This window comes from Amycolatopsis sp. NPDC003865, from assembly GCF_053605345.1.
The window spans coordinates 222309-275086 of the sequence record NZ_JBSGJA010000010.1 but is presented as its reverse complement, the minus strand read 5'-3'; the positions used below and the strand labels follow the sequence as shown (position 1 = coordinate 275086).

The 52778-nt window shown below is 72.1% G+C and carries 66 protein-coding genes and 1 tRNA gene (2 of these 67 cut by a window edge); 28 read left to right on the top strand and 39 right to left on the bottom strand.

The features are described from left to right. From ACWEVP_RS24905 to ACWEVP_RS24885, 5 genes are all read right to left on the bottom strand, one after another. Window positions 1-499: the 5' portion of a response regulator transcription factor gene (locus ACWEVP_RS24905; RefSeq protein ID WP_364462079.1), read on the bottom strand. The gene continues 149 nt to the left of window position 1, outside the view; 499 of the gene's 648 nt are visible here — the first part of the coding sequence; it begins with the start codon at window positions 497-499; its stop codon lies beyond the left edge, outside the window. A 107-nt stretch (window positions 500-606) separates the two neighbouring features. Then, a complete protein-coding gene (locus ACWEVP_RS24900; RefSeq protein WP_452064954.1) occupies window positions 607-1500 on the bottom strand; it encodes a TIGR03619 family F420-dependent LLM class oxidoreductase in 894 nt (297 codons plus the stop codon). A gap of 78 nt (window positions 1501-1578) precedes the next feature. Further along, window positions 1579-2346: an SDR family oxidoreductase gene (locus tag ACWEVP_RS24895; RefSeq protein WP_452064953.1), complete on the bottom strand. Its 768-nt coding sequence runs from the start codon at window positions 2344-2346 to the stop codon at window positions 1579-1581. 10 nt (window positions 2347-2356) lie between these two features. Then, window positions 2357-3247 carry an NmrA family NAD(P)-binding protein gene (locus ACWEVP_RS24890; RefSeq protein WP_452064952.1) on the bottom strand — a complete coding sequence of 297 codons (891 nt, stop codon included), beginning with the start codon at window positions 3245-3247 and terminating at the stop codon, window positions 2357-2359. A 17-nt stretch (window positions 3248-3264) separates the two neighbouring features. After that, on the bottom strand, window positions 3265-3564 hold the full coding sequence (locus tag ACWEVP_RS24885; protein ID WP_452064951.1) for a putative quinol monooxygenase: 300 nt from the start codon (window positions 3562-3564) through the stop codon (window positions 3265-3267). Between the two features lie 93 nt (window positions 3565-3657). On the opposite strand from ACWEVP_RS24885, the gene ACWEVP_RS24880 reads away from it, so the two are divergent. The 3 genes from ACWEVP_RS24880 to ACWEVP_RS24870 all read left to right on the top strand — a co-directional run bounded on the left by ACWEVP_RS24880 (window position 3658) and on the right by ACWEVP_RS24870 (window position 5464). After that, window positions 3658-4158 (top strand): winged helix-turn-helix transcriptional regulator, encoded by a 501-nt coding sequence (locus tag ACWEVP_RS24880; RefSeq protein ID WP_452064950.1) that lies wholly within the window; start codon window positions 3658-3660, stop codon window positions 4156-4158. Between the two features lie 68 nt (window positions 4159-4226). Continuing rightward, a complete protein-coding gene (locus ACWEVP_RS24875) occupies window positions 4227-4589 on the top strand; it encodes a DoxX family protein (protein WP_452064949.1) in 363 nt (120 codons plus the stop codon). Beyond that, window positions 4586-5464: an RNA polymerase sigma-70 factor gene (locus ACWEVP_RS24870; RefSeq protein ID WP_452064948.1), complete on the top strand. Its 879-nt coding sequence runs from the start codon at window positions 4586-4588 to the stop codon at window positions 5462-5464. The genes ACWEVP_RS24875 and ACWEVP_RS24870 overlap by 4 nt, the downstream gene beginning before the upstream one ends. A 7-nt stretch (window positions 5465-5471) precedes the next feature. Here ACWEVP_RS24870 and ACWEVP_RS24865 read toward each other — a convergent pair whose 3' ends face one another. Then, the gene (locus tag ACWEVP_RS24865; protein ID WP_452064947.1) at window positions 5472-6440 is read right to left on the bottom strand and encodes a transcriptional regulator; all 969 of its coding nucleotides are present in this window, start codon (window positions 6438-6440) and stop codon (window positions 5472-5474) included. A gap of 213 nt (window positions 6441-6653) precedes the next feature. Here ACWEVP_RS24865 and ACWEVP_RS24860 point away from each other — a divergent pair, with 213 nt between their 5' ends. Together ACWEVP_RS24860 and ACWEVP_RS24855 are read left to right on the top strand one after the other, a co-directional pair. Beyond that, complete coding sequence (locus ACWEVP_RS24860; protein WP_452064946.1) at window positions 6654-7109, top strand: hypothetical protein; 456 nt, start codon at window positions 6654-6656, stop codon at window positions 7107-7109. Between the two features lie 70 nt (window positions 7110-7179). After that, on the top strand, window positions 7180-9474 hold the full coding sequence (locus ACWEVP_RS24855; protein ID WP_452064945.1) for an ATP-binding protein: 2295 nt from the start codon (window positions 7180-7182) through the stop codon (window positions 9472-9474). Window positions 9475-9670: 196 nt separating this feature from the next. On the opposite strand, the gene ACWEVP_RS24850 is transcribed toward ACWEVP_RS24855, so the two are convergent. The 8 genes from ACWEVP_RS24850 to ACWEVP_RS24815 all read right to left on the bottom strand — a co-directional run bounded on the left by ACWEVP_RS24850 (window position 9671) and on the right by ACWEVP_RS24815 (window position 16958). Beyond that, complete coding sequence (locus ACWEVP_RS24850) at window positions 9671-10483, bottom strand: hypothetical protein (RefSeq protein ID WP_452064944.1); 813 nt, start codon at window positions 10481-10483, stop codon at window positions 9671-9673. Next, the gene (locus tag ACWEVP_RS24845) at window positions 10480-11109 is read right to left on the bottom strand and encodes a hypothetical protein (RefSeq protein WP_452064943.1); all 630 of its coding nucleotides are present in this window, start codon (window positions 11107-11109) and stop codon (window positions 10480-10482) included. Before ACWEVP_RS24845 ends, ACWEVP_RS24850 begins: the two co-directional genes overlap by 4 nt. 48 nt (window positions 11110-11157) lie before the next feature. Then, on the bottom strand, window positions 11158-12114 hold the full coding sequence (locus tag ACWEVP_RS24840; protein ID WP_452064942.1) for a hypothetical protein: 957 nt from the start codon (window positions 12112-12114) through the stop codon (window positions 11158-11160). 285 nt (window positions 12115-12399) lie between these two features. Next, window positions 12400-12978, bottom strand: a complete 579-nt coding sequence (locus ACWEVP_RS24835) for a GTP-binding protein (RefSeq protein WP_208608335.1) — start codon at window positions 12976-12978, stop codon at window positions 12400-12402. Next, on the bottom strand, window positions 12959-13330 hold the full coding sequence (locus tag ACWEVP_RS24830; protein WP_086680729.1) for a DUF742 domain-containing protein: 372 nt from the start codon (window positions 13328-13330) through the stop codon (window positions 12959-12961). Before ACWEVP_RS24830 ends, ACWEVP_RS24835 begins: the two co-directional genes overlap by 20 nt. Continuing rightward, window positions 13327-13752, bottom strand: a complete 426-nt coding sequence (locus tag ACWEVP_RS24825) for a roadblock/LC7 domain-containing protein (RefSeq protein ID WP_364461841.1) — start codon at window positions 13750-13752, stop codon at window positions 13327-13329. Before ACWEVP_RS24825 ends, ACWEVP_RS24830 begins: the two co-directional genes overlap by 4 nt. 52 nt (window positions 13753-13804) lie before the next feature. Continuing rightward, window positions 13805-16216 (bottom strand): sensor histidine kinase, encoded by a 2412-nt coding sequence (locus ACWEVP_RS24820; protein WP_452064941.1) that lies wholly within the window; start codon window positions 16214-16216, stop codon window positions 13805-13807. 616 nt (window positions 16217-16832) lie between these two features. After that, entirely contained in the window at window positions 16833-16958 is a 126-nt protein-coding gene (locus ACWEVP_RS24815) for a hypothetical protein (RefSeq protein ID WP_452064940.1), read from the bottom strand. 119 nt (window positions 16959-17077) lie between these two features. Here ACWEVP_RS24815 and ACWEVP_RS24810 point away from each other — a divergent pair, with 119 nt between their 5' ends. The 4 genes from ACWEVP_RS24810 to ACWEVP_RS24795 are packed head-to-tail and all read left to right on the top strand — an operon-like array spanning window position 17078 to window position 20436. Then, window positions 17078-18469 carry a fatty acid desaturase gene (locus tag ACWEVP_RS24810; RefSeq protein WP_452064939.1) on the top strand — a complete coding sequence of 464 codons (1392 nt, stop codon included), beginning with the start codon at window positions 17078-17080 and terminating at the stop codon, window positions 18467-18469. After that, window positions 18469-18657, top strand: coding sequence for a ferredoxin (locus ACWEVP_RS24805; protein WP_452064938.1), 189 nt, complete (start codon window positions 18469-18471; stop codon window positions 18655-18657). Before ACWEVP_RS24810 ends, ACWEVP_RS24805 begins: the two co-directional genes overlap by 1 nt. Further along, complete coding sequence (locus tag ACWEVP_RS24800; protein WP_452064937.1) at window positions 18654-19808, top strand: NAD(P)/FAD-dependent oxidoreductase; 1155 nt, start codon at window positions 18654-18656, stop codon at window positions 19806-19808. The genes ACWEVP_RS24805 and ACWEVP_RS24800 overlap by 4 nt, the downstream gene beginning before the upstream one ends. Before the next feature lies 1 nt (window position 19809). After that, the gene (locus tag ACWEVP_RS24795) at window positions 19810-20436 is read left to right on the top strand and encodes a TetR family transcriptional regulator (RefSeq protein ID WP_452064936.1); all 627 of its coding nucleotides are present in this window, start codon (window positions 19810-19812) and stop codon (window positions 20434-20436) included. Between the two features lies 1 nt (window position 20437). Here ACWEVP_RS24795 and ACWEVP_RS24790 read toward each other — a convergent pair whose 3' ends face one another. The 4 genes from ACWEVP_RS24790 to ACWEVP_RS24775 are packed head-to-tail and all read right to left on the bottom strand — an operon-like array spanning window position 20438 to window position 23303. Beyond that, window positions 20438-21265, bottom strand: coding sequence for a haloalkane dehalogenase (locus tag ACWEVP_RS24790; protein WP_452064935.1), 828 nt, complete (start codon window positions 21263-21265; stop codon window positions 20438-20440). Next, window positions 21262-21705, bottom strand: a complete 444-nt coding sequence (locus ACWEVP_RS24785) for a MarR family winged helix-turn-helix transcriptional regulator (RefSeq protein ID WP_452064934.1) — start codon at window positions 21703-21705, stop codon at window positions 21262-21264. The genes ACWEVP_RS24790 and ACWEVP_RS24785 overlap by 4 nt, the downstream gene beginning before the upstream one ends. A 36-nt stretch (window positions 21706-21741) precedes the next feature. Next, on the bottom strand, window positions 21742-22893 hold the full coding sequence (locus ACWEVP_RS24780; protein ID WP_452064933.1) for a kynureninase: 1152 nt from the start codon (window positions 22891-22893) through the stop codon (window positions 21742-21744). A 38-nt stretch (window positions 22894-22931) separates the two neighbouring features. Beyond that, window positions 22932-23303, bottom strand: a complete 372-nt coding sequence (locus tag ACWEVP_RS24775; protein WP_452064932.1) for a DUF5997 family protein — start codon at window positions 23301-23303, stop codon at window positions 22932-22934. A 42-nt stretch (window positions 23304-23345) separates the two neighbouring features. Between ACWEVP_RS24775 and ACWEVP_RS24770 the strand changes: the two genes are divergently transcribed. Beyond that, window positions 23346-24059 (top strand): LysR family substrate-binding domain-containing protein, encoded by a 714-nt coding sequence (locus ACWEVP_RS24770; RefSeq protein WP_452064931.1) that lies wholly within the window; start codon window positions 23346-23348, stop codon window positions 24057-24059. 149 nt (window positions 24060-24208) lie between these two features. Here ACWEVP_RS24770 and ACWEVP_RS24765 read toward each other — a convergent pair whose 3' ends face one another. Further along, window positions 24209-24490, bottom strand: a complete 282-nt coding sequence (locus tag ACWEVP_RS24765) for an isoamylase (RefSeq protein WP_452064930.1) — start codon at window positions 24488-24490, stop codon at window positions 24209-24211. Window positions 24491-24697: 207 nt separating this feature from the next. Between ACWEVP_RS24765 and ACWEVP_RS24760 the strand changes: the two genes are divergently transcribed. Beyond that, the gene (locus tag ACWEVP_RS24760; protein WP_452064929.1) at window positions 24698-25213 is read left to right on the top strand and encodes a hypothetical protein; all 516 of its coding nucleotides are present in this window, start codon (window positions 24698-24700) and stop codon (window positions 25211-25213) included. Between the two features lie 62 nt (window positions 25214-25275). Continuing rightward, a complete protein-coding gene (locus ACWEVP_RS24755) occupies window positions 25276-25665 on the top strand; it encodes a hypothetical protein (protein WP_452064928.1) in 390 nt (129 codons plus the stop codon). Here ACWEVP_RS24755 and ACWEVP_RS24750 read toward each other — a convergent pair. After that, on the bottom strand, window positions 25591-26595 hold the full coding sequence (locus ACWEVP_RS24750; RefSeq protein ID WP_452064927.1) for a hypothetical protein: 1005 nt from the start codon (window positions 26593-26595) through the stop codon (window positions 25591-25593). The two genes, ACWEVP_RS24755 and ACWEVP_RS24750, sit on opposite strands and share 75 nt — an antisense overlap. A gap of 179 nt (window positions 26596-26774) precedes the next feature. On the opposite strand from ACWEVP_RS24750, the gene ACWEVP_RS24745 reads away from it, so the two are divergent. Genes ACWEVP_RS24745 through ACWEVP_RS24735 form a run of 3 tightly spaced genes read left to right on the top strand, consistent with a single transcriptional unit; the run spans window position 26775 to window position 29158 of the window. Continuing rightward, window positions 26775-27731, top strand: coding sequence for a hypothetical protein (locus ACWEVP_RS24745; protein WP_452064926.1), 957 nt, complete (start codon window positions 26775-26777; stop codon window positions 27729-27731). Between the two features lie 45 nt (window positions 27732-27776). After that, complete coding sequence (locus ACWEVP_RS24740) at window positions 27777-28568, top strand: metalloregulator ArsR/SmtB family transcription factor (protein ID WP_452064925.1); 792 nt, start codon at window positions 27777-27779, stop codon at window positions 28566-28568. A gap of 2 nt (window positions 28569-28570) precedes the next feature. Further along, complete coding sequence (locus ACWEVP_RS24735) at window positions 28571-29158, top strand: dihydrofolate reductase family protein (protein ID WP_452064924.1); 588 nt, start codon at window positions 28571-28573, stop codon at window positions 29156-29158. A gap of 450 nt (window positions 29159-29608) precedes the next feature. Here ACWEVP_RS24735 and ACWEVP_RS24730 read toward each other — a convergent pair. Beyond that, a tRNA-Ile gene (locus tag ACWEVP_RS24730) sits at window positions 29609-29682 on the bottom strand. A gap of 193 nt (window positions 29683-29875) precedes the next feature. On the opposite strand from ACWEVP_RS24730, the gene ACWEVP_RS24725 reads away from it, so the two are divergent. Then, on the top strand, window positions 29876-30145 hold the full coding sequence (locus ACWEVP_RS24725; RefSeq protein WP_452064923.1) for a hypothetical protein: 270 nt from the start codon (window positions 29876-29878) through the stop codon (window positions 30143-30145). A 61-nt stretch (window positions 30146-30206) separates the two neighbouring features. Here the strand turns inward: ACWEVP_RS24725 and ACWEVP_RS24720 are convergent, their stop codons facing one another. Both ACWEVP_RS24720 and ACWEVP_RS24715 read right to left on the bottom strand, forming a co-directional pair. Further along, window positions 30207-30728 (bottom strand): dihydrofolate reductase family protein, encoded by a 522-nt coding sequence (locus ACWEVP_RS24720; protein ID WP_452064922.1) that lies wholly within the window; start codon window positions 30726-30728, stop codon window positions 30207-30209. Between the two features lie 67 nt (window positions 30729-30795). After that, window positions 30796-31764: a bile acid:sodium symporter family protein gene (locus tag ACWEVP_RS24715; RefSeq protein WP_452064921.1), complete on the bottom strand. Its 969-nt coding sequence runs from the start codon at window positions 31762-31764 to the stop codon at window positions 30796-30798. A 96-nt stretch (window positions 31765-31860) separates the two neighbouring features. Between ACWEVP_RS24715 and ACWEVP_RS24710 the strand changes: the two genes are divergently transcribed. After that, complete coding sequence (locus tag ACWEVP_RS24710) at window positions 31861-32694, top strand: LysR family transcriptional regulator (protein ID WP_452064920.1); 834 nt, start codon at window positions 31861-31863, stop codon at window positions 32692-32694. Here the strand turns inward: ACWEVP_RS24710 and shbA are convergent. Both shbA and ACWEVP_RS24700 read right to left on the bottom strand, forming a co-directional pair. Continuing rightward, on the bottom strand, window positions 32691-33287 hold the full coding sequence (shbA, locus tag ACWEVP_RS24705; RefSeq protein WP_452064984.1) for an RNA polymerase sigma factor ShbA: 597 nt from the start codon (window positions 33285-33287) through the stop codon (window positions 32691-32693). The two genes, ACWEVP_RS24710 and shbA, sit on opposite strands and share 4 nt — an antisense overlap. Before the next feature lie 146 nt (window positions 33288-33433). Beyond that, window positions 33434-33919 (bottom strand): RNA polymerase sigma factor, encoded by a 486-nt coding sequence (locus tag ACWEVP_RS24700; protein ID WP_452064919.1) that lies wholly within the window; start codon window positions 33917-33919, stop codon window positions 33434-33436. A 159-nt stretch (window positions 33920-34078) separates the two neighbouring features. Here ACWEVP_RS24700 and ACWEVP_RS24695 point away from each other — a divergent pair, with 159 nt between their 5' ends. Together ACWEVP_RS24695 and ACWEVP_RS24690 are read left to right on the top strand one after the other, a co-directional pair. Next, window positions 34079-34711 (top strand): endonuclease, encoded by a 633-nt coding sequence (locus tag ACWEVP_RS24695; RefSeq protein ID WP_452064918.1) that lies wholly within the window; start codon window positions 34079-34081, stop codon window positions 34709-34711. 193 nt (window positions 34712-34904) lie between these two features. After that, window positions 34905-35168 (top strand): WhiB family transcriptional regulator, encoded by a 264-nt coding sequence (locus ACWEVP_RS24690; protein WP_086679434.1) that lies wholly within the window; start codon window positions 34905-34907, stop codon window positions 35166-35168. A 190-nt stretch (window positions 35169-35358) separates the two neighbouring features. On the opposite strand, the gene ACWEVP_RS24685 is transcribed toward ACWEVP_RS24690, so the two are convergent. Then, on the bottom strand, window positions 35359-36333 hold the full coding sequence (locus ACWEVP_RS24685; RefSeq protein WP_452064917.1) for an RNA polymerase subunit sigma-70: 975 nt from the start codon (window positions 36331-36333) through the stop codon (window positions 35359-35361). 40 nt (window positions 36334-36373) lie between these two features. Between ACWEVP_RS24685 and ACWEVP_RS24680 the strand changes: the two genes are divergently transcribed. Continuing rightward, the gene (locus tag ACWEVP_RS24680; protein WP_452064916.1) at window positions 36374-37099 is read left to right on the top strand and encodes an SDR family NAD(P)-dependent oxidoreductase; all 726 of its coding nucleotides are present in this window, start codon (window positions 36374-36376) and stop codon (window positions 37097-37099) included. Window positions 37100-37286: 187 nt separating this feature from the next. Then, window positions 37287-38483, top strand: a complete 1197-nt coding sequence (locus tag ACWEVP_RS24675) for an LCP family protein (RefSeq protein WP_452064915.1) — start codon at window positions 37287-37289, stop codon at window positions 38481-38483. Window positions 38484-38487: 4 nt separating this feature from the next. On the opposite strand, the gene ACWEVP_RS24670 is transcribed toward ACWEVP_RS24675, so the two are convergent. The 7 genes from ACWEVP_RS24670 to ACWEVP_RS24640 all read right to left on the bottom strand — a co-directional run bounded on the left by ACWEVP_RS24670 (window position 38488) and on the right by ACWEVP_RS24640 (window position 44806). Next, complete coding sequence (locus ACWEVP_RS24670; RefSeq protein WP_452064914.1) at window positions 38488-39678, bottom strand: acyl-CoA dehydrogenase family protein; 1191 nt, start codon at window positions 39676-39678, stop codon at window positions 38488-38490. 1 nt (window position 39679) lies between these two features. After that, on the bottom strand, window positions 39680-40585 hold the full coding sequence (locus ACWEVP_RS24665) for a 3-hydroxyacyl-CoA dehydrogenase NAD-binding domain-containing protein (RefSeq protein ID WP_452064913.1): 906 nt from the start codon (window positions 40583-40585) through the stop codon (window positions 39680-39682). Beyond that, window positions 40582-41328, bottom strand: coding sequence for an acetoacetate decarboxylase (locus ACWEVP_RS24660; RefSeq protein WP_452064912.1), 747 nt, complete (start codon window positions 41326-41328; stop codon window positions 40582-40584). The genes ACWEVP_RS24665 and ACWEVP_RS24660 overlap by 4 nt, the downstream gene beginning before the upstream one ends. After that, window positions 41325-42068, bottom strand: a complete 744-nt coding sequence (locus ACWEVP_RS24655; protein WP_452064911.1) for a crotonase/enoyl-CoA hydratase family protein — start codon at window positions 42066-42068, stop codon at window positions 41325-41327. The genes ACWEVP_RS24660 and ACWEVP_RS24655 overlap by 4 nt, the downstream gene beginning before the upstream one ends. A 13-nt stretch (window positions 42069-42081) precedes the next feature. Further along, on the bottom strand, window positions 42082-43221 hold the full coding sequence (locus tag ACWEVP_RS24650) for a CaiB/BaiF CoA transferase family protein (protein WP_452064910.1): 1140 nt from the start codon (window positions 43219-43221) through the stop codon (window positions 42082-42084). Window positions 43222-43339: 118 nt separating this feature from the next. Further along, complete coding sequence (locus tag ACWEVP_RS24645; RefSeq protein WP_452064909.1) at window positions 43340-44245, bottom strand: LysR family transcriptional regulator; 906 nt, start codon at window positions 44243-44245, stop codon at window positions 43340-43342. Between the two features lie 9 nt (window positions 44246-44254). Next, complete coding sequence (locus ACWEVP_RS24640) at window positions 44255-44806, bottom strand: TetR/AcrR family transcriptional regulator (RefSeq protein WP_452064908.1); 552 nt, start codon at window positions 44804-44806, stop codon at window positions 44255-44257. Window positions 44807-44886: 80 nt separating this feature from the next. Between ACWEVP_RS24640 and ACWEVP_RS24635 the strand changes: the two genes are divergently transcribed. Beyond that, a complete protein-coding gene (locus ACWEVP_RS24635) occupies window positions 44887-45309 on the top strand; it encodes an ester cyclase (protein WP_452064907.1) in 423 nt (140 codons plus the stop codon). Here the strand turns inward: ACWEVP_RS24635 and ACWEVP_RS24630 are convergent. The 5 genes from ACWEVP_RS24630 to ACWEVP_RS24610 form a co-directional block, all read right to left on the bottom strand. After that, window positions 45254-46633: a sensor histidine kinase gene (locus ACWEVP_RS24630; protein WP_452064906.1), complete on the bottom strand. Its 1380-nt coding sequence runs from the start codon at window positions 46631-46633 to the stop codon at window positions 45254-45256. The genes ACWEVP_RS24635 and ACWEVP_RS24630 overlap by 56 nt on opposite strands. After that, complete coding sequence (locus ACWEVP_RS24625; RefSeq protein WP_452064905.1) at window positions 46630-47316, bottom strand: response regulator; 687 nt, start codon at window positions 47314-47316, stop codon at window positions 46630-46632. The genes ACWEVP_RS24630 and ACWEVP_RS24625 overlap by 4 nt, the downstream gene beginning before the upstream one ends. Before the next feature lie 45 nt (window positions 47317-47361). Continuing rightward, on the bottom strand, window positions 47362-47550 hold the full coding sequence (locus ACWEVP_RS24620; protein WP_452064904.1) for a hypothetical protein: 189 nt from the start codon (window positions 47548-47550) through the stop codon (window positions 47362-47364). Next, on the bottom strand, window positions 47547-47951 hold the full coding sequence (locus ACWEVP_RS24615; protein WP_452064903.1) for a hypothetical protein: 405 nt from the start codon (window positions 47949-47951) through the stop codon (window positions 47547-47549). Before ACWEVP_RS24615 ends, ACWEVP_RS24620 begins: the two co-directional genes overlap by 4 nt. 192 nt (window positions 47952-48143) lie before the next feature. Further along, window positions 48144-48677, bottom strand: coding sequence for a TetR/AcrR family transcriptional regulator (locus tag ACWEVP_RS24610; RefSeq protein ID WP_452064902.1), 534 nt, complete (start codon window positions 48675-48677; stop codon window positions 48144-48146). A gap of 23 nt (window positions 48678-48700) precedes the next feature. On the opposite strand from ACWEVP_RS24610, the gene ACWEVP_RS24605 reads away from it, so the two are divergent. From ACWEVP_RS24605 to ACWEVP_RS24580, 6 genes are all read left to right on the top strand, one after another. Continuing rightward, window positions 48701-49135 (top strand): SRPBCC family protein, encoded by a 435-nt coding sequence (locus ACWEVP_RS24605; RefSeq protein WP_452064901.1) that lies wholly within the window; start codon window positions 48701-48703, stop codon window positions 49133-49135. A 66-nt stretch (window positions 49136-49201) separates the two neighbouring features. After that, complete coding sequence (locus tag ACWEVP_RS24600) at window positions 49202-49774, top strand: TetR/AcrR family transcriptional regulator (protein WP_452064983.1); 573 nt, start codon at window positions 49202-49204, stop codon at window positions 49772-49774. 37 nt (window positions 49775-49811) lie between these two features. After that, on the top strand, window positions 49812-50183 hold the full coding sequence (locus tag ACWEVP_RS24595; RefSeq protein WP_452064900.1) for a winged helix-turn-helix transcriptional regulator: 372 nt from the start codon (window positions 49812-49814) through the stop codon (window positions 50181-50183). A 42-nt stretch (window positions 50184-50225) separates the two neighbouring features. Continuing rightward, entirely contained in the window at window positions 50226-50975 is a 750-nt protein-coding gene (locus ACWEVP_RS24590) for an isocitrate lyase/PEP mutase family protein (protein WP_452064899.1), read from the top strand. Between the two features lie 31 nt (window positions 50976-51006). Beyond that, window positions 51007-52008, top strand: a complete 1002-nt coding sequence (locus tag ACWEVP_RS24585) for an aminotransferase class V-fold PLP-dependent enzyme (RefSeq protein ID WP_452064898.1) — start codon at window positions 51007-51009, stop codon at window positions 52006-52008. Window positions 52009-52096: 88 nt separating this feature from the next. Further along, a complete protein-coding gene (locus tag ACWEVP_RS24580) occupies window positions 52097-52717 on the top strand; it encodes a hypothetical protein (protein WP_452064982.1) in 621 nt (206 codons plus the stop codon). A 47-nt stretch (window positions 52718-52764) separates the two neighbouring features. Here ACWEVP_RS24580 and ACWEVP_RS24575 read toward each other — a convergent pair whose 3' ends face one another. Continuing rightward, window positions 52765-52778 carry the final stretch of a ferritin-like domain-containing protein gene (locus ACWEVP_RS24575; RefSeq protein WP_452064897.1) on the bottom strand. The gene runs 919 nt beyond the window's last position, so the window shows 14 of its 933 coding nt (coding positions 920-933); the start codon falls outside the window, past its right edge; the stop codon is at window positions 52765-52767.

The window sequence follows — 52778 nt, the reverse complement described above, 5'->3', positions numbered from 1 at the left end:
CGCCGAGGCAGACGAGCATGTCCAGCTCGCGGTCGGTGAGGTCCGCCGTGCGCTCCCGTGCCTCCTGCGAGCGCTCGTGCTCGCCGGCCGACGCGGAAACCATCCGGCGGGCGGCCTCCTTGGACAGCACCGTGTGCCCGTCGGCCGCGACGCGCACCAGCCCGATCAGGTCCTCCGGGGGCGTCGACTTGAGCAGGAAGCCCGACGCGCCGGCCCGCAGCGCCTTGAGGACGTAGCTGTCGGTGTCGAACGTCGTGAGCGCGACGAGGGCGGGCGGGTCGGGGAGCTTGACGATCCGCTCGATCGCGGTCAGCCCGTCCACGCCGGGCATCCGCAGGTCCATCAGCATGACGTCGGGCCGGAAGCGGCCGGCGGCCTCGACGGCTTCGGCGCCGTCCTGCGCCTGCCCGACGATGTCGATGTCCTCGGCGGAGGTCAGCACCGTACGCAGGTGCGCGAGCACCATCGGCTCGTCGTCGACGATCACCAGGCGGATCACGCTGTCGTCTTTCCCTTGGGTGCGCACACCCCGCAGTATCGCATTGACCGGGTGCGCACCGCCTCCAGACGCGGAACCCGCCGCGGGGCGGGTTCCGCGCCCGGGCGTCAGCCCTTGGCGACCAGCTCGAGCAGGCGGCCGGTGAGGTCGAGGTGCTCGTCCACGCTGCTCGTCAGGTAGGTCAGGTCGACGAAGGTGTGGTCCGGCTCGAGGATGCCGACGATCTTCGTCACCGCCTCGGCGATCTGCTCCGCTTCCGTGCCGGGCGCGGCGTTCACGCGCAGCGCCACGCCGAGCGCCTGCGGGTCGCGCCCGGCCTTCTCCGCGTCGGCCCGCAGCTTGGCGAGGGTCGAGGTGAGCACGTCCGCGGGGAACTGCTCGGGCACCGACCAGACGGGCAGCCAGCCGTCGGCCCGCTCGGCGACCCGGCGCAGCGACTTCTCGCCGAACCCGGCCAGGTGCACCGGCGGCTTGCGCACCGGCTTGAGGGCGACGTGGGACTCGGCGATGGCGTAGCCGACGCCTTCGTGCACCACGGTGTCCTTGGTCCACCAGGTCTCGAGCAGGTCGAGCAGGTCGTCCAGCCGCTTGCCGCGCTCGCTCATCGGGATGCCGACGGCCGCGTACTCGTCCGGCGACCAGCCGATGCCGAGGCCGGGCAGCAGCCGGCCGTTGGAGGACACGTCGAGGCTGGTGAGCAGCCGGGCGAAGTTCGCGGGCTGGTACTGGGTGGCGTTGATGGTGCTGGAGCCGAGGATCGCGGTCTCGGTCACGGCGGCGGCGACGGCCAGCGCGGTGAACGGGTCCTGGGCGGTGTGGAACTCCTCGGGCATGGTGTCGTAGCCCGGGTAGGGCACGACGGGCGCGACCGGCGAAAGCAGCCGGTCACCGACCCACAGACTGGCCGCGCCTGCCTTTTCGGCTTCGCGGGCGTACCGCGCGATCCCGCCCGGTGTGGCCGCCGCCTTGCCGAAGACCGGAAGGCTGAAACCCAAGTGCATGAATTCTCCCCTGGAGAGCGAACGGACCTTGTGATCCTTCACCCACTAGTACTCCCGTTTAGTTGCTCGTTCAAGCACTCACCAGTCGATCTTCGCGAACAGGAACGGTTCGCTCTCCGGCGCGTCCTTGCGCGCCCGCAACGCTTTCTCGGCCGGCGCTCCGGCGGGGACGCGCAGCGGCGGCGCGGGATGCTCGATCGTGTCCGCCACCGTGACGGCGACTTCCCCGGGTGTGACGACTTCGCCGCGCAGGGCGGCGAGCTGCTCGTACAGCGGCAGGTACGGGTCTTCGTCGGCGAAGAAGACCTTGGCGCGCTCGGCGCCGCCCGAGGAAACCGCGCCGGGCTGGACGATGCTCACCCGCACGCCGAAGTGGCGCGTTTCGATCGCCAGCGTCTCGGCGATCGCTTCCAGTGCCCATTTGCTGGCCGCGTACGGGCCGATGATCGGCAGCACGAGCCGGCCCTGGACGCTCGACACGAAGACGAGGTGCCCCGAGCCGCGGCCGCGCATGGCGGGGAGGACGGCCTGCGCGACCCGCAGCGCGCCGAGGGTGTTGAGCCGGAAGAGCCGGTCGACCTCGTCGAGGGGAACGGTTTCCAGCGGCGCGCGCACGGTCTCGCCGGCGTTGCTGATCAGGACGTCGACATCGCCGGCGGCCGCGATGGCCTTGCCGACGCTTTCCCGATCGGTGACGTCGAGGCGCAGCCGCCGGTCGGCGGGCAGATCGTCGAGCACGCGCGGGTCGCGCGCGGTGGCGATCACCCGGTGGCCGCGCCGGGACAGTTCGAGCGCGATCGCGCGGCCGATGCCCTTGCCGGCGCCGGTGATGAGGACGGATGCCATGGTTTTCTCCTCAAGCCACGAAGTACGGGCCGTTGCCGGCGAAGGAGTCCTTGTTCGCGAGCACGAACTGCTCGACCGAAAGCGGGGCCGCGCCGCCGATCCGCTCGACGACGTCGTTGGTGCCGGCGAAAACGCCGTTCCGGTAGTCGATCGCGACGTTGCCGAGGTGCTGGATCAGGTGCGCGGGAAGGCCGCGGGCGGTCATCGACGCCGAGAACTCCTCGACGCCGATCGGTTCGTAGCGCACCGGGATGCCGAGCGTGGCGGCCATGATCCCGGCGATCTCGTGGTGGTCCAGCTCGACCGGGCCGTGCAGGGAATAGGCGGCGCCGGCGTGGGGCTCGGGATCGGCGAGGACCGCGGCGATCACGCGCCCCTGGTCGGCCGCGGCGATCGGTGCGTGCCTGCCTTCCCCGAAGGGGAGGCGCAACCGGCCCTCGCCGTCGCGCAGTTCCCACCACGACGTGAGCCACTCGGCGAAGAACGTCGGCCGCAGGTGGGTGGTGAGCAGGCCGGTCCGGTCCAGCACGCGTTCGGCGAGCCAGTGCTGCCGGGCGGCGTTGCTGCGGGCTTCGCGGCGCGCCGAGATCTGGGACATGTCCACGATCGAGCGGACGCCGGTTTCCGTGGCCGCCTGGGCGAAGGTGACGGTCGCGTCGAGCAGGCCTGCGCGGATCGGGTAGCAGAAGTAGGCGCCGGTGACCCCGTCGAGCGCCGCGGTGACGGCGTCGAGGTCGAGCAGATCGGCCCGCACCACTTCGGCACCGGCCGCGGCGAGCGCGCGCGAGCGGTCGTCTTCGCGGCGGACCACGGCCCGGACGCGGTGGCCGCGGCCGAGCAGGTGGCCGACGGTGGCGCCGCCGGTCTTGCCGGCCGCGGCGGTCACGAGGAACAGGGACATCGGATCTCCTTGCGGGTTCAGGCCGGGTCGCCGACGACGGTGCCGCGCATGAGCCACTTCGGCCCCTCGGCGTAGGTGGCGGCTTCGGCGAAGAACGCGCCGAAGCGGGGACCTTCGGCGTGGGCGGTGAACGCGTCGGCGTCCGCGTAGACCTCGTTGAGGTAGAAGACGTCGGGGTCCGCCTCGTCCGCGATGACCTCGAACCGGCGGGAGCCGGGCTCGTGCGCGAGGGAGTCGCGCGCGGTCTTCGCGGCCAGGCGGACGAAGTCGTCGTGGCGGTCCGGCGGGACCGTGAAGGAGACGAGGAACTGGAACACGGGTCACGCTCCTGAGGGAAGTTCATTCACTGAACTACCGCACCGTAGCACGTCTCAGTTCAATGAACGAACTACCGCGTGTAGACTCGGCCCATGGCCCTCCCCAGCACCTACGCGGACCGCAACTGCTCACTGGCGCGCTCCCTGGAGGTCGTCGGGGAGCGGTGGACGCTGCTGATCGTCCGCGACGCCTTCTTCGGCGTCCGGCGGTTCGGGGACTTCGCCACCCAGCTCGGGATCCCGCGCGCCGTCCTGACCAGCCGGCTGAAGGCCCTCGTGCAGGAAGGTGTCCTCGTCCGCGAGAACGCCGAATACCGGCTGACCGACAAGGGTGTCGCGCTCTGGCCGGTCGTGCGCGCGCTGATGGGCTGGGGTGACGCGTTCTACTCCCCGGACGGCGAAAAGCGCACGACCCGCCACGACGCGGACGGCGGCCGCCTCGACGCGGACGGCCGCTGCGAGCAGTGCGGCGCGGCCGTCCCGGTGCCGGAGATCCGCATCGAGCCCGGCCCCGGGTACCGGCGGCCCGCGGACCCCGATCCGGTGTCGGCCGCGATGAGCACCCCGCGGCGGCTGCTCGAGCCGGTCGTGTGACCCGCGTCATGTCCTGTCACAGCGACCGGGCACCCGGTGTCTTGAGGCCGACCGCAGAAGGAGACCTCATGAACACCGCACTCTGGATCGCCGCCGCACTGCTCGCCGCCGTCGCCCTGACCGGGGGCGTCAGCAAGACCTTCGTGCCCCGGGCGAAGCTCGCCGCCGCGCCGGGCGGGGCGTGGACCGGCGAACGCAGCGCCGGCTTCGTCAAGACGCTCGGCGTGCTCGAACTGCTGGCCGCCGCCGGCCTGATCCTGCCCGCGGCCCTCGGGATCGCCCCCGTCCTGGTCCCGGTGACCGCCGCCTGCTGGGTCCTGCTCATGATCGGAGCCATGATCACGCACGCGCGCCACGGCGAGGCGAAGTTCGTCGCGCTCAACCTGACCTACCTGGCCATCGCGGTCTTCGTCGCCTGGGGCCGCGCGTGAACGCCACCGAAACCTTCGTCGCCCACCGCAACCTGCTCTTCACCGTCGCCTACGAGATGCTCGGCTCGGCGGCCGATGCGGAGGACGTCCTGCAGGAGACCTGGCTGCGGTGGGCCGATGTCGACCTCGGGGAGGTCCGCGACGAGCGCGCCTACCTGGTCCGCATCACGACGCGGCTGGCGCTCAACCGGCTGCGCACGATGAAGCGCCGCAAGGAGGCCTACGTCGGCCCCTGGCTGCCCGAGCCGCTGCTCACCACACCGGACGTCGCCGAGGACGTCGAACTCGCCGAAAGCGTGTCGATGGCGCTGATGCTCGTCCTCGAGACGCTGGCGCCGACCGAGCGTGCCGTCTTCGTGCTGCGGGAGGTCTTCGAGTTCGAGTACGACGAGATCGCCGCCGCGGTCGGCAAGACCCCGGCCGCGGTCCGCCAGATCGCGCACCGCGCGCGCAAGCACGTCGACGCCCGCCGCCCGCGCGAGACGGTCTCCGCCCGCGAGACCCGCGCGGCGCTGGAGTCGTTCCAGCGGGCGCTGGCCACCCGCGACTTCCAGGGTCTGCTCGACGTCCTCGCCCCGGACGTCGTCCTGCTCAGCGACGGCGGCGGCGTCAAGCAGGCGGCCCTGCGGCCGGTCGCGGGCGCGGAGAAGGTGGTCCGCTTCATGACCGGCGGCGTCGGCCGCACGGACGCGGTGCTCACCAGCGGTTTCACGATGGTCAACGGCAACCCGGGGCTCGTGCTGCACCTCGACGGCGAGCTCGACGGCGTCATGGCGGTCCGCATCGACGACGGCCGCATCACCGGGCTCTACTACGTGCGCAACCCGGAGAAGCTCACCCGCGTCGAGTCGGAGACCCCGCTGACCCTGCGGTGAGCGCGCCTCAGACGTGCGTGGAGCTGACGACGTAGGCGGTGATGTGCTCGGCGAGGGCGCGGACCGCGGGGTGGTCGAGGTGCTTTTCGGCTTCGAGCTTGAGCGGCCGTAGGCGGTCCTTGGTCCGGACGGACTTCAGCATTTCGGCCGCGTCGACGGCTTCGATGCCGATCCGGGCGCCGCGCTCGAGGTCGCCGTCCAGCAGGTGGGCGTGGGCCAGCATCGCGAGGCAGAACGCCCGGCTGCGGGCCATGTCCGGGCCGTACCGGGCGACCACGTCGGTCAGCGCGGCGACCGCCGTCCGGGCGTGGCGGGGCCGGCCGCGCTGGGCCAGCTCGGTGCGCACCGTCCCGGTCATCGCCGCGACGTCGGTCTCGGTGAAGAACCGCGCCCAGTCCGGCGGGTCCGCGGGCCCGGCCGTCTCGAACTCGTCGGCGGCCCGCCCGAGCAGGGCGAGCGCGAGCTGTTCGTCGCCCTTCCCGGCGTACGCCCACGCCTGGTTGGCGCTGAGGATGCTCGCCGCCAGCGCGGAACCGCAGCGCCGCGCGGCCAGCCTGCCGTGCTGGAACTGGGCCAGTGCCTCGTCCGCCGCGCCGTGGTGCAGGTGGATGCGCCCGCGCCGGTAGCGGATGTTGGCCGCGAGCTCGTCGTTGCCGCCGCGCTCGGCCAGCGCGAGCGCCAGGTCGAGGTGCTGGTGCGCGGCGCCGGCGTGCCCGCTGTCGAAGCTCGTCCACGCGGCGAGGTTGTGCAGGTCGGCGACCGCCGAGAACAGCCGCGTCCGCAGCGCGTTCGTGGCGGCGTCGAGCAGCTCGTGCCCGCGGTGGATCCGGACCAGCACGGCGTCGCGGCACATCCCGCCTCCCGCCGTGTAGTCGACCGCGCGCAAGGCCTTCGTCTGGGTCTCCAGCTGGTCGACGTCGGGCGGCCCGGGGCGGTCGGGGCGGCCCCGGCGGACGGTGAACTCGGTTTCGGTCATCGTGACCTCTCCTGGCAGCACCATTTCGTGGCCGTACACGTTACTCGCCGCACCAGGACCCGGCGACCGCCGCGGCGGCGGACGGTAGTGCCCCGGGCGCGGCACGTGACCACCGGGACAGGTATGGGTTCAGGTACTTGTACGGGTGCGGTGCCGCGGGCCGCGGCGCAAGCTTGACCGGCCCCCCGATGACCTCAGGAGGTCGGAAAACCCATGGTGCACGGCCGGTCGCGTCCCCTCCTCCGGGTCGTTCCCCCCGCGAGCGTCCCGGAGCCGCGGCCGGCCACCCCGGGCTCGCGCGACCGCTACGCCGACCTCGACGACCGGCGGCTGGCCGCCATCCTGGCCGCCGAAGACACCGCGGAGGAGCACGGTCTCAACCCGCACACCCGCAGCACCTGCTACGTCCACCGGTGCTGGGCCCACCAGTGCGTCGGCGACCCGCTGCACGTCCTGGTCGTCACCGGGCACCGGTGGTGCCGCCGCTGCGAGTGCCCGGTCGACGTCGCCGTCGACGAGACCCCGCCCGGCGCGGTGCACCTGTTCTGCCCGCGCTGCGGTCAGGCCGGCTCGGCGGCCAACCGCGAAGTCCGCCAGGCCTGCCGGACGAGCCTCGCCGCGATGCACGGCGGCGACACGCCGACGCTCTACCGCATCCCGGACGCCTGACCCCCGCGAGGTTGCTTCCTCCGAGGGGCTTGCGTTGACCGGCCCGCGCGGACGTCCTTACGGTGCTCGGGTGGGCAAGGCCGGCACGACGTGGGGGAAGGGCAACCTGCCCGCCGACACCACGAGCTTCGTAGGGCGCAAGTCGGACGTTTCCGAGGTCAAGCAGCTGCTGACGCGGGCGCGGCTGGTCACGTTGACCGGGGTCGGCGGCGTCGGCAAGACGCGGCTGGCCGTCCAGACGGCCGCCGGGCTCTCGCGCGCGTTCCCCGACGGCGTCTGGCTGGTCGAGCTCGCCGGGCTGCAGGACCCGGCGCTGGTCGCGCACACCGTGCTCGAGGCGCTGGCCGTCCACGACGAGACCGGCCGGACGCCGGCGGCCGTGCTCGCCGAGCACTTCCGCGACCGGCGGTTGCTGGTCGTCCTGGACAACTGCGAGCACGTCCTCGACGCTTGCGCGACGCTGGCGCACGACCTGCTGCGGGCCGCACCGGGCCTGCGGCTGCTCGCGACCAGCCGGGAGCGGCTCGCGCTGGCCGGCGAGCACCTCTGGCCGGTGTCCCCGCTGCCGTTGCCCGAGCCCGGCCGCCCGCTGCCCGGCGGGGCCTGGCTGCGCTACCCGGCGCTGACGCTGTTCGCCGAACGCGCCGCCGCCGTCGACCCCGCGTTCGCCGTCACCGCGGAGAACCAGGAGCGCGTCGCGCAGGTGTGCCGGCTGCTGGCCGGCATCCCGCTGGCGATCGAGCTGGCGGCCGTCCGGTTGCGCGTGCTGACGCTCGCGGAGCTGGAGTCCGGCTTGGACGACTGCTTCCGGCTGCCGGGCACGGTGAAGCGCGGGGGAGAGCCCCGGCACCAGACGCTGCTCGCGGCCGTCGACTGGAGCTTCGCGTTGTGCAGCCCGGCGGAGCGGCGGCTGTGGGCCCGGACGTCGGTGTTCGCCGGCGGCTTCGATCTGCCGGCGGCCGAGCGCGTCTGCGCGGGCGAAGACGTGCGCGCCGGGCTCGCCGGGCTGGTGGAGAAGTCGGTGCTGATCCGCGAAGCCGGGCGGTTCCGGCTGCTGGAACCGTTGCGGCAGTTCGGCCGGGCCAAGCTGACCGAGTCCGGGGAGGCGGACCAGGCGCTGCGGGCGATGCGGGACCACTACCTCGAACTGGTGGTGTGCGGCGAACGCGCGTGGTTCGGCCCGGAGCAGACGGAGGTCTTCCGCCGCACGCGCGTGGAGCACGCGAACCTGCGGGCGGCGCTGGACTACAGCCTGACGACGCCGGGCCAGCTCGAAACCGGCCTCCGGCTCGCCTCGGCGCTCGGGTACTACTGGGCGGGCTGCGGGGTGTTCGGCGAAGGCCGCCACTGGCTCGACCGCGCACTGGCCCTTTCGCCCGAACCGGGCGCGTCGCGGGCGAAAGCGTTGTGGGTCAACGGGTACGTGGCGACGCTGCAGGGTGACAACGCGGCCGCGATCGCGATGCTGGAGGAGTGCCGCGCCTACGCGCGCGGGGCCGGCGACGACGTGGCCCTGGCGTACGCGACGCACCGGCTGGGCTGCAACCTGCTGGTGGGCGACGACGTCGGCGACGCGAAGACGCTGTTCGAGGAGGCGCAGGCGCGGTACCGGCAGCTCGGCGAGCTGAACAGCAACGTGATGCTGGCGGGCATCGAGCTGGCGGTGGCGTCGGTCTTCCTGGGCGACCTCGACCGCGCGAGCGAGCTGTGCGAAGAGGCGTGCGCGACGGGCGCCGCCCACGGCGAGCAGTGGGCCCAGGCGTACGCGATCTTCGTCCAGGCCCTGGTGGCGCTGGGCCGCGGCGACTTCACCCGCGCGGCCGAGCGCGGCCGGCATTGCCTGCGCGTCAAGCGGAAGTTCCACGACCTGCTGGGGATCGTGCTGGCGATCGAGGTGCTGGCGTGGAACGAAGCGGCCCGCGGCCACTGGGAACCGGCGGCGACGATGCTGGGCTCGGCCCAGCAGATCTGGCAGGCGGTCGGCTTCCCGATGTTCGGGTCGAGGTACTTCGGAGCCCCGCACGGGGAGTGCGAACGAACGGCCCGGCAGGCGCTGGGCGAGGGCCCGTTCACGGCGGCGTTCCGCCGCGGCCGCGAGTTCGGCCTGGAGGAAGCGATCGCGTACGCGCTGGGGGACGCGACACCGTCCCCGGCACCGGGCCCGTCGAGCGTGACGCCGTTGACCGACCGCGAGCGCGAGGTGGTGGTGCTGATCGCGGACGGCCGTTCGAACCAGGAGATCGCGGACAAGCTGGTGATCTCCCGCCGGACGGCGGAGGGCCACGTGAACCGGATCCTGCGGAAGCTGGGGTTCGATTCGCGGAGCCAGGTCGCCGCGTGGGCTGCGCAGGTCTCGCGGCTCTAGCGCGCCCGCACGGCTGAACGGCACCGCGAAGCTCGGCACCTGATGGCTCGTCCCCGGCCGCGCCGAACCCGGAAATCCTGGCGCGCCAGGGGAAGGGCTCACACGATGCGAAGGATCCACGCGGTTCCGCGCGGCGACCGGTTCGAGCTGCTGCTGTCGAACGGGCATTCCTACCGCCCTGAACACCGACGGGCGCTCAGCTGAGCCGGGCGTCCCAATCGGCGAACGACGCCACCAGGTCCTCCGGCGCCCCAGTGTCCTTCAACCGCCGCAGCTGGTCCTCGATGTAGTACCGGTACAACGGAACCAGTCCCGCGCTCAGCTCCGGCCGCAGCTCGTCCGCGTCCAGCGGATGCCCCTCCCGGACCCGCAACGCCAGCCGCACCAACGACTTCGCCGGGGCGTCCGGCTGGGCCAGGTACCACTCGATCGCCTCGTCGTTGTTCGCCGCGCGGCCCGTCGCCAACGTCGCGGAATACAGGAACCGGACCGGGAACAGCACCGCCTTCGTGAACCACACCGTGTCCACCAGCAGGCGGCGCGGCGCGCGGAACTCCGACGTCACCTCGGGTGTCGCCAAGACCGCGATGGCGAAGGAAGCGCTCTCCAGCAACAGTTCCGACGCCGTCGGGCGGGCGATCTCCGCCAGGACGTCCGAACCCAGCAGGACCACGCCGTGGTCGGCCAGCTGCAGGCGGTCCAGGGCCGGGAACCGCCCGTCGTCGCGGCCTTCGCGCAGCGCCGGCAGGGAGGCCCAGAACACCGAAAGCTTGCGGTGCACCGGACTCCGCTCCTGCAGCGCCGTCGTCGTGTCCGCGATCGAAGCGCCGTCGGCGTCGGTCAGCACCAGTGCCAGGTCGATGTCGCTCGCCGCCGGGGAATAGCCGCCGTAGGACAGGCTGCCCAGCAGGTACGCGCCGATCAGGCGCTCTCCCAACGCTTCCTGGTACGCACGGGCGGCTTCGACGGCGATCTCGCGGGCGGCGGCGGCCGGGTCGGTGGTCGTCATGCCGCCACCGTATCGCGGCGGGCACACTCGGCGATGCGGTCGGAGACGACGCCGATCACCTGCCACGCCCGGTCGAGCACCGTGACGACGTCGTCGACCGTCCAGTCGCTGCGCCGGCGCAGCAGCTCGTAGCCCATCTCGAGGTGCTCGACGTCGGCTTCGTCGTGGAGGTCGAAGTATTCGTCCTCGGGGAACGCCCGCGTGCCCGCCTGGCTGAACACCAGGCTGCCCGCTTCGAGGGCCAGGTGCGCCAGCACCGCGCGCTGCACGCCGGGCAGGATGCCGAACTGGTCGACGAACCAGGACGCGCCCGCCTCGATCACCGGGTCCCAGACCAGCTGCCGGTCGTCCGCGCGGCTGCGGGCCAGGATCTTGTCGTGCCCGATCTCCTCTTCCTGGTGCTCCAGGGCCAGGGCGCGCAGCTCCGGGTCGCTCTCGAACGTGACGCGGGCGCTGATCATCCGCTGGAAGGCGTTCGACCACGGCTGCAGGTACGTGAGCACGGCCTTCTTCGTCTCGTCGGTCGTGCTCGCGTCGGTCAGCAGCCGGATGAGGGCCGACCCCTCGTACTCCCGTTGCCGCTGCTCGTTGTGCCGGGCCACGCGCTCGACGTCCTGCTGGGTCACGATCCGCTCCTTACCGTGGTGCTTCGGGAGATCATCTTTCCTGGCACGCTAAGCAAGATCAACAGGCGTGAGGGGCCGGTCGTACACGGGGAACCGGAAGTACGTGGTGACGTCGCCGCGCCGGCCCGCTGTGCGGTAGCTCACGAGCTCGAGGATCCGCGTCCGGGACAGCGGTCCCGGTGCCAGCGCGGCGGTGAGGAGGCGGAACCGGCCGGGGTCGACGCCTTCGCGGTGCAGCAGCGCGGCCGTCCGTTCGACGGCTTCTTCGTCACTGGCAGCGAGATCCGGCAGGCGCAGGTAGGTCGTGGACTCGGCCGCGCGGTCCAGCCCGGACCGGAACGCCAGGCAGCTCAACGCCGCTTCACCGGCGTCTTCCCGGTCACCGGCCAGGGTTTGGTACGCGAGGCGCGCGTCTTCGGCGTCGTGGCGCAGCGCCACCGAGGCGACGCTGTTCACCTCGGCCAGGCTCGCGCCGTGGTTGCGGTAGTAGATCTTGACCCGCGCCTCGGCCTCGTCGGCGAGGTCCACCGCGAAGAATTCGATTTCCCGGGTGCCTTCGACGGTTTCGACCCGGCGGCGGGCGTCGTCCCACGCACGGGTCATGCCGAGCCGGTCCATCGCCTCGGCGACCGCGAGCTCGCGGTGCGCGTGCGGCCACGGGTAGAGCCCGAAGTAGGTCTTGTGCACGACCCGCGAGGGCGGGCGCCAGGCGATCGAGTGCCACAGGGGAGCGGGCGACGGGCGTCCGCCGCGCACGGTGAACGTTTCGTGCACCCGGTGCAGCCTGCGGAAACCGCTCTCTTGGGGCGGTGCGACGTCGTGGCCGAGCCCGTCGAACAGCACCCGCAGCTCGGGGTGCGGGCCGGACCAGTTCACCGACATCTCGGCCGGGAACCCGTCGTCCGCCACATAGGACGGCTGGGCGGGCACGACCCCGATCCGCTCGTGCGCCCACGGTGGCAGCAGCGCGCGCAGCATCCGCGTGGTCCGGACGGACTGCTCCACCGGGACCTCGAGCGCCTCACACGCGGTAGACCAGAGGCCGCACAGAAAGTCACCGAAGAGACGACCCTGAGCCGGATAGTTTTCCCTTATATATTCAGGAAACTCCGGCTCACGACTCGTCACGTCCGGATGCTATCAGTTTGATGCTTGCTCAACTAAAAAGCTGCACCCGGGTGGTCCAACCAATTGCGCCATGTGGGTTTGCCGGTGTCCGACGTGGACACGCTCGGACACATCGGACACCGGCGCGTCCGAGGCGGACAGAGACCGGACAAACCGCAGGTCTCAGACCGGCGCCGGCACGATCGTCATGGCGTGCTTGACCAACCGGATCAGCGCGAGCTTGCTCGAGTCCCTGTCACGCGCGTCACACATGACGATCGGCACCCGGTCCGGGACGACGAGGGCCTCGCGGATCTCGTCCGCGGTGTAGCGCGGCGCGTTGTCGAAGCAGTTCACCGCGACGACGAACGGGATCTTCCGGCGCTCGAAGAAGTCGATCGCGGCGAAACTGGTCTCCAGGCGCCGGGTGTCGACCAGCACGATCGTCCCGATCGCCCCGCGCGCGAGGTCGTCCCACATGAACCAGAACCGCGCCTGACCCGGCGTGCCGAACAGGTACAGCACGTGCCGCGGCGAGATGGTGATCCGGCCGAAGTCGAGCGCGACCGTCGTCGTGGTCTTGCGCTCGACGCCGGACAGGTCGTCCACCCCGGCGCTCGCCTCGGTGAGCACCTCCTCGGTGGTCAGCGGCGGGATCTCGCTGACCGAACCGACCATGGTGGTCTTGCCGGCGCCGAAGCCGCCGGCGATGATGATCTTGACCGGCGTGGGGACCAGTTCGTCAGTACTTGATGAGGCCATCGAGAACCGCCTGGAGTGTTTCGAGGTCCGGCGACTGCGCCGGGTGGTGGGCAGGGGAGCGCGTGATGACGAGGCCGCGTTCGATGAGGTCGCCGACGAGCACGCGCACGACCCCCAGCGGGATCTTCACGTAGACCGCGATCTCGGCCACGGACACCGGGTGCCGGCACAGCTGCACGATCGCCTGGTGCTCCGGGCCCAGCCCGGCCGGCTCCTGCTCCGAGCGCAGGGTCATCACCTGCGTGGACAGGTCCAGCCGCGCGTTGTCCGCCGGCGTCCGGCCGCTGGTGATCGTGTACGGCCGGACGAGCGGCCCGGCGGCCTCGTCGTACCAGCTCTCGTCCCCGCTCATGTGGCCTCCCGCAGGATCTGCGCCGCTTCGCGGGGCGCGGACACCATGTAGTCGCCGACCCGCTTGACCAGGCGGCTCATCTCGTAGGCGATCATCTCGACGTCGACGTCGTCCGCCGCCAGCACGGCGAGGCACGCGCCCTGCCCGGCCGCCGAGACGAACAGGTAGCCGCGCTCCATCTCGATCATGTTCTGCAGGACCGGGCCGCGGTTGAACTGCTTGCTCACCCCCTTGGCCAGGCTCTGCAGGCTGGAGGCGATGGCCGACAGCTGGTCGGAGTCGTCCTTGCCCATGCCGGCCGACTTGCCGATCAGCAGCCCGTCGGCGGACAGCACGATGGCGTTCTGCGCGCCGACCACGCGGTTGACCACGTCGTCGAGCAGCCAGTTGAGATCGGGTTTGGGGTTCCCGTACTCGTTCATGCGTCAGAGACCTTGACTTTCCTCTGTGGACATTCGTTGTGCTGTCGCGGACTTACGCATCGTCCGACCCGACCCGGCCCCGACGGGTGCCCTTGTGGAACGCGGCGAGGGTCCGCGCGGTCCCCTCGCCGGGCGCGACGACGTCGTCGTCGCCTTCGTCGGGTTCGTTTTCGAGCTGGGCGACGAGGTTCTGCTGGGGTTCGCGCCGGGGCAGCCGGGGCCGGTCGTCGGCCGTCGGGGGCGGCGTCGCGGGTGCTTCGGCGGCCGGCGGCTCCGCGACCGGCGGCGCCGCGGCGGGCACGGCGGGCAGCGGGTCGGGCGGGGTGAGCGCGCGTGCCGGGTACGGCCTCGGCTTGGCGTCTCGCTTCATCGGGATCTGGCCGCTGAACGAGCTGGGCGTGTCCATGGAACCGGGTGAGCTTTCTGCTGCCTGCGGTGCGGGTGCGCCGACCGGGGCCAGGACCGCGGTGGTCTCCGCCGGGGACGAGCCGGGTTCTTCGGGGACGTTCTCCTGCTGGCCGGCCAGGTGCTGGGACGGGATGAGCACGGTGGCGCGCAGGCCGCCGTAGCGGGACGGGTCGAAAGTGACGGTCATGCCGAGCTTCGCCGCCAGGCGCGCGACCACGAAGAGGCCGAGGCTGGAGTCGGCCCGCAGCGCCATCGCGTCGAACTCGGGCGCCTCGGCCATCATCGCGTTGGCCCACTCGCGGACGCCGTCCTTCATGCCGAGCCCCTGGTCCGACACGTCGACGACGACACCGCGCGCGACCGCGCGGCTGGTCACCTCGACCGGCGACCCGGGCGGCGAGAACGACGTCGCGTTGTCGACCAGCTCGGCGACGAGGTGGATGGTGTCGGCCACCGCGGCGCCGACGATCGCGACGTCGGGCACCTGCTCGACCTGGACCCGCGCGTACTGCTCGGTTTCCGAGACGGCCGCGCGCAGGACCTCCATCAGCGCCACCGGCTTGCGCCAGCGGCGGCCCGGCTGCTTCCCGCCGAGGATGATCAGGTTCTCGGTGGTCCGGCGGGCCCGGGCGGCGAGGTGGTCGAGCTGGAACAGCGAGGCCAGCTGCGTCGAGTTGTCCTCGCGGGCTTCCATCTCGTCGAGGATCTGCAGCTGCTGGTGGACCAGGACCTGGTTGCGGTGGGCGATGCCGAGGAACACGTTGTGCACACCGCTGCGGGCCTTCGCCTCGCTCGCCGCGGCGTTGACGGCGGTCAGCTGCGCGGTGTTGAACGCTTCGGCCACCTGCCCGATCTCGTCGCGGCCGTGGTCGAGCTGCGGCAGCTCTTCCTTCAGGTCCACCGGTTCGCCGTTCTTCAGCCGCTCGACGATGTTCGGCAGCCGGTTGCGGGCGAGGTCGAGCGAGTCGTTGCGCAGGCGCGCGAGGCGGGTCATCAGCGCGCGGTCGACGAGCGAGCGCGACACCCGCACGGCGACGATGATCGCCGCGAGGGAGGCGAGCAGCGCCAGGATGCTGCCGATGATGACGTTGCGCAGCTGGGCGTCACCGGAGTCGATCGCGGCCGCGGAAACCTTGTCCGCCTGGGTGATCGCCAGGTCGTTGAGGCCCTGGGCGACCTGGGTGGTCGCGTTCAGCCAGTCCGTTTCGGACACCGGCACGGTGTTCTGCTCGCTCGGCGACCACGGGCCGTGCTTGACGATCGCCTGCTCGGCGGTGGCCAGCTGCTGCCAGGCGGCGCTCTTGGTCAGCGCCTGGTACTTGTCGCGGACGCTCGCGTCGAGGAACGGCTCGATGTTCGTCAGCTGGGTCCGGTAGGTCCCGGACAGCTGCGCGAACTGCGCGAAGTCGTCGGGGGCGAAGGTGCCGGCCGAGAAGGCGGTCGAGACGAGCGACGTTTCGCGCGACATGGCGTCACCGGCGCGGAACACCGAGGTCGCGGTGATGCCGCCGGTCGCGGCCTCGGCGTCGGGCACGACGCGGGCCTGGGTGTCGAAGAGGTTGGACGCGGTGTCCATCACGCCGTTGTAGTAGCCGTTGACCTGCGCGCGGTCGATGCTGCGGAAGGAGATCTGCGAGCGCAGCACGGGCAGCTGGTCGAACTGGGACTTGAGCGCGTTGACCTTGGCCGCGATCTCGTCCGGGGCGTTGGAGATCGTCGCGGCGAACGCGTCCTTCAGCGCGCCGAGCTTTTCGTCGGTGGCCTTCTGCTGCTGCTGGAGCCGGCCCGGGCCGAGCGCGGGGTCGTCCAGGTACTGCAGCGCGGTCTGGCGCTCCTTCTGGAACTCGGCCAGCGCGGAGGCGGCGGGGATGGACACCTCGCGCACCGACGCCGCGACCAGCCGGACGTAAACGCCGTTGAAGAGGAAGTAGGAGGAGACCGCGATCCACAGCACCAGCAGGGTCACGCTGGGAATGAGAACGGTCCTGGTCAGCCTTTTGCGGATCGACTTGTCGTACGGCTTGTCCGACTCGTCCTGGACGTCTTTGTTCTGCACGGCGGTTCACGAACTCCTGAGTGACGGTCGGCGAAAACTCCGGACCCGGACGAGGAAGCGGACACGACGATGGGACACAGCTGCCGCCGTCACCCGTCTTCGCCTCACCCTCCGTGTTGCCGCGGAATCGATCAGGGTCCGTTTTTTACCACGAACGACCGCTCGGCGGTGGTGCTGACCCGGCGCCCGGACGGTTGTCCGCCCAGTGGCGAACGGCGTTTACCGAACGCGTCCGGTTGATTACCCGCATTTCCTCTGGTAACGGCGCCGGAGCGGAATTCGGAGTCTTGCACGCTGGGCCGAACGGGTGAAAGTGAATTCGTCCGGTCCGCCGCGCCGAGGTGTTCGCGGGGCGGGAAAAAGGGGCACCGCGGCTGCCTCCGAGTGCGCTCTGCGGCGGCGGAGCCGGCGACGCTGCGTCGCGGGTGAGGAGAAGATGATCTTCGTCACGGCGGTGCGTGTCGTGGGCCGGAATCCTTGCTCCGGAGGCGAAACCCGCCTCGGCTCAGCCGGGTTCGCCGAGCCCCGCGTCCTCCCGCGTCTCCGGCAACGGCCGCCGCGGTTCGCGGACTCCGCCCGGGTCTCCGCCGCCGCTGATCCACACCGTCACCGTCGCTCAGCGGGCCACGCGCGCGCCCGCGGCGGGGAGCTGGGCGACCACCGTGCCGTTCAGCAGCGGGTGCCACGCCTTGAGTGCCTGCCGTCCCCGGAAGTTCGGCACGGTCACCGGTTCGTCCGCCACTGCTCCTCACTCGCTTTTCAGGGTAGTAAGCCGCGCACGGGTTTACATAGAGCAAGCTATTGTCAATCGAGGTGGACATCACCTACAGTCGTGTAAACCAGCCAACGGAGGAGGGTGTCATGACCGCAACCGTGCCCGCGGGGTCCACCGAGCTCTGGCGCGACCGCAAGCGCTACCTGTGGCTGATCGGCCTGGTCGTCCCCTCGCTCGCGTTCCTCGCCATCGGGCTGCACGCCGCCACCGGCTGGGGGGCCTGGTTCTGGATCGGGCCGGTCGTGATCCTCGTGATCGTGCCCCTGATCGACCTCGGTGCCGGGCTCGACCGCGGCAACCCGCCCGACGACGTCATCGAACGGCTCGAGAAGGACCGCTACTACCGCTGGATCACCTTCGCCTTCCTGCCGATCCAGTACGCCGGCTTCGTCGCCGCGTTCTGGCTGATCGCCCGCGGCGACCTCACCGTCGCCGACAAGATCGGGCTCGCCGTCTCGATCGGCTGCATCGGCGGGATCGGCATCAACACCGCGCACGAACTGGGCCACAAGAAGGAAAGCCACGAGCGCTGGCTGTCGAAGATCGCGCTGGCGCAGAGCTTCTACGGCCACTTCTACATCGAGCACAACCGCGGCCACCACGTCCGGGTCGCGACGCCGGAGGACCCGGCGAGCAGCCGCGTCGGCGAAAGCTTCTACCGCTTCTGGCCGCGCACGGTCTTCGGCTCGCTCAGGTCCGCGTGGCGCCTGGAGCGCAAGCGCTACGCCCGCCGGGACAAGCACCCGTTCCGCCTCGGCAACGACGTCCTCAACGCCTGGCTCATGTCCGCGGTGCTGTGGGCCGCGATGATCGCGTGGCTCGGCGCCGGCATCCTGCCCTACCTGGTGATCCAGGCCGTCATCGGCTTTTCCCTGCTGGAGGTCGTCAACTACATGGAGCACTACGGCATGCTGCGGCAACGCGTCGGCACGGCGGGGAAGCGACGCTACGAGCGCGTGGATCCCAGCCACAGCTGGAACTCCAACAACATCGCCACCAACGTCCTGCTGTACCACCTGCAGCGGCACAGCGACCACCACGCGAACCCGACCCGGCGCTACCAGACGCTGCGCGACTTCGCCGAGTCGCCGGTGCTGCCCACCGGGTACGCCGGGATGATCGTGCTCGCGCTGGTCCCGCCGCTGTGGCGCCGGGTGATGGACCCGCGCGTGCTCGCCCACTTCGACGGCGACATCTCGCGCGCGAACCTCCAGCCTTCGAAGCGCGAGAAAATCCTTGCCCGGTACGGAACCCGCGTCACGGCCGTGGTGCCCGAGCACGCCGACACCCACGGCGACGCCACCGAAGGCGGCATGTGCCCGGGCTGCGGGTACGTCTACGACGAAAAGCTCGGCGACCCGCGCGAGGGCTTCCCGGCCGGCACGCCGTGGTCGGCGATCCCGGACTCCTGGTGCTGCCCCGACTGCGGGGTGCGCGAGAAGGTCGACTTCGTCGCGCCGGGCCGGGTGGGTGCGTGATGCGGATCGACGCGGACCGCGGCAAGTGCGACGGCCTCGGCATGTGCGAGGCGATGGCGCCGGACTTCTTCGAGGTGGGCGAGGACGGCACGGTCGTCGTGCTCGACGAGCGGCCCGGCGAACAGCACCGCCAGGACGTCGCCGCGGCGGTGGACGCCTGCCCGGTCCTCGCGCTGAAGCTGACATGACCCTCGTCGTCGTGGGTGCCTCGCTGGCCGGGCTGCGCGCGGTGGAGTCCGCGCGCCGCACCGGGTACCGCGGCCGGATCGTCCTCGTCGGCGCCGAAGCGCACTTGCCCTACGACCGGCCTCCGCTGTCGAAGGCGTTCCTCGACGCCGGCGGTCCGCACCGGGTGGAGCCGTTCCACGCGGAATCGGTGCTGCGGGACGAACTCGGCGTCGAACTGGTGCTGGGCGCGCCGGCCGAACGCCTCGACACCGGCGCGCGCGAAGTGACGGTCGCCGGGACGGCCGTGCGCTACGACGCCCTGGTCATCGCGACCGGCGCGACCGCGCGCAGCCTTCCCGGGGCGCGCACGCTCCGGACGGCCGAAGACGCCGTCGCGGTGCGCGCCGCGCTGGACGCCGGTGCCCGCACGGTCGTGATCGGCGCCGGGTTCATCGGCTCGGAAGTGGCGTCGGCGGCGCGCAAGCGCGGCCTGCCGGTGACGATCGTGGAGGCGTCGGCCGTCCCGCTCGCCCGCGCGGTGGGGGAGACCGCCGGGGCGGAGCTGGCCGCCCTGCACCACGCGGCCGGCACCGAGCTGCGGCTCGCCACCGAGGTCACCGGCGTGACCGGCGACGGCGTGCGCCTGGCGGGCGGTGAAGTCCTGCCCGCGGACCTGGTGGTCGCCGGCATCGGCGCGGTGCCGGCCACGGGCTGGCTCGATGGCAGCGGGCTGACGCTGCACGAGCGCGACGGCGGCGTGGTGTGCGACGCGACGCTGGCGGCCGGACCGCCGGGCGTCTACGCGGCGGGCGACGTCGCGCACGTGCCGAACCCGCTCTTCGAGGGACTCGGCATGCGGCTCGAGCACTGGACGAACGCGGCCGAGCAGGGTGCGGCCGCCGCGCGTCACGCGCTCGACCCGGCGTCGGCCCGCCCGCTGGAAGCCGTGCCGTACTTCTGGTCCGACTGGTACGGCAGGCGCATCCAGTTCGTCGGCACCCCGCACGCCGACGAGGTGGTGCCGGTGGGCGGGGTGACGCTCTACCGCCGCGGCGACCGGATCGCCGGCGCGCTCACCGTCGACCGCCCGCGCGAGATCATGAAGTACCGCCGCCGGATCGCGAGCCGGGCGGCGTGGGCAGAGGCGCTGGCCTTCGCGGGTGCCGCCTAGAATGGCGATCATGAGTGCGGCACTTCCGGCGGCGCCCGAGGGTGGTCAGCACCGGCAGCCGATCATCACCGCGGCGATCGAGCTGACCGCGCGGTCCGGCTGGCAGGCGGTCACGATGGCCCGGCTGGCCGAGGTCGTCGGTGTCAGCCGCCAGACCGTCTACAACGAGATCGGTTCGAAGGCCGCGCTGGCCGAAGCGATGGTCACGCACGAGCTGGGCCGGTTCCTCTCGGTCGTCGACGCCGCGTTCGCCCGCCACGAAGACGACCTGGTCGAGGCGATCTACGACGCCGTCCGCGCGGTCCTCGAACTGGCCGACGACAACACGCTGCTGCGCGCGATCGCGTCCGCGACGCACGGCACCGCCTCGGAGCTGCTGCCGCTGCTGACCACCGAGGCGGGGTCGCTGCTGACGCGGGCGAAGGGCATGCTGACCGCCCGCGTGGCGGCCTACGACCCGCCGTTCACCGGCGAGCAGCTCGCCGTGGTCATCGACCTCGTCGTCCGCACGGTGCTGAGCCACGTGATGCAGCCGTCGGACACCCCGGCCCGCACCGCCGACGCGCTGGCGTGGGTCGCGGCGCGCGTCCTCGGCGTCGACACGACCCCGCCGCTGCGGCACCGCTGACTCACCGGAGGGCGTGCCGGTCCAGCCAGGCCGCGATTTCGGTGGCGATCTCCTTCGGCCGGTCTTCCTGGGCGTGGTGCCCGGCTTCGCCGCACGCGACGACGTCGAGCGCGGCGATGTGCTCCCGGCACCACTGCGCCACCTTCTCCCCGATGAGCAGCGTGGGCGAGCCTTCGAACGTCATGAGCAGCTTCGGCGTCCCGGTGCTGGTGGCCAGCCACTCGTCGTAGGCCTCGACGCGCGCGACGACCTCGGCCGGCTCGCCGCCGAGGGGCAGCTGCCGCGCCCACGCCAGGATCGGGCGGCGGCTTTCCGGCGTGGGGAACGGCGCGAGGTAGGGCTCGAGGTCCGCCACCGGCGTGCGCACCCCGCCGGTGAACGCCTGCCGGACGAACAGGTTCTCTTCGAGCACCAGCTGTTCGCCGACGCCGGGCGTGCGGAGCCTGCGCGTGCGCTCCGCGGCCTGCGGCGACACGTCGTCCCAGGTCATCGGCTTGACGATCGTCTCGAAGAACGCCACGCCACGGACGCGGCCCGGGTGCCGGGCGGCGAAGTCGAAGGCGAGCGCGCCACCCCAGTCGTGCCCGGCGAGGACGACGTCGTCGAGGCCGAGCGCGTCGAACCACTCGTCGAGGTGGCGGGCGTGGTCGGCGAAGGAGTAGGCGATGTCGGGCTTGGGGGAGCGGCCCATGCCGATCAGGTCGGGGGCCAGCAGGCGCCCGCCGCCGACGTGCGGCAGGACGTTGCGCCAGCCGTACGACGAGCCGGGGTTGCCGTGCAGGAAGACGATCGGGGTGCCGGTGCCGGATTCTTCGTGGTGCAGTGTCATTTCTCGTCCTTCAGCGGGGTTTCGAGGAGGAGCGTGAGCTCGCGGCTCAGAGCCGCGGTGCGGTCGCCGTCGCGGCCGCCGAGCGGCGCGAGGAGCCGGTCGAGCAGTTCGGCCACGGTGGCGATCGCCGGCTCGACGACCTCGCGGCCGCGGGCGGTCAGGCGCAGCCGGATGGTGCGGGTGTCCGCGGGGTCACGGGTGCGCTCGATCAGGCCGTCGGCATCGAGGGAGCGGGCGAGCTTCGAGGTGTAGAGGGCTTCGAGCCCGGTCTCGTCAGCGAGTTCCCGCTGGCTGGGGGCGGTTCCGGCGCGTTCCAGCCCGAAGAGCGACGCCAGGAAGACGTACTGCGCGTGGGTGAGGCCCGCGGGGGCCAACGCGCGGTCGACCGCCACGCGCCACTTCGTGGAGAGCCGCCAGATGAGGTGCCCGGGTGTGCTCATGCCAGAAACTGTACATGGCTATTAAGTACATGGCTACTATTCGGCGAGGATGCGGATCCGGTCCAGTGCGGCGCGGACTTCGGTGAAGCTCGTCGTCAGCGGGCTCAACCCGACGCGGATCCCGTCGGGACGGCGGAAGTCGATGAGCACGCCGTGGTCGATGAGGACGCGGGACAGCCGCTCGGCGTCGGGGTGCCGCAGGGTGACGTGACCGCCGCGGCGCGCGTCTTCCCGCGGCGAGGCGACGGTGAACCCGAGCGGGACGAGCCATTCGTCGGCGAGGTCGAGCACCCACCGCCCGAGCGCGACGGCCTTGGCCCGCACCCGGTCGATCCCCGCTTCGGCCAGCAGGGCCACGCCTTCCTGGACGCCCACCATGCCGAGCACCGGCGGCGTCCCGGACAGCGCCCGGCGGATGCCGGGGGCGGGCACGTACCGCTCGGCCATCCCGAACGTGTCGGCCGCGCCCATCCAGCCGGTGATCGGCTGCCCGAACGTCTCGTGGTGGCGCGCGTTGACGTAGAGGAACGCGGGCGCGCCGGGGCCGGCGTTGAGGAACTTGTAGGTGCAGCCGACCGCGAAGTCGGCGCCGTCGGCGTCCAGCGCGACCGGGATGGAGCCGACGCTGTGGCAGAGGTCCCAGACCGTCAGGGCGCCGCGGTCGTGCACCACCCGCGTGATGCCGGCGAGGTCGGCGATCGCGGCCGAGCGGTAGTCCACATGGGACAGCACGACCGCCGCGGTGCGCGGGCCGGTGACCGCGGCGACGTCGTCGGAGCTCTCGATCCACCGCACGGTCAGGCCGAGTTCGGCGGCGACGCTGTCGACGAGGAACCGGTCGGTGGGGAAGTTCGCGGTGTCGGTGACGATCTCGTCGCGCCCCGGCCGCAGCGCGACCGCCGCCCGGATCACCTTGTACAGGCACACCGACGTCGAGTCGGCGACGATGGTCTGCCCGGGCGCGGCCCCGAGGGCGACGCGGCCCAGCTCGTCCCCGATCAGCTCGGGCAGCTCGAGCCAGCGTTCGTCCCAGGACCGGATGAGCCGGGCGCCCCACTGCTCGGCGACGACTTCCCGGAGGCGGTCGGCGGTGGCGCGCAGCGGGCGGCCGAGCGAGTTCCCGTCGAGGTAGGCGACGACGCTCTCGTCGGTGATCGGCACGAACCGGTCCCGGAACGCGGCGAGCACGTCTTCGGCGTCGAGGCGCGCGGCCTCTTCGAGCGTGGTCAGCGGTTCCTCTCCTTGACCCGCACGGTTTCCTTGCGCACCTCGGCCTGGGTGGCGCGTTCGCGCACCAGCCAGTCGGGGTTTTCGGCCTTGATGGCGTCGATCTGCTCGGTGGTGAGCGCCTCGGTGATGCCGCCGCGGGTGAGGCCGCCGATGGAGACGCCCAGTTTCGCCGCGACGACCGGCCGCGGGTGCGGGCCGGTGCGGCGCAGTTCGCGCAGCCACTCCGGCGGGTCGGCCTGCAGTGCGTTCAGCTCGTCGCGCGAGACGACGCCCTCCTGGAACTCCGGGGGCGTGGCTTCGAGGTACACACCCAGCTTCTTCGCCGCCGTCGCGGGCTTCATCGTCTGGGCGGTCTTGTGCGACGTCATGCCGTCCAGGGTAGCCAGCGCCCCGCCCGGTAGCCTGACCCGGTGACCTCGTTCCGTCTCGCGTACGTCCCGGGCGCGACGCCCGCCAAGTGGGTGCGGACCTGGGGTGAGCGGCAGCCGGAGGTGCCGCTGGAGCTGGTACCGGTGGCCCCGGCGGACGCGACGGAGCTGATCCGTTCGCGCGGGGCGGACGCGGCGCTGCTGCGCTCCCCGATCGACCGCGACGGCCTGCACGCGATCCCGCTGTACACCGAGACGACGGTGGTGGTGGTCCCGAAGGACCACCTGATCGCGGCGGCCGACGAAGTGTCCACAGCCGACTTGGCGGACGACGTCGTTCTGCACCCGCTGGACGACACCCTGGAGTGGGCGGCGCTCCCGGGCCGCCCGGCGATCGCGCGGCCGGAGTCGACGGCGGACGCGATCGAACTGGTGGCGGCGGGGGTGGGCGTGCTGCTGGTCCCGCAGTCGCTGGCCCGCCTGCACCACCGCCGCGACCTCACGTACCGGACGGTGACGGACGCACCGCAGTCGAGCGTGGCGTTGTCGTGGCTGGAGGAGGAGACGACGGAGCTGATGGAGACGTTCATCGGCATCGTCCGCGGCCGCACGGTCAACAGCACGCGCGGCCGCCAGCAGCAGCCGTCACCGGAGAAGAAGCGGCCGGAGCGCAAGCCGGCGGCGGCGAAGAAGCCGGTTGCCCGGCGAACCGGCGGCGGTGCCCCGAAGCGGGGCAAGCCGCGCCGGCGGTCCTGACCCGGGGTTGGTGCGTGACGCCGGCGCGGGGACCGGGTTCGTGGTGCACCGCGGGTCGAGCGCGGGTTCGCGGCCGGGTCTCTCCTCGCTCGTGCGGCGAACCGGCGGCGGTGCCCCGAAGCGGGGCGAGCCGCGCCGGCGGTCTTGGCTCAGTTCGTCGCGAACACGCAGTTGCCGTCCGCGCGGTCGGACACCTCGGGGTCGTCGAACCAGTGGCCGTTCTCGCCGAGGTAGCGGAACTGCAGCACCGTGCCCGGCGCGACCTCCACCGAAGCCGAACGGCGGCCGTTGGAGCGCGGGGTCAGGTGGTGGCGGCCGGGCGTCCAGTCGTTGAACGACCCCACCACGCTCACCCGTCCGGGTGGCGCCCCGACCGGGAGGCTGAACGTGACGCGCTGGGTGCCGGCCCGGCTCTTGCTGGTCTTGATCACGTGCTGCGGCCTTTCGGAGAGGACGGGAAGGAAGGGCGTGCTCGGCACTGAGCGCCGACATGATGACACAGTCGTAACGGTTCGGTCACCCGCAGTGCCCGAAGGTGGTACCCGGCCGCTCAACGGTTCGCCACCGACCGGGTGGTCCTGCCGCGAACCATGATCATCTTGCTGCCGGACGTGCTTTCCGGTGCGAGACTGGCTGCCGTGACCGTCGCCGCTGATAGTCAAGTCAAGGACCCGTGTGCCTGGCTCAGCGCCGTCACCCTCGATCTCGCCGGCGCTCAGCCCGCCGACACGCGAGGGGTGCTCTTGACGGTGTGGGACGGGCTGGTCGCCGCCCGGCTCGCCGGGCTGCACGCCGCCGCGGCTTCGCCCCGATGGCGAGCTCGGCAGGTGCACGCCGAAGCGGTCGAGTTCGACCTCGCGCTCCAGCTGGCCCGCAACTGCACCTTCGGCCCCGGCCTGGCCATCCCGGCCCGGCTGCCCGGAGCCGCGGTCGCTTGGCCGGTCGCGCGGGCCGACGCCGCCGTCGCCGCGATCGTTTCCTACTGCGCCACCGCCGAAACGATGCTCCGCCGGGCCGGCGAGCTGACGCCGGTGTGGGAGGACAGCCTGCTCGGGCCGGTCGCGCTGACCCGCTGGCTGGCCGACTGCTGGACGGGCCGCCACACGGGCTGCCCGCTGCGGCTGCCGGTGCCTCCGCCGTCGTGGTGGCGGTGACGGCCGTCCGTCAGGGGAAGGCTGGGCCGGCCCAACCCGGCGCCGGGCGAAAGGAGGCCGGGGTGGCCGGATCAGCTGTCCCGCCCACGAGACTCGCGGAGCGAACCCGCGCGGCGGTGCGCGCGGTCCTGCTGGCCGAGCTGAGGTCGGCGGGCACCCGGGCGCGAGCCGCGGGCTGCCCACCGGAGACGCTGTTCGAGGTACTGGACGCCCGGCTGGGCTCGGCGGCCGAGGAGGTGGCCGCCGAGTCCGGTCGTCGCAGGCCGGGCTCGGCCGGTGACTGGCCTGCGCCCGCGTGCTCGGCGCCGGAGGAAGCGGCCGCCGAGTCCGGGCGCCGCCGGCGGAACTCGGCCGCCGGCCGGATCGCGCCTGCGCGCTCAGCGGCCCAGGATCGCGAGCACCGTCGCGACGATCCGCTCGAGCCGGGCCTCGTCGGCGAGAGCGGTGGCTAGCCAGTCGTCGAGCGTGGACCCGTTGTGCGGCAACCGGTCGAGTGCGCCTCCGCCGGCCCCGAACACCCGCCGGACGACCGCGCGCACCGCCGTCGGCGGGTCCTCGCCGCCGTCCAGCCTCGCCTCGATCGCGCGCAGCGCCTGCTCGGCCAGGCCCGCCAGCCGGGCGTCATCCGCTTCGGCCTCGCCCACCAGCTGCAGCGGGATCGGCTCGGCCGCGCCGTCCGCCGGCATCGGGGCCACCGGGGCCCGCTTGTGCCCGAGCGGCCTTTCGACGTGCTCGGCGTACCACTTCGGCCGCTTGCCCATGGCCGCGAGCACCTGCCGCACCTCGAGGTCGAGCGTGTCGCGGCCCGGCGGCGGCGCACCCCTGATCTCCGCCCGGCGTGCCGCCCAGCCGTCCAGCGGCCACAGCTCCGCGCCCGCCGTCGCCGGCACCCCGGCCCACACCAGGATCTGCACGGCGAGGTCGCACAGCCACGGGTCGCCGCCGAGCGCGTCGCCCAGCCACGCCGGCAGCCGGGGCCGTTGCAGGGCCCCGATTTCGCCGCGCCGTCGCCGGTGCGCGTCGACCGTCGCCGGGCTCAGCCGGGTCGCCAGCCAGCCGTCGAAGTTCTCGATCGGGTCCGTCGCGCGCCGCAGCGCGTGCTCCACGACGGCTTCGACGTCGTCGTGGAAGCGGTCGAGGCAGTCCGGGCGCAGCCATTCCAGCCCGCGGGCGCAGTCCGGGTGCCGCCGCTGCCGTTCCAGTGGTTTGGTGATCCGCGCGAAGACCAGTGGCCAGGCCACCGTGTAGACCGCCCCGCGCAACCGGGCGAGGTCGCCGGGCGGGGCGGCCGACGCGGAGCCGGCGAGCCTGCCGTCGCGGGCCAGCCGGCGGACGCCGTCGACGTCCGCCGGCCCAGCCCACGGAAAAGTGGTGTCGAGCAACCCGTCCTCCCCGATGCCGTCGACCGGGACATGGTCGGTCAGCCGGGGAACGGGAAGAGGCCGCCCGCGGGCCGAATCGCCGCCGAACTGGCCACGCGCTGGCCATGCGGGGAATCACCTGATCGGCGCAGGCGCTGCCGCCGATCGCGCCGAAGTCCGCGTGTCACAATCGAAACCCCATGGCGAACGAGGACGGGTTGCTCCGCGAGCTCACGACTCTGCGCCGCGGCTGGGGTCTGGAAGCCGAACGGCTGCGCGACCGGCTCGGGCCGATCGTCGCCGGCTGGTGCGAAATCCCCCGCACGGCGAACGACCGCGAGGCGCGGCGGGTGCTGCGCGACGCGATTTCCGCCGCGATCGCGGAGTTCCCGGCCGACGACCGGCTCGCGGTGAACGTCGCATTGGGCATCGCACCCGGCTCGCAGCACGCCCTGCTCAGCGACCGGGTCGGCGTCCTCGCCGACCGCCTGCGCGTCTCCGAACGCACGGCGCGGCGCCGGATCGACCGGTCGTTCGCGCGGCTCGCCGCCGAAATCGAGGCCGCCGCGCGGTCCGGCGCCGAAGTCCCGGACCCCGACCAGGGCTGGTTCGTCAAGCGGCTGCGCGCCATCCTCCGGCTGGACACCCCCGAGCCGGAACTGATCGAGGAACGGCTGATCGTCGCGACCCGCGACGGGCTGAGCCGGATCGCCGCCCAGTTCACCGTGCCCCGCCTCGAAGACGGCCGCGACGGCGAGCGCGAGGTGGCCGCCGACGCCCAGCACGGCGTCCGGATCACCGACGCGAAACGGGTGGGGCAGCGGCACTTCCGGTGGCTGCTCGACCTCCCGCGGCCGCTGTCGCGCGGCGACACCCACACGTACGCGCTGGTGATCCGGATCCGGGACGGCCTGCCGATCCGGCCGTCGTACACGTTCGTGCCGCTGGTGGCGTGCGAGTCGTTCACCGTCCGGGTCCGCTTCGACCCCCACCAGCTGCCGTGGCGGGTGTGGCGGGTGGACCGGGTGCCGCCGTCGGTGCTCGCCGACCCGCCGCAGCCGGGCGCGTCGCTGCAGCTCGACGGCGCGTGCGAGGTCGCGCAGGAGTTCACGGCCCCGCAGCTGGGCTACGCCTACGGTCTCCGGTGGCTCGCCTGAAGTATTCCTTGACTTGAATATTCTGATCCGTGAATACTCAGTGGTGTGGACGGGATCGCGGCAGCACTGGGGGACGCGGCGAGGTGGCGCCTCGTCGAGCTCCTGGCGGAGCGTCCCCGGTCGGTCGGGGAGCTGGCGGAGCTGACCGGGCTGCGCCAGCCGCAGACGACCAAGCACCTCCAGACCTTGGCGCGCGCCGGCCTGGTGACGGTGTTCCCGTTGGGCCGGCGCCGGGTCTACGCGCTGGAAGCGGAGCCGCTCGCGGCGTTCGCGGGCCGGCTGGCGGAGCTGGCGAAGGAGACCGAAGCGCACCACAGTGAGCGGGACGTCGTAGCGCGCTACCGCGCGGCGGTCGAGGCGGAGACGGCGGCTGCGGACCGTGACGGCTGGGCGGACGGGCGCGCGTTCGGCTTCGAGCGTGCGTTGCCGGCGCCACGGGACGTGGTGTGGCGGTACTGGACCGATCCGGCGTTGCTGGCGTCGTGGTGGGTGCCGCCGTCGATGACGGTGTCGGCGGCTCTTCTGGAGCCGCGGCCGGGTGGCCGGGCGACGCTGGTCTACCGGGACGCGGACGGCGAGTACCGCTCGGAGGGCTGGGTCCGGATCGCGGACGAGCCGGGCCGCCTGGCGTTCGACCTGGCGGTTACGGGCGCGGCGTCGTTCACGGGCCACTACGACGTGGAGCTGACGCCGCTGCCGGGCGGCACCCGCTTGCGGCTGGGGTTGCGCATTACGGCGACATCGGTCGAGGCGGCGCCGGCCGTCGCCGGGATCGAATCGGGTTGGGGTGAGGTGCTGGACCGCCTCGTGGAAGTACTGGCGCAGCGGAAGGGCTGACGATGACCCGCAGAGTGACCGCGAACCTGAGCCTGACCCTCGATGGGCGTTGTCAGGGGCCGGGAGGCCCGGCGGACCTGAAGGCGATCGTGTCGTACGCGACCACGGAAGTGGCCCGGCGTCATTTGACGCGAATCTGGGAGAAGGCGACCACGGCGGTGCTGGGCCGCCTGAACGCGGAGGGTTTCCTGGGGTTCTGGCCAACGGTGGCGGCGGACGAGGGCGCGGACGCGAGAGACCGCGCCTACGCGAAGTGGCTGACAGGTGTGGAAAAGGTCGTCTTCTCGACAACGCTGACGGAGGCGCCGTGGGAGCGCACGCGGGTGGTGAACGCCCCGCCGGCGGAGGTGGTGTCGAGCTTGAAGTCCACGGGATCGGGCGACATCTTGATAAACAGCAGCGCGAGCGTGATCAGGCCTCTGCTGGCGGCGGATTTGCTGGACAGGTTGTATTTGATGATCTGTCCGGAGATAGCGGGCGGAGGAGAGCGCTTGTTCGAAGACGGCCTGCCGGCATCGTCATGGAGCCTGACGCACCAGGAGGCGGGCGGCTTGGGAGAACTGGCCCTGGTGTACGACCGCCAGCGCTGAAGTCCTCTATGGACAGCCCGCCCACACGGACGGGGACCGAAGGCGTGCCCCGGGACGGGTGGGGCGCCCCCATGCGGACTCGCCCAGGCGGGTGGGGGCCCGGGGCCGTGGCCCGGGCGCGCGCGTGGGGCGCCCCCATGCCAACCGCCCACAGGGACGGAGGTCTGGGGCTGTGCCTCGGGTGGGTGTGGGTCGCCCCCATGTCAACTCGCCCACACGGATGGGGCTCGAGACCGTGCCCCAGGGCGGGTGCGAGTCACCCCCATGCCAACTCGCGCACACGGACGGAGGTCCGGGGCCGAACCCCAGGTGATGTGCCGGTGCGCCCCGATGCCAACGTGACCACACGGACGGGGGTCCGGGGGCGAGCCCCCGGGCGGGGTGTGGGGGTTGCACCCCCACAGGGAGAGGGCGAACCGAGGGGTGCGAGCGAAGCGAGCACCGCGAGGGTAGGGCGGGCGGGGCTCGAACCCGCGGCCAAGGGATTATGAGTCCCCTGCTCTAACCAACTGAGCTACCGCCCCCTGGCCCCGGCGCGCTGGCGGCTCGGGGATGTGCGTTTGCACAGAAGACCCAGTTCGCTTCAAGTTATCACAGCGGCCATCCGGGCAGATCCGGTAGGCCAAACAGGTTGAAATGGCCACCGAGCGGCGGAAGGTCGTCTAGGTTGCAAGGGCGTCGCCGCTGAACGGGACGGCGGGAGGGTGAGCGATGGTCATGGCACCGCGAGCCGCTCCGCTGGGGTCTCGTGCGCTTCGGTTGGCGTTGCTGGACGCACTCACCGCCGGGGCGGGTCTGGGGTACCTGGCGCACCAGTACCGGGAGGCGCTCGTGGCGAATCTCGCGGGGATCGGTCTGGGGCTGCTGCTCGTCTTCGCGTTGGGGTATGTGGTCCGGGTGGCGGTGCGGGCGTTGCGTCGCGCGAATCGGCGGGTTGAGGGGATTTTCGCGGAGGAGCTGCGGAAGCCGTCGCCGCGGCCGCGGTGATGCTGCGGATTCCGTTCGGGGGCGGGATTGCGGCCGCTTGTACACAGTGGACGGAGGGTGCTCACCGGACGCGGTACCAGGCGTTCAGGATGGACCCGGCGTGGCTCAGCTCGAGTGGTTCCAGCCGTACCGGTGCGCCGTCCGGCCGGTCGAAGAGCCGCACGCCGTCGCCGAGGAGGACCGGTGCGACGTGGACCAGCAGCTCGTCCAGCAGTCCGGCTTCCCAGCATCGCCGGGCCGTCGCCGCGCCCAGGACCGCCACGTACCCGTCGCCGGCTGCCGCGGCTGCCGCCGACACGGCCTCCGGGAGGTCCGGTACCAGCGTGAACCCCGGTGATGGTGGCGCCGAGCGGGTCACGACGAAGATCGGGCCGTCCCAGCGGCCGCCGTAGACCTTGCCCTCCGCCGTCGTCGCCGGGGCGTACGTGTTGTGGCCCATCACGATGGCCCCGATCTCGCCGGCCACCCGCTCGGCGACCGGGTTCGGCCCGGTGTGGAGGCCGGACAGCCACGTCATGTCGTCGCCGGGTGCCGCGACGAAGCCGTCGAGGGACATCGTGATGTGGTAGAGGATCTTCGCCATGGTGCCGCCTTCCGGGTGGGTGTCACCACGTACTGACGGCTCCCGCCGGAAAGCTCATCGGTGCGGATCAGGCCGGGACGAGTTCGGGTGCGGCCGCGTACCGCCGGGCGAGCGACGCGCACACGATCAGCTGGATCTGGTGGAACAGCATCAGCGGCAGCACGATCAGCCCGACCTGCGCGTGCCCGAACAGCACCGTCGCCATCGGCAGCCCGCTGGCCAGGCTCTTCTTCGACCCGCAGAACACGATGGTGATCCGGTCCGCGCGCGCGAACCCGAGCAGCCGGGCGCCCCAGCCGGTCGCCGCCAGCACCGCCGCCAGGAGCACGCAGCAGAGGCCGGCGAGGACCAGGAGCGGGACGACGTCGAGCCGGTGCCAGATGCCTTCGGTCATGCCCGCGCTGAACGCCGTGTACACCACCAGCAGGATCGACCCGCGGTCGAACAGCTTGAGCGGCGCGGAATTGCGCGTGATCCAGCCGCCGATCCAGCGCCGTGCCAGCTGGCCGGCGACGAACGGCGCCAGCAGCTGCAGCACGATCCCCAGCACGGCCGACCCGTCGACGCCGGCGCCGTCGCCGGACAGCAGCAGCGCCACCAGCAGCGGGGTCAGCACGATGCCGGCCAGGTTGGACAGCGACGCGCTGCAGATCGCCGCCGCGACGTTGCCGCGGGCGATCGAGGTGAACGCGATCGACGACTGGACCGTCGAGGGCAGCACGGCGAGGAACAGCACCCCGGCCGCGAGTTCGCCGGGCAGGACCGACGCCGGCAGCAGCGTGAGCGCCAGGCCGAGGAGCGGGAACAGGACGAACGTGGCGGCCAGCACGACCCCGTGGAGCCGCCAGTGGCGCAGCCCGTCCAGCGCCTCCTGCGTGGACAACCGGGCGCCGTACAGGAAGAACAGCAGCCCGACGGCGATGGTGGTGGCGGTGCCGAAGCCGTCCGCGACGACGCCCGAAGCGGGCAGGAGGGTGGCGACCCCGACGGTGGCGAGGATGGCGGCGACGAACGGGTCGAGACGTATCCGGGACATGGATCTCCTTCCACGGCAATTCTCGGCGCCCGGACGCTCATTGTGAACCCCGATGACCGGACTGACTGTCATCGCGGATCGCGATAAAGTGAGCGCGTGCTGGACCCGCGCCTGTGCCGTTCGTTCCTCGCCGTCGCCGAGACGCGCAGCTTCACCGCGGCCGCGCGGCGCCTGGGCGTCGGCCAGCCGACCGTCAGCCAGCACGTCCGGCGCTTGGAACGCGACTCCGGCGGGCTGCTCTTCGCGCGCGACACCCACACGGTCGAGCTCACCGCGCGCGGCCAGGCGATGCTGGGGTTCGCGCAGACCGTCGTGGACACCGAGGAGCGCGCGGAACGGCACTTCCGCGGCGCCGAGCTGCGCGGCCGCGTGCGCTTCGGCGTCTCGGAGGACTTCGCGCTCGGCGAGCTGCCGGAGATCCTGAACCGGCTGCGCCGCAGCCACCCGCTGGTGGACGTCGAACTGACCGTGGAGCTGTCGGACGTCCTCGCGCAGCGGCTGCGCGCCGGCCAGCTGGACCTGGTGCTGGGCAAGCGCCGCCCGGGCACGCACCACGGGCGGCTGCTCTGGCGGGAGCCGCTGGTCTGGATCGGCTCGGCGGCGACGGTGCTGGAGCCCGGCCAGCCGGTGCCGCTGGTGCAGTACCCGATGCCGTCGATCACGCGGCAGCTCGCCGTCGAGTGCCTCGAACGGGCGGGTCTCGAATGGCGCGCCGCGTGCCAGACGTCGAGCCTCACCGGCCTGCGCGCGGCCGCGGCCGCCGGGCTCGGCGTCACCCTGCACGCGCGCAGCCTGGTGCCCGCCGACCTGGTCGAGCTGGCCGGCCTGCCCGAACCCGGCGACATCGAGTTCATGCTGCTGGCCCGCGAGTCGAAGGAAGGGCCGGCGGCGGCGCTGGAGGAGTTCGTCCTCGACTACGTGCGGCGCTAGTCCTCTTCGCCCGTCAAAAGTCTTCGCAGCCGCCCGAGTGCGCGGTGCTGGGCGACGCGGACCGCGCCCGGTGTCGAGCCCACCGCGTCCGCCGTTTCCTCCGCCGACAGCCCGACGACCACCCGCAGCACGACGATCTCGCGCTGCTTGGCCGGCAGGACGTCCAGCAGCCGCGCCAGCCGCTCGTTGAGCTCGAACCGCAGCGCGTGCTGCTCCGGACCGTCCGCTTCGGACACCCCGTCGGGGATCTCCGGGACCGGGTCCGAGCGGTTGCGGGCGGCGGCGCGGTGGGCGTCGGCGACCTTGTGCTGGGCGATGCCGTAGACGAACGCGAGGAACGGGCGGCCCTGGTCCCGATAGGACGGCAGCGCGGTGAGCACGGCGACGCACACCTCCTGGGCGACGTCGTCGGCCGAGGCGAAGGACCGCTCGTTCCGTCCGACGCGGGCGCGGCAGTAGCGCACCACCAGCGGCCGGATGGTGGCGAGCAGGCGGGCGGTCGCGGCGCCGTCGCCGGCGATCGCGTCGGCGACCGGCTCGTCGTGCCGCCGCCAGTGCGCCGGGAACGCCTCCGGCGGCTGCGTCGCGGCGATCTCGCGGACGAGGGCGCGGCTGCGTACCCGGAGCAGGGTGCCCTCCACGTCGAGGCCCACCCGCAGCGAGTCGTGCAGCGCGGCGTTGGACTCCCGCAGCAGCTCGGTGATCGCGCGATCCCCGTACTCGGTTGCCGGCATGGTGCTCACCCTTCCCTGTCCCGCTGGTCGCCGGGCGGTGCGGCCCGGTGGCGCCTGAGGCGTTCCCGCACGTGGCGGAGGTTGGAACGGACGGTCGCAGGGGAGATGCGCAGCGCGTTCGCTATCTGCGTCGGCGTGAAGCCGTCGAGCGACCACGCCAGCACCGTCCGCTGCTGACCGGGCAGGGCGGCGAGCAGGTTGAGGAACCCCGCGTGCTGGTCGACGAGCACGGCCAGCTTCTCGTCGTCCTGCGCGTCGTCCGGCGCCCAGTCCGCGCGCGCGTCGTCCACCGCGTCGAGCAGCCGCCCGGCGACGCGGCGCACCCAGGCCCGCGGGTCCTCGGGGACCGGCCACGCCTCCAGCACGTGCAGCATCGCTTCGACGGCGACGTCACGGGCGATCTCGACCTCGAACCCGGCCTTGCACAGGAACGCCACGAGCGGGGGGAAGTCGGCGCGGAAGAACGCGTCGAAATCGTCGTCAGCGCACACGGACCCCTCACCACCCCTCGCCTCCACTGGAACAAGTGCACCGAGGTGACTCCCACGTGTAACGATTCGATCAAGACTGCTCGGGAGGAGTAATGGTCTGCTCCGGATCGGTGACGACCCGTGACGAATGGGTGCGGGCATCTCGGGTACCCGAGCCCGATGACCCAGCGAGACACGGTCCGGCGCCTGCTCGAGGAGGCGGGCCCGACCTACGCCGCCGAAGCGGGGATCAAGCTCGCCGACCGGCCGGCCCCGCTCTACCGGCTGCTCGTGCTGTCGGTGCTGCTCTCGACCCGGATCAAGGCCGGCATCGCGGTCGACGCGGCCCGGCAACTGCAGGCCGCGGGGATGGGCACGGCGAAGGCGATGGCGGCCGCGACGTGGCAGCAGCGGGTCGACGCCCTCGGCCGCGCGCACTACAAGCGCTACGACGAACAGACCGCGACAGCGCTCGGCGAGGGCGCGCGGTACCTGCTCGACGAGTACCGCGGGGACCTGAGACAGGTGCGCGAGGCCGCGAACGGTGAATTCCGGACACTGGCCCGGCTCCTGCGCGAGGTGCCGCGGCTCGGGTCCGTCGGGGCCGACATCTTCGGCAGGGAGGTCCAGCTCGTCTGGCCGGAGTTTCGCCCGCACCTGGACGGGAAAGCATTGCGGGGGGCCGAAAAGCTCGGCCTGCCGACGCGGCCCGGCCGGCTGGCGGAACTGGTCGGACCCGGCGAGCTCGCGCACCTCGCGGCCGCCCTCGTGCGGGTCACGCTGGAGCACGGTCTCGCCGATCGGGTGACGTGATCGACATCGAGATCCCGGGAAGAAGGGCGTACTCTCATGTGTTGCAGTCTTGGTTGCCCGGAGGGTGAGCCGGGGACCGAAGCCAAAACCCCCTTGACCCACGCGGATGCGCTCGCGCGCCCGCGAGCGTCAAGTCGGTTGACGCGCCACGACAATGGGAAACAGAAGTAGCAGAGGGAGGTGAACGAAGGAAATGGAAGCCACGATGACGGGCTGGGCGGAACTCGCGGCCTGCAAGGACGAGGACCCGGAACTGTTCTTCCCGATCTCCGCGGTGGGCCCCGGCGCCCGGCAGACGGCGCAGGCCAAGGCCGTGTGCGCGCGCTGCCCGGTGCGCGCCGAATGCCTCGGCTACGCGCTCGACAACGGCTTGGACCACGGTGTTTTCGGCGGGACCACCGCCGAGGACCGGCGCCGGCTGGCGCGTACCGCGCCGCAGCGGCACCGAGCTGCTTGACCAGCCGCCCGGTGACCTCTTCCCGGCGGCTTCGACGACGAACACCGAATCGGAAGAATTTCTTTCCGGATGGTGTGTGCCCGGGCGGGTGATTCCCGTGAATCGCCCGCCCGGGTTTTTTCACGCCCTTCGCGGTGCATGGTGCACGCGCGATTGCGGTGCCATTCACCCGGACCTGCGGTCATCGTGCTCAGTCCCGCCAGGTCTCCGGCAGCCCCCACGCCGCCGCCGGGACGGACTCGAAGGCGGCCAGCTCCGTGATCAGCCCGTGCTCGATCGTCACCAGGGACACGCCGAACCAGCGGTACTCGGTGTCACCCGGCCGCCGGAGCCAGGTCGCCACCGCGGGCTGGCGGTTGGCGCGCGTCGGGCGCATCCGGAAGCGCCCGACGCAGTGCGGCGACGCGGGGTCCATCGACAGCGACAGCGCGCGGACGATCGCCGCGGCGCTGCCGAACCAGAGCTCGTACGGCGGCATGACCGCGCGGGCGTCCTCGTGCAGCAGCCGGGCGACGGCTTGCGGGTCGCCTTGTTCGTAGGCGGCGATGAACCGCTTGAGCAGGGCGGCTTCCTCGGCCGTCGGGTCGCCGGCCGTCCACTCGGTACGGCGCGCGGGCAGTCGTTCACGCAGGGTCGCGCGGGCCCGCTGGAGGGCGCTGTTCGCCGACGCGACGCTCGTCTCCAGCAGCTCCGCGGTCTCCTTCGCCGACCAGCCGAGAACGTCCCGCAGGACGAGCGCCGCGCGCTGCCGCGGCGGCAGGTACTGCACGGCGGCGAGGTAGGCGAGTTCGATGGTCTCCCGTTCGACGACGGCGGCGTCCGGCCCGGCCTCGTCGAGCAGCCGGTCGGGGACGGGCTCGAGCCACGGCAGGTCGGCGGCGGTGATCGGGCCGTCCGGCTCCCCGGCGGGCCCGAGCTGGTCGGGCAGCACCCGCCGCGGCCGCCGCGCGAGGACGTCGAGGCAGGCGTTGGTGGCGATCCGGTAGAGCCAGGTCCGCACACTGGCCCGGCCTTCGAAGCGGTCGCGGGCCTTCCAGGCGCGCAGGAAGGTCTCCTGGGCGAGGTCTTCGGCGTCCCCGAGTGAGCCGAGCATCCGGTAGCAGTGCACCTGGATCTCCCGCCGATGCCGTTCGACGAGAGTCTCGAAATCCAGCGCGTGCCCCACCCGGGCACGCTAGCGCACCCGGGGCTGGAAGACTGCCTCCGTGAGCGGAACAGTCCTGGTCCTCGGCGGCCGCAGCGAAATCGGCCTGGCCGTGGCGCGACGCCTGGCCGGCGACCACGACAAGGTCGTCCTCGCCGCCCGTCCCGGCACGGACCTCACCGCCGCCGTCGCGGCACTCGGGAAAGCCGAAACCGTCGACTTCGACGCCGACGACCTCGCCGCCCACGGCCCCTTCCTGGAGAAGGTCGCCGCCGAGCACGGGCCGCTCGACGTCGTCGTGCTCGCGTTCGGCATCCTCGGCGACCAGGCCCGCGCCGAAGAAGACGCCGCCCACGCCGCCGCGATCGTGCACACCGACTACGTCGCCCAGGTCGGCGTCCTCACCCACGCCGCGAACCTGCTGCGCGCCCAGGGCCACGGCAGTCTCGTCGTGTTCTCCTCCGTCGCCGGGATCCGCGTGCGGCGCGCCAACTACGTCTACGGCTCCGCGAAGGCGGGCCTGGACGGCTTCGCGAGCGGCCTCGCCGACGCCCTCCACGGCTCAGGGGTCCACCTGCTCCTCGTCCGGCCCGGCTTCGTCATCGGGCGGATGACCGAGGGCATGAGCCCGGCGCCGTTCTCCAGTACACCGGACCAGGTCGCCGACGCGACCGTCGCCGCGCTGCGGAAGCGGCGCGGGGTCGTCTGGGTGCCCGGGGTGCTCCGTCCGGTCTTCTTCGGAATGCGCTTGCTGCCGCGCGCGCTCTGGCGCCGGATGCCGCGCTGACGCCACTGTGGCCGCGACCACAGCACTCGCGCGTACGCAGTCCGGCACAGTGCGTCGCGAAACCCGGCGAACGGCTCGGCCGTTCGGCTAGCGTCACAGGTTTTCGACAACTTTCTCAGCTGATTCCCAGCTAACGCGGTGATCCTCGAAGGAGGGGATCCACCAGAGGGAAGCAAGGGGAAGTGTCGTGCTGCTGTCGTCCCGGGGGCGTCGCATCGGCGGGCGGGTCGCGCTCGGCGTCGTGTCGGCGCTCGTGCTCGGCGCCACCGGGTACGCCTGGTCGCAGCTGAGCAAGCTGGACCACGGCCTCGTCACCGCCGACGTCATCCCGCCCTCGGCGCAGGTGGACGAAGAGGACACCATTCCCGGCGAACCGCTCAAGGTCGCCCAGAACATCCTGCTCGTCGGGATCGACGCGCGCACCGACGCCTACGGCAACCCGCTGCCCCAGAACGTGCTCGACACGCTCCACGCCGGCAGCGGCGACGACGGCGGTGACACCACCGACACGATGATCGTCGTCCACATCCCGGCCGGCGGCGCCGCGGCCACCGCGATCTCGATCCCGCGCGACTCCTATGTGGACATCGCGGGCGGCTACGGCAAGCACAAGATCAACTCCGCCTACAGCCGCGGCAAGAACGCCGCGATGTCCGGATTGCGCGCCCAGGGCCTGTCCGGCGCGCAGCTGGAGGTGGCGGCGAACGAGGCCGGCGCGAAGACCGCGATCCAGACCGTGCAGAAGTTCACCGGGTTGACGATCAACCACTACGCGGCCATCAACCTCGCCGGTTTCGACGCGCTGTCGCAGGCCGTCGGCGGCGTCGAGGTCTGTCTCAAGGAGCCAGTGCACGACAGCTACTCCGGCGCGGACTTCGCGGCCGGCCCGCAAACGCTTTCCGGTGCGCAGGCGCTCGCGTTCGTGCGGCAGCGCCACGGCCTGGCCAACGGCGACCTCGACCGCATCGCGCGGCAGCAGGCGTTCCTGTCCGGGATGGCCAAGAAGGTCCTCAGCGCGGGCACGTTCACCGACGTGTCGAAGCTGAACGCGCTGGTCAGCGCCGTGCAAGGGGCCGTCGTGCTCGACAAGGGCTGGGACGTGCTGAGCTTCGCGCAGCAGCTGCGCGGCATGAGCTCCGGTGCGATCGCCTTCGCCACCATCCCGGTGCAGAGCCTCTCGCTGGCGACGCCGTCCGACGGCGACGCGGTGAAGGTCGACCCGGCGCAGGTCCAGCAGTTCGTCCGGACGGCGATCAGCACGCCGGCGGTCCAGGCCTCGGGTGACGACACCGGCGGCGGCGTCAAGCCGGTGGCCGCGACCACCACCAGGACCACGGACAGCAAGCAGCCGGCGACCAGTGCGGCCGCCGGCTGCGTCGACTAGAGGCTCACACGAAAGCGCTCTGCCCGGTGATCGCCTTGCCGACGATCAGGGTGTTCATCTCCCGCGTGCCTTCGAACGAGTAGATCGCCTCGGCGTCGGCGAAGAACCGCGCGACGTCGTATTCGAGCACGATGCCGTTGCCGCCGAAGATCTCCCGGCTCCAGGCGACGGCCTCCCGCATCCGCGAGGTGACGAACGCCTTCGCCAGCGACGACTGCTCGTCCTTGAAGATGCCCGCGTCCTGCAGGCGGGCGAGCTGCACGAGCATGCCCCACGACGCCGTGATGTTGCCGAGGCTCTTCACGAGCAGGTCCTGCACCAGCTGGAACCGCGCGATCGGCCGGCCGAACTGCTTGCGCTCCCGGGCGTAGGCGAGCGCGGCTTCGTAGGCGCCGATCATCACGCCCAGCGCCTGCCACGCGACGCCGCCGCGGGTGGCGCGCAGGATCTCGGCGACGTCGCGGAAGCCGTTGATGCCCTGCAGCCGGTTCGCCTCCGGCACGCGGACGTCGGTGAGGGTGATTTCGGCGTTTTCGACGATCCGGAACGCGGTCTTGCCCTGGATCTTCTCCGGCACGAAGCCCGGCGTGCCCTTTTCGACGACGAAGCCCTTGACGTGGTTGTCGTCGACGTCCCGCGCCCACACCACGACGTAGTCGGCGAAGGTCGCGTTCCCGATCCACTTCTTGGCGCCGTTGAGCACCCAGGTGCCGCCGTCGCGCTTGGCCGTGGTGCGCATGCCGCCCGCGACGTCCGAACCACCGAGCGGTTCGGTCATCGCGAACGCGCCGATCTTGTCCATCGCGGCCATCTCGGGCAGCCAGCGGTCCCGCTGCTCCTGGCTCCCTCCACTGTAGATCGAGTACATCGCGAGTCCGTTGTGGACGCCGAAGAACGTCGCCACGGACGCGTCGGTGCGGCTCATCTCCATCGCCATCATGCCGGTGAGCAGGTGGCTGACCGCGGGCTTGTGTTCGCCGTAGCCCTCGTACGGCAGGCCGGCGAGGCCGCTCTCGCGGAACATCCCGATCAGTTCCTTCGGGAAGGTGCCGGCTTCCCAGTTCTCGTTGACCAGCGGCTTGACGTCATCGGTCATGAACTCGCGCGCCTTGACCAGCAGCTTGCGCTCGTCGTCGGGCAGCAGCGCCTCGAAGTCGTAGAAGTCGGCGGTCAGCTTGTCTTCGAGCGGTTCCATGTCAGTTCTCCTCCACTGCGGTCAACACTGCGAGCTGCTTGCGGTCGCGCGTCTCGGCGAGATCCGAGTACGTGGAGGAGCCGTAAGCCTTTTCGACGGCTTCGATGAGCCGTTCCTGCTCTTCGGGGCTCTGGCTGGGGTTGCCAAGGCCGGCCCACATCTTCTTCATGGACTTGCCGATGTGCTCGGCCATGTGCCGGTAGCCGCCGGGGCCGCCACCGAGGTGCGAGCCGAGGAACGGCCCGACGGTCGCCCAGCGGATCCCGAGCGAATTCGTTATGACCTTGTCGAGCTCTTCCGGTGTCACGACCCCCTGCTCGACGAGGTAGATGGCCTCGCGGCTCAGCGCGTTCTGCAGCCGGTTGCCGACGAACCCGGGCATCTCCTTGCGCTCCACGACCGGGGTCCGGCCGAGGGCGGTGTAGAACTCGACGGCTTCCCGCACGGACTCGTCGCTGGTCTGTTCTCCGGGGACGACCTCGACCAGCGGGATCAGGTGCGGCGGGTTGAACGGGTGTCCGATGAGGACACGCGTGCCGTCGATCTCTTCGGTGAACGCCGTGGACGGGATGGCGCTCGACGAGCTGAGCAACAACGCGTGCTTCGGAGCTTCCGCGACGAGCTGCTTGAAGAGGTCCTTTTTGAACTCGACGTTCTCGGGACCGTTCTCCTGCACGACATCCGCGTCTCGCACGGCTTCGGTCACGTCGGCGGCGATGCGCACCCGGCTCGCCAGGTCCTCGGCGGTCGTGCCCAGGTGCGGGGCGAACTTCGCCAGGGCATCGGCGACGGCGTCGGCGAGGTCGGGACGGGGGTCGGTGACCCGGACGGTCAGGCCGTGGTGGGCGAACAACGCCGTCCAGGACAGGCCGATGGTGCCGGCGCCGATGACTGCCGCGTTCTTCATGATCGCGCTCCTTCCAAGTAGTCGAAGACCGGCTTGACCGGGGCGAGCGTCAGGTCGGTGCGGATGTGGCTCGCGGAGACGACCTCCAGCACCGGCAGGTCGGCCAGCGGCGCGAGGACGTGCTGGAACAGCTGCAGCCGCGCGGGGCCGGTGTGGGCCTGCTTGACCACGACGTCGGTGATCTCGGTGCGGACCAGCTCCTGGACGCGCGGGGCGCCGTCGTAGCCGGGGATCGTCTTGAGCATGAAGGTCGGGACGGTGATCTGGCGCTCGGCTTCGCGGACGTCGAGTTCGTGGTGCTTGTAGCCCATGGTCGCGGTCGCCACCCGGAGCGTCCCGTAGTCCAGCGTGCCGACGAGAACGCCGTTGTCGACATAGAGGTTCGGCGACCCGACGGTCTTCGGGTACGCGCTGACCTCGCGCCCGGACGCGGTCGCCGGGAAGTTGTCGAGGTACATCGCGTGCAGGTACTCGCCGCGCTCGCCGTCGAAGCTCACCTCGATCGCCTGGCCGGACTCGGTGTACGGGCCGTAGCCGGAGACGTCGCCCATCTTCATGACTTCGAAGCGCACCAATGGTTCTTCGACCTTCAGCGGCTCCGGCACGACGGCGCGCAGGGCGTCGGCGTCGGTGCGGTAGACGATGTTCAGGTACTCGCGGTCGGTGAACCTCGGGACGACCGGCGCGAACGCGGGGGCGGTCAGCGGGGTGGTCACGTGCCGCCGGACTTCTTCGATCTTCATTCGCCTGTCCACTTCGGAGCGCGGCGCTCGGCGAAGGCGGTCATGCCTTCGCGGACGTCGGCGGACTGCATCAGCTTTTTGATCTCTTCGCGCTGCGCGGCCGCGGGATCCGCGGCACGCACGATCTTCTTCACGGCGGCGAGGGCGAGGGGCGCGTTCTCCGCCAGCTTCTCGGCGAGACCGACCGCGACGGCGGCGGCGTCACCGGTCGGCGTCACGCGGTTGACCAGGCCCAGCTCGGCGGCGCGGCGGCCGGTGACGGGCTCGCCGGTGAGCAGGAACTCCATCGCCAGGTGGTGCGGGATCCGCTTCGGCAGCCGGATGACACCGCCACCGGCGGCGATCAGGCCGCGCTTCACTTCGGGAAGCCCGAACTCGGCGTCTTCGGCGGCGACGATGAGGTCGCAGCTCAGCGCCAGTTCGAACCCGCCGCCCATGGCGAAACCTTCGACGGCGGCGATGAGCGGCTTGGCCGGCTCGGCTTCGGTCAGGCCGCCGAACCCGCGTCCCGGGATCTCCGGGGACTCGCCCTTGAGCGCGGCCTTGAGGTCCATGCCGGCGCTGAAGGTGTTCTCGGCGCCGGTCAGGACACCCGCCCGCAGCGTGGGATCGGCTTCCAGCTCGTCGAGGGCGGCGGCCAGCTGCGTCGCGACGGCGGCGTTGACCGCGTTGCGGGCCTGCGGCCGGTCGATCGTGATCAGCAGGGTGCTGCCGACCCGTTCGGTGCGTACTTCGCTCATGGTCTTGCTTCTCTCAGTTCAATTCCGCGAGGACTTCGGCGGTGTCCTGACCGGCCAGCGGGGCCAGGCGGCGGATCGAGCCGGGCGTCGCGGAGAACTTCACCGGGATGCCGACCGTGCGGATGGTGCCCTCGCTCGGGTGCTCGACGGTGTCGAGCAGGTGGCCGTCGCGGACGTAGGCGTTCTCGTGGGCCCTGTCCAGCTCCAGCACCGGCGCCATCGGGATGCTGTGCTTCGCGCAGACCTCGGCCCACTCGTCGGTGGTCAGCGCCGGGGCGCAGGCGGCGATCTGCTCGGTCAGCCACTCGTTGTCGGCGCGGTCGATGGCCTCGCCGTTGACGCGCGGGTCCTCCGCGAGGTCGGGGCGCTCGGCGGCGGCGAAGAAGTCGCGGAAGTTCTTGGGGTTGTAGGGGATGACGCAGGCGAGGCCGTCCTTCGTGCGGACCGCGGCGTGGCCCTTCGTCATCGACAGCGCGAACCCGGTGGGGCCTTCGGCCGGCTCGTAGGTATGGCCGGCGAGGTGTTCGACCAGGTTGAACGCGAGCAGCGTGTCGGTCATCGGGATCTCGATCTGCTGGCCCTGCCCGGTCCGGTCGCGGTGGACCAGCGCGGCGAGCACGCTGTAGGCGATGGTCAGCGACGACACCTTGTCGCCGATGATCGTCGGCAGGTAGACCGGCTCGCCGAGCGCGCGGTGGGCGACGTCGACCAGGCCGGAGGAGGCCTGCACGGTCTCGTCGTAGGCGGCGTTGCCCGCCTGCGGCGAGTCGGCGCGGAAGCCCTGCGCGTGGGCGTAGACCAGGCGCGGGTTGCGCTCGGCGACGTCGGCGTAGTTCAGGCCGAGGCGGCTCAGCGCGCCGGGGCGCATGTTGGTGATCAGCACGTCCGCGGTGTCGATCAGCTTGAGGGCCTGTTCGCGCTCGGTCTCGTCCTTGAGGTTGAGGGCGACGCTGCGCTTGTTGCGGTTGACGTTGAGGTTCAGCGCCGTCATGCCCGGCGTGGTGCGGTACTGCCCGACACGGACGGTGTCCGCGGGGGACTCGATCTTGATCACGTCGGCGCCGAGGTCGCCCAGGATCTGGGCCGCGTACGGGCCCATCACCACGGTCGAGAGGTCGATCACGCGCACGCCGTCCAGCGGTCCGGTCGTCATCTTTCCGTCCTTTCGCGCCTGGGAAGTTTCGCTCTACTTACGAACGTAGGCGCGAGTGGCGTGAAAGGGAATGATCATGATACGAACAATGGTATGACCGCGGCGGTCATACCATTTCTCACGTGGTGATCGGGTCGCCGAAGACGTCTTTCGCGGCTTCGACGAGGTCGTGCAGGTCGCCGTCGGCGCGGTCGCGGCGCCAGAGCAGGCCGGTGTCCAGCTGGGGGTGGAAATCCGTGAAGGGGAGCACGATGACGTTGTCGAGCCGGTAGCCGTGCATCGGACTCTTCTCGTCGAGCATGGAAATGGAGAACGCCTCGCCGCTGGAAATGATTTCCGACGTCCCGCCGTAGCCGGTGTTGGTCAGCCGGATGCGTTTCTTGACGCCCAGTTCGGCCAAGTGGTGGTCGAGCTGGTCGAAATAGGCGGGCGTGATTTCCCCTGGTGAGGCCACGTACGGGAATCCGGTGAGCTCGGTGAGGCTGACGGAATCCCGCCCGGCGAAGAGCTCGGCCGGCACGACCGCGCCGAGCCGTTCCGACATGACGGGCAGCTGCTCCAGGGCCGGATCGCCGACGGGCAGCCGGGCCAGGGTGAGGGCGAGCTTGCCGTCGTGCACGCCCTGGACGAGGTCGGCGGTGGTTCCGGGCCACCGCTTGAGCTCGTAGGTGTCCCGGACGCGCCCGGCCAGTGCGTTGACGCGGTCCCGCAGGTCGGGGTGCACGCCGGCGGGCATGCCGAGGAAGACGGTGCTGCGCTGCGGCCGCGTCGCCTCCTGGACCTTCCACGGGATGGCGCCGACCCGTTCGAGGACGTCCCGCGCGAGCGGCAGCAACGCGGTCCCGGCGGCGGTGAGGGTGACGTGGTGGGTGCTGCGGTCGAAGAGCTGCCGGCCGAGCTCGTGTTCCAGGTCCTTGATCCGCTGGGAAAGGGGAGAGGCGGCCATGTGCAGCTTCCGCGCGGCGGCGGAGAAGTTCAGTTCTTCGGCGACCGCGACGAAGTAGCGCAGGTGCAGCATCTCCATGGTCCGACCCTACGTCCCGCCCGGGGCCGACACCCCGCGGCGGACCAGGTCCAGGAGGCGGCCCGCGCGGTCCGGCGCGCCGGCGAGGGCGATGCCGGTGGCGAGCAGGAGGAGGTCGAGGGCGTCGGTGTCGCCGGTGACGGCTCCGGCCGCCTTGGCGCGGTCCACCAGGTTCGCGGCCGTCTCGTTCACCGCCGCGTGCCACTGGGCGAACAGCGTTTCGTGGTCGCCGGCCGGGGTGGTCAGCGACCACGCGAGAGCGCGCTTGTCCCGGACGTGCTCGACGAACGCCGTCAGCCAGGTGAACAGCTCGGCGCCCGGGTCGGCCGTGTCGAGCCGCGCGGCGCTCGTCAGCGACTCGACTTCGCTCGCGTACACGGCGATGACCAGCTCGCGACGGCTGGGGAAGTGCCGGTACATCGTCGCGTTCCCGACGCCGGCCCGCCGGGCGACGCGGTCGAGCGGGGCGTCCGGGCCGTCCTCGGCGAACACCTCCTTCGCCGCGGCCAGCAGGAGCGCGTGGTTGTCGCGGGCGTCGGATCGGCGGGCTCGTGCGGGCATCGCGCTCCTTGCCAAGCGGGGAGTTCCCCGGTTACCTTAGCCGGACGCTAACCGGGGAACTCCCCACTTGAGGAGAGAGCATGGACGCCGCCGAAGTGCACCGCAGGCTGATCGCGTTGACGCCGTTCACCGCCGAGAGCGTCGCGGAGGGTCTGCGCTACATCGACCCCGAGGTCGTCGACCACCGCGGCGGTGCCGGTGGCGACCACCACGGCATCGACGCGTGGCGGGCGAAGTGGGAGGCCATGCTCGACGGCGGGATCTTCGCCGGCTTCCGCGACATCGGCGTACGGGTCGAGCAGAACGTCGCCGACGGCGAGTTCTCGGTGAACCGCTACACGAGCACGGGAACGCAGATCTCGACCGGCCGCAGCTACGCCGTGACCAGCATGGACATGATCCGGGTCCGCGACGGCCGGGTGGTCGAGCACTGGGCCCTGCTGGACGTCACCGACCGCGCGGCCCAGCTGGCGCCGGACGGACCGCCGGGAACGTCATCGTGAACGCCGCCCCGCCCTCCGGCGCCGGGCCGGCCGTCAACGTCCCGCCCATCCGCGTCACCAGCCCGTGCACCAGCGCCAGCCCGATCCCCGAGCCCACCGGCCGCCGGTCGCGGTACCGCTTGTTCAACACGCCCCGGTCGAACGCCACCGGGTAGTCCTCCGGTGCCAGCCCCGGCCCGCCGTCGCGCACCGACAACGCCGCCGAGGACCCGTCGGTGGAAAGCGCGAACACCATCGGCGCGCCGGCCGGGGTCACCCGCAGCGCGTTCTCCGCCAGCCCGTCCACCACCTGCCGCAGCCGCCGGGGATCCGCCACCACCGGGACCGGCCCGGACGGCGCCGAAACCCGCAGTTCCACGTCCTCCCGCGCGCACCGCAGCTGCCACACCTCCGCGCAGTCGCGGACCAGCGCGGCCAGATCCACCGGGGCCGGGTCCAGCCGGAACTCGTCGGCGCCCAGCCGCGCCAGCTCGAGCAGGTCCGTCACCAGCCGTTCCAGCCGCGAGGCCTCGCGCTGGATCGTCTGCCCCGCGCGCACGGCGTCGTCGCCCGAGGCGACGCCGTCGGCGATCGCCTCGGCGAAGCCGGTCACCGCGGTCAACGGCGTCCGCAGCTCGTGCGACACCGACAGCAGGAAGTCGCGCTGCCGCGCCTCGCTCACCGCGAGCGCGTCGGCCAGCGAGTTCAACGACCCCGCCACCTCCGCCACCTCGCGCGGCCCCTGGACCGGCACCCGCACGTCCCGCCGTCCCGCCCGCAACGACCCCGCCGCCGCGGCCGCCCGGCGCAGCGGGCGCCCCAGCAGGCGGCCGGAGACGAAGCCCGCCACCGCCGCCACGAGCAGCCCGATTCCCAGGGCCAGCGCGATGTTGCGCACCAGCGCCCGTTGCGTCGTCTCGGCGCTGCGAGCGGGCTGCACCAGCGCGAACGCCGCCCCGCGCGTGCCGACCACCCGCGTCTCGGCGAGGTACTGCGAGCCGCCGGCCGTGACGCGCCCCGAGTGGTTCGCGCCGAGCCCGAGCTTGGTCGCGGCCTGCACCGCGACCGCCTCGCCGAGCGCCTGCCCGCCCGCGCGCCGGACCACCACCGAAATGCCCTGCCCGCGCAGGACATCGGCCACCTTGCCCACGCCCAGCCGGTTGCCGATGCCGGTCTCGTCGAGCTGCGTCGCGACGACGTCGGCCTGCGCCGACAGCGACGACTGCAGCACGTTGTCCGCCGTCGTCCGGATCAGCCGGGCCGCGACGAGGCCGGCGACGATCACGGCCACCCCCGCCACCGCCAGGCACACCAGCGTGATCCGCCCGGCCAGCGTGCCCCTCACGCCGGGTCCGCCGCGTAGCCGATGCCCCGCACCGTCCTGATCGGACTGGCCGGGCCGAGTTTCGCCCGCAGCTGCGCCACGTGGACGTCGACCGTGCGCGTGCCCGCCGCCGCGGCGTAGCCCCAGACGGCGCTCAGCAGCTGGTCGCGCGAAAGCACCTGCCCCGGGTGCCGGAGCAGGTGCGTGAGGAGGTCGAACTCGGTCGACGTCAGGGAGATCTCGGCGTCGCCCGCCCAGGCCCGGCGGCTGGCGAGGTCGACGCGCGCGCCGCCGACGGCGAACGTCTCCGACGCCGGCGTCGCCCCGGAAGCGCGGCGCAGCACCGTCCGGACGCGGGCCGCCAGCTCGCGCGGGCTGAACGGCTTGGTCAGGTAGTCGTCGGCGCCGATCTCCAGGCCCAGCAACCGGTCCAGCTCGTCGTCGCGGGCGGTGACGAACAGCACCGGCGTCCAGTCCCCGGCCGCGCGCAGCGCCTTGCAGATCTCGATACCGTCCATTCCGGACAGTCCGATGTCGAGCACGATCGCGACCGGCTTGAGCCGCCGGACGGCGTCCAGCGCGCGGCCGCCGTCGGCCTCGACGTGCACGCCGAAGCCGTCGCGCTTGAGGTACATCGCCGCCAGTTCGGCGATCGCGGCCTCGTCCTCGACCACGAGGACGAGGCCGCGCCCCGGTGACCCCATACCCGCTCCCGTCTCCACCGTCATCGACGGGGAGACGCTAGCCGGTCAGGGTGAGCCATCGCTGTTCATGTCGGATTCGATGCCGTTGAGCGTCGACTCGATGCCGCTCAGCTCGGACGACGCGGGCGCGCTCCCGGAGTCCGGCGAGCCGACCAGGTTGTCCCGGCAGGCCGAGCAGCCGAGCGCGATGAGCGCGGCGGCCCCGACCGCCGCCGCGACCCTCGCGGCCCTCACTTGGCCGGCTTGCAGTGCGCGGACGCGAACGCGTCGAGCTTCTGCTTGGCTGTGTTCAGCTCGCCGATCCGGCCCTGCCGCTTGGTGGCGCGGTCGTCGAGCTTCTTGGCGCGGTCCTCGTGCCCCGCGGCGCGCTGGTCCTGGGCGCGCGCCTTCAGGTTCGCGACCGAGCCGGGCACCTCCGGGCCGCCGTTGATCCGCTTCTGGAGGTTGTCGGCCTTCTTCTGCAGCTTCGGCACCCAGTCGCCGCAGACCTGCTGGGACTCCTCGGGGCTGAGCGTGATCGGCGCGACCGGCGCCGGCGACGTGGTCTGGGCCGAGGCCAGCGGCGCCGCCACCAGCAGGCAGGCCGCGCTCGCGCCGCCCGCCAGCGCCAGCCGCGTCCAGGTGGTTCCTCGCATCGTGTCTCCCTCGTGTCGTGCTTGCGGGGAAGACTTTCGCGGGACGGTGTTCGGACGGCGTGCGCCTAGTGTTCGGGGTTTGTAAGGACCGGTGTTTCCGGCACCCCGAAGCTTGATTGTGACTACGGCTTCGGATCGGGGTGCGGGGGAGGTCTGGGTGCTCGTTTGCTCCCGTTCTCGGTGACCCTTGCGTCAAGTGCTGCGCTCGTACATCGCCAGGAACGCCGCCATCGCCGCGTTCACCGCGTCGCGGTCGCCTGTTGTGACCAGGTCGAGCAGCAGGCCCCGCGTCACGGCGAGGCCCAGCCGGGCGTGGGCGGGCCGGTCGGCTTCGGGGACCCCGCGCTCGGCGAGCAGCGCCTCGACCGGGCCCAGCCAGTCGTCGATGACGCCCTCCAGGAACCCGGTCGTGCCGGGCGTGCCGCCGAGGGCCTGGCCGTAGAGCTGGAAGAAGAGCTTCTCGTTGGCTCGCAGGTCGGCATCGGTGAGCCGGCGCCAGAAGTCCGCCGGGTCCAGGTCGGCGAGCGCCGCCCGCTGGCGGGCCTCGACCTCCCGCACCACCGCCGTGAGCAGGCCTTCCTTCGACCCGAAGTGGTAGATCAGCATGCGGTGGCTGGTGCCGAGGTCCGCGGCCAGGGCGCGCAGGCTCTGCCCGGCGCCGCCGTGGTGGGCGATGCGGTCGATCGCCGCGTCGAGCAGCTTCGCGCGCGGGCTTGCGTCGATCATGTACCAGATGGTACACGTACCAAATGGTACAGAGAATCTCGGTCCGCGCGGTGACCCCGGCCGGCGCCGACACCGTGTACGCGTTGCTGCGGGACGGCGCGAGCTGGCCGCGCTGGTCGCCGCTGGGGTCGTTCGAGCTGGTCCGCGAGGGGACGGACGAGCCGGAGGGACTCGGCGCGATCCGGCTGTTCCGGACCGGCGGAATCCGCTCGTACGAGGAGATCGTCGCGCTCGAGCCCGGCCGCCGGTTCGGCTACGCGCTCGACCACGGCCTGCCGCTGCGGGACTACGTCGCCTACGTCGACCTCACGCCCGTGGACGGCGGCACGGAGATCCACTGGCACTCGTCGTTCACGGCGAAGGTTCCCGGCACCGGCTGGTTCTACCGCCGGTTCCTCACCCGGTTCATCGGGCGGGTCGTGGCGGGGCTGGCCGAGGCGGCGCCGGTGGCCCCATAAAGTAGGCGCATGTCAGCGCCACGACGGGGACCGACCGGCCGCACCCAGGAGGAACGCAGCGCGGCGATGCGCGTCCGGCTGCTCGACGCGACGATCGACTGCCTCGTCGAGTACGGCTACGCGGGCACGACGACGACCCGGGTGGCCGACCGCGCCGGCGTCACGCGCGGCGCGCAGGTGCACCACTTCCCGACGAAGGCCGACCTGGTGACCTCGGCGGTCCGGCACCTCGCGGCCAAGCGCACCGAGGTCGCGATGGCCGAGCTCGACCGGCTCCGCGCGTCCGACGACCCGGTGGGCGACGCGCTGCAGCTGATGTGGGAGATGCACCAGGGGCCGGTGTTCTCGGCGACGGTCGAGCTGTGGGTCGCCGCCCGCACGGACGCGGACCTGCGGCGCCAGATGGCGGCGGTCGAGCCGATCGCGGCGGCCGCCCTGGTCGAGTTCGGCAAGGCATTGCTGCCGGAGCACGCGGCGCACCACGAGTTCCTGCACGCGGTGTACACCGCGATGGACGTCGTGCGCGGCATCCTGATCGCGAGCTGGGCGACGAAGGACCAGGAGGAGCTGGAAGCCCGCTGGGAGCGCGGCCGCCGCCACCTGCGCCTGCTGTTCACGACGTTGCTGGCCACTGTCTGAACGGCGTGTTACTCTCCCCGGGAAAGTGAGGTGCGCCGTGGGGCCGGACCCGTACGACCGCAACTGCCCGACCCGTCAGCTGCTCGACCGCATCGGCGACCAGTGGACGGTCCTGATCGTCGGCGCGCTGAAGGACGGCCCGCTGCGGTTCACCGAGATCGCCCACCGGGTCGACGGGATCTCCCAGAAGGTGCTGACGCAGACGCTGCGGAGCCTGGTCCGCGACGGGATCCTGACCCGCACGGCGTACGCGGTGATCCCGCCGAAGGTGGAGTACGAGCTGACGGCACTGGGCCGGAACCTGTCGGAGCCGCTGGACATGCTGGACCGCTGGGCCCGCCGGCACATGACGGCGGTCCAGGAGGCCCGCGACGCCTACGACGCGGAGCACACCCCCGCGTCGGCCTGAGTTCGGCGCTCGCCGAAGCGTCCGGCTCCTAGGTTCGGGGTCATGGACGAATTCCGCGCCCTCCACGTCCCCGGTTCCCCGCTGCTGCTGCCCAACGCCTGGGAGTTCGGCGTCGGCGCTTTCCTCGCCGCCCAGGGCTTCCGCGCCCTCGGGACCACCAGCCTCGGCGTGTCCGCGGCGGCCGGCGAACCCGACGGCGCCCCTTCGACGCGGGACGCCACCGTCGCCCTGGCGAAACGCCTGACCAGGCTGGACGTCCTCGTCAGCGTCGACATCGCCGACGGCTTCGGCGCCGATCCGGCCGCCGTCGCCGATCTCGCCGCGGAACTCCACGACGCCGGTGCCGTCGGCGTCAACCTCGAAGACGGCCTCACCCCGGTTGCCCACCAGACCGCCCTGATCGAAGCCGTCAAAGCCCGCGTGCCGGACCTCTTCCTCAACGCCCGCACCGACACCCACTGGGCGGGCGACCACTCCATCGGCGAAGCCGAGAACCGGGCGAAGGCCTATGCGGACGCCGGCGCGGACGGCATCTTCGTCCCCGGTCTGGCCGCGCCGGCGGACATCGGGAAGATCGTCGACCTGGGCCTCCCGCTCAACCTGCTGTTCCTCCCCGGGAAGGTCACCTTCGCGGGCCTGGCCGAACTGGGCGTCGCCCGCGTCAGCCTCGGCTCGCTCCCGTACCGCATGGCTTTGCGGGCCGCGGCCGGGACGGCGACCGCGATCCGCGACGGCCGGGACCTGCCGCTGAACCCACCGAGCTACGACGAAGTCGTCGCGCTGCTGCCGTAACCGGCTTGCCCGGTCTGCCAGCCTGGGGACCATGACCGATTTCGCCGTCCCGCCCGGTTACCTGAACACGCCCAGCGTCGGCATCCCGCCGGCCGCGGTGGCGGCGGCGGTCGCCGGGTCCGTCGAGCGGTGGCGCACCGGTGCGACGCGGCCGGGGGAGTTCGATCAGTACGTCGACCGGTCGCGGGCGGGGTTCGCGCGCCTGCTCGGCGTCGACCCCGGGCGGGTCGCGATCGGCGCGTCGGCCTCGCAGCTGGTCGCCAACGTCGCCGCCGCGCTGCCCGCCGGGACCCGCGTGCTCGCCGCCGAAGGGGACTTCACCAGCGTGACGTTCCCCTTCGCGGCCAACCCCGGCGTGACGGTGACCGAGGTGCCCCTGGAGTCGCTGCCGGAGCGGGTCGAGGGGCACGACGTCGTCGCGGTGAGCGTCGTCCAGTCCGCCGACGGCCGGCTCGCCGACCTCCCCGCGCTGCGGGCCGCCGCCGAGGCCGCCGGGGCGGCGGTGCTCCTCGACGCGACCCAGGCCGCCGGCTGGCTGCCGCTGGACGTCGCCTGGGCGGACTGGGTGGTCGCCGCGGGCTACAAGTGGCTGCTGTCCCCGCGCGGCTGCGCGTGGCTGTACGTGCGGCCGGACGCGCACGAGCGCACCCGGGCGGTCGCGGCGAACTGGTACGCGGGGGAGGACCCGTGGGCCACGGTCTACGGCCTTCCGCTGCGCCTGGCCGGCGACGCCCGCGCGTTCGACCTCTCGCCGGTCTGGCTCGCCCAGGTCGGCGCGGCCGCCGCGCTGGAGTACCTCGGCGGGCTCGACCTCGCACGGGTCGCGGCGCACAACACCGGCCTCGCCGACCTGCTGCTCGAGAAGCTGGGCCTGCCCCCGCGCGGCACCGCGATCGTCTCCCTCGACGCCGATCCGGAGCGGGTCGCGGCGGCGGGGATCGTCTCGAGCGTCCGCGGCGGCCGGGTGCGCGTCGGCTTCCACCTCTACAACACCGCTGACGACGTCGAACGCGTCTTACGCGCATTCGAGTGAACGCCCGTGGGGCGGTGAACTACCGTATGGCCTCGTGGTTGGTGCGCATTTCACCCCAGGCCCGTCCGACACGGCCCCGCTGGGCGCGGTGCCCCCGCAGCCGCGGCCGCCCGCCCCGGGCCCGCCGCCGAGGGACACCAAGGCCCTGGCGCTGCGCGGCGCCGGGCTGGTCGCGATCGCCGTCGTCGCCGGGCTGCTGTGGTACCTGATCCGGCACGACTCGACGCCGGAGGAGCCCGTCGCCCAGCCGCCCGCGCAGAACACCGGGCAGTACCAGTTCACCAAGGTCGCCGGGCCGGACCGCGTCAACGACTGCTCGGCCAAGTCCTACGGCGACACCCAGAAGTTCTTCGAAGACTCGCCGTGCCAGTCGCTGGCCCGCGCGCTGTACACGACGGAGACGGGCGGCGCGAAGGCGCTGGTGTCGGTGGTGCTGGTCGGCATGCCGGACTCGGTGAAGGCGAAGGCGCTCAAGAGCCTCACCGACAAGGACGACACCGGCAACGTCACGGACCTGGTCCGGGACAAGACGTTCGCGGGCACCGGCGTCCCGAGCCTGAGCGGCAAGAACTCGGCCTACGCGTCGAAGGTCGAGGGCACGAACACGACGATCGTGCTGGCCGACTTCTACGACAAGCACACGGACAAGGCGTTGATCAAGAAGATCGCGGACGACGCCCTGCGCCTCTCGGCCGACCTCAAGGGCTGACCCGGCGCCGAGCGCCCCAAGGCCGCCTTGGGGCGCTTGACCCGCGTTCAGCTCACCTGGC

What these genes read in the sequence shown, in the direction of transcription:
- ACWEVP_RS24895 (WP_452064953.1), bottom strand. Translation starts at nt 2,346, where the DNA reads ATGGCATCCGTCCTCATCACCGGCGCCGGCAAGGGCATCGGCCGCGCG.
- ACWEVP_RS24830 (WP_086680729.1), bottom strand. Translation starts at nt 13,330, where the DNA reads ATGAGCGGGGACGAGAGCTGGTACGACGAGGCCGCCGGGCCGCTCGTC.
- ACWEVP_RS24670 (WP_452064914.1), bottom strand. Translation starts at nt 39,678, where the DNA reads ATGGAACCGCTCGAAGACAAGCTGACCGCCGACTTCTACGACTTCGAG.
- ACWEVP_RS24625 (WP_452064905.1), bottom strand. Translation starts at nt 47,316, where the DNA reads ATGGGGTCACCGGGGCGCGGCCTCGTCCTCGTGGTCGAGGACGAGGCC.
- ACWEVP_RS24805 (WP_452064938.1), top strand. Translation starts at nt 18,469, where the DNA reads ATGCGGATCGACGCGGACCGCGGCAAGTGCGACGGCCTCGGCATGTGC.
- ACWEVP_RS24775 (WP_452064932.1), bottom strand. Translation starts at nt 23,303, where the DNA reads ATGACGTCGCACAAGACCGCCCAGACGATGAAGCCCGCGACGGCGGCG.
- ACWEVP_RS24795 (WP_452064936.1), top strand. Translation starts at nt 19,810, where the DNA reads ATGGCGATCATGAGTGCGGCACTTCCGGCGGCGCCCGAGGGTGGTCAG.
- ACWEVP_RS24790 (WP_452064935.1), bottom strand. Translation starts at nt 21,265, where the DNA reads ATGACACTGCACCACGAAGAATCCGGCACCGGCACCCCGATCGTCTTC.
- ACWEVP_RS24640 (WP_452064908.1), bottom strand. Translation starts at nt 44,806, where the DNA reads ATGCCCGCACGAGCCCGCCGATCCGACGCCCGCGACAACCACGCGCTC.
- ACWEVP_RS24600 (WP_452064983.1), top strand. Translation starts at nt 49,202, where the DNA reads ATGCGCGTCCGGCTGCTCGACGCGACGATCGACTGCCTCGTCGAGTAC.
- ACWEVP_RS24735 (WP_452064924.1), top strand. Translation starts at nt 28,571, where the DNA reads ATGACCCGCAGAGTGACCGCGAACCTGAGCCTGACCCTCGATGGGCGT.
- ACWEVP_RS24720 (WP_452064922.1), bottom strand. Translation starts at nt 30,728, where the DNA reads ATGGCGAAGATCCTCTACCACATCACGATGTCCCTCGACGGCTTCGTC.
- ACWEVP_RS24610 (WP_452064902.1), bottom strand. Translation starts at nt 48,677, where the DNA reads ATGATCGACGCAAGCCCGCGCGCGAAGCTGCTCGACGCGGCGATCGAC.
- ACWEVP_RS24810 (WP_452064939.1), top strand. Translation starts at nt 17,078, where the DNA reads ATGACCGCAACCGTGCCCGCGGGGTCCACCGAGCTCTGGCGCGACCGC.
- ACWEVP_RS24615 (WP_452064903.1), bottom strand. Translation starts at nt 47,951, where the DNA reads ATGCGAGGAACCACCTGGACGCGGCTGGCGCTGGCGGGCGGCGCGAGC.
- ACWEVP_RS24890 (WP_452064952.1), bottom strand. Translation starts at nt 3,247, where the DNA reads ATGTCCCTGTTCCTCGTGACCGCCGCGGCCGGCAAGACCGGCGGCGCC.
- ACWEVP_RS24850 (WP_452064944.1), bottom strand. Translation starts at nt 10,483, where the DNA reads ATGACGACCACCGACCCGGCCGCCGCCGCCCGCGAGATCGCCGTCGAA.
- ACWEVP_RS24665 (WP_452064913.1), bottom strand. Translation starts at nt 40,585, where the DNA reads ATGAAGAACGCGGCAGTCATCGGCGCCGGCACCATCGGCCTGTCCTGG.
- ACWEVP_RS24690 (WP_086679434.1), top strand. Translation starts at nt 34,905, where the DNA reads ATGGAAGCCACGATGACGGGCTGGGCGGAACTCGCGGCCTGCAAGGAC.
- ACWEVP_RS24745 (WP_452064926.1), top strand. Translation starts at nt 26,775, where the DNA reads ATGGCGAACGAGGACGGGTTGCTCCGCGAGCTCACGACTCTGCGCCGC.
- ACWEVP_RS24835 (WP_208608335.1), bottom strand. Translation starts at nt 12,978, where the DNA reads ATGGCCTCATCAAGTACTGACGAACTGGTCCCCACGCCGGTCAAGATC.
- ACWEVP_RS24655 (WP_452064911.1), bottom strand. Translation starts at nt 42,068, where the DNA reads ATGAGCGAAGTACGCACCGAACGGGTCGGCAGCACCCTGCTGATCACG.
- ACWEVP_RS24880 (WP_452064950.1), top strand. Translation starts at nt 3,658, where the DNA reads ATGGCCCTCCCCAGCACCTACGCGGACCGCAACTGCTCACTGGCGCGC.
- ACWEVP_RS24650 (WP_452064910.1), bottom strand. Translation starts at nt 43,221, where the DNA reads ATGACGACCGGACCGCTGGACGGCGTGCGCGTGATCGACCTCTCGACC.
- ACWEVP_RS24645 (WP_452064909.1), bottom strand. Translation starts at nt 44,245, where the DNA reads ATGGAGATGCTGCACCTGCGCTACTTCGTCGCGGTCGCCGAAGAACTG.
- ACWEVP_RS24695 (WP_452064918.1), top strand. Translation starts at nt 34,079, where the DNA reads ATGACCCAGCGAGACACGGTCCGGCGCCTGCTCGAGGAGGCGGGCCCG.
- ACWEVP_RS24865 (WP_452064947.1), bottom strand. Translation starts at nt 6,440, where the DNA reads ATGACCGAAACCGAGTTCACCGTCCGCCGGGGCCGCCCCGACCGCCCC.
- ACWEVP_RS24715 (WP_452064921.1), bottom strand. Translation starts at nt 31,764, where the DNA reads ATGTCCCGGATACGTCTCGACCCGTTCGTCGCCGCCATCCTCGCCACC.
- ACWEVP_RS24860 (WP_452064946.1), top strand. Translation starts at nt 6,654, where the DNA reads ATGGTGCACGGCCGGTCGCGTCCCCTCCTCCGGGTCGTTCCCCCCGCG.
- ACWEVP_RS24875 (WP_452064949.1), top strand. Translation starts at nt 4,227, where the DNA reads ATGAACACCGCACTCTGGATCGCCGCCGCACTGCTCGCCGCCGTCGCC.
- ACWEVP_RS24900 (WP_452064954.1), bottom strand. Translation starts at nt 1,500, where the DNA reads ATGCACTTGGGTTTCAGCCTTCCGGTCTTCGGCAAGGCGGCGGCCACA.
- ACWEVP_RS24660 (WP_452064912.1), bottom strand. Translation starts at nt 41,328, where the DNA reads ATGAAGATCGAAGAAGTCCGGCGGCACGTGACCACCCCGCTGACCGCC.
- ACWEVP_RS24825 (WP_364461841.1), bottom strand. Translation starts at nt 13,752, where the DNA reads ATGAACGAGTACGGGAACCCCAAACCCGATCTCAACTGGCTGCTCGAC.
- ACWEVP_RS24785 (WP_452064934.1), bottom strand. Translation starts at nt 21,705, where the DNA reads ATGAGCACACCCGGGCACCTCATCTGGCGGCTCTCCACGAAGTGGCGC.
- ACWEVP_RS24585 (WP_452064898.1), top strand. Translation starts at nt 51,007, where the DNA reads ATGACCGATTTCGCCGTCCCGCCCGGTTACCTGAACACGCCCAGCGTC.
- ACWEVP_RS24605 (WP_452064901.1), top strand. Translation starts at nt 48,701, where the DNA reads ATGGTACAGAGAATCTCGGTCCGCGCGGTGACCCCGGCCGGCGCCGAC.
- ACWEVP_RS24725 (WP_452064923.1), top strand. Translation starts at nt 29,876, where the DNA reads ATGGCACCGCGAGCCGCTCCGCTGGGGTCTCGTGCGCTTCGGTTGGCG.
- ACWEVP_RS24635 (WP_452064907.1), top strand. Translation starts at nt 44,887, where the DNA reads ATGGACGCCGCCGAAGTGCACCGCAGGCTGATCGCGTTGACGCCGTTC.
- ACWEVP_RS24590 (WP_452064899.1), top strand. Translation starts at nt 50,226, where the DNA reads ATGGACGAATTCCGCGCCCTCCACGTCCCCGGTTCCCCGCTGCTGCTG.
- ACWEVP_RS24800 (WP_452064937.1), top strand. Translation starts at nt 18,654, where the DNA reads ATGACCCTCGTCGTCGTGGGTGCCTCGCTGGCCGGGCTGCGCGCGGTG.